A 57,671-nucleotide genomic window follows, 5' to 3' on the forward strand; every position below is an offset into this window, starting at 1 on the left:
GCCCCCCCCCGCACCGGACCGCCCCGCTCACCCCGTCACCCAGCGAAACCCCCCATCTTGCGGAAGTCCCAGGACACCACCGCATCCGGAACCAGCCGCAGCCACGCGTGCCGGCCGTCGTGCGGCATTTCTTCCAGCCCGAAGTACTTCGTGGCGAACAACCGTTCCGGCCTGCCCAGTTCCGGGCAGGCGTCGCCCGTCCGTGGCACCTCGCCGACGATCTCCGCGCGGCCGCTCAGCTCCGCCCCGCGCAGTTCCCCGTAGTCGTGCCCGTCGTCGACGGCCACCGCGATCCGGGGGTCCTTGCGCAGCTGCGCCCACCGCTTGCTCCGGGTGACCGAGTACAGCCAGAGTGCCGTGCCGTCCCAGACGAACCACAGGGGGCCGATGTGCGGCGTACCGTCCTCGCTCACCGTGGCCACCCGGCAGGTGCGCTGCTCTGCCAGGAAGGCGTCCAGTTCCCGCGGTGTCATCATGACGCGGCGCCCGCGCCGCTGTGTGCCGGTCATCCGTCGACCACCTCCGCTGTACGGCGGCCGGGCGCGGCCCGCACCGGCCTGTCCGCGTGTCGGGAAGCATGCTGGGGTGTCTTCCTTACGGACGCAATGGCGGTTACGCTCGCGCGGCCCGCGGCGGTACGACCACTGACCAGGAGGGCCGATCCGATGCCATCAGGCGCGCGCCTCTTCGAGCTGACCGATCCGGCGACGACGGCGCTGCTCACGGTCGAGTGCCAGCGCGGGATCGTCGGACCGGACAGCGCGCTGCCGGAACTCGCCGACGCGGCCCGCACGTCGGGTGCCCTGGCCCGGGTGGCCCGGCTGACCGCCGCCGCGCACGACGTGGGCGTACAGGTCCTGCACGCCGTCGCCGAGCGCCGCCCCGACGGCCGGGGCGCCAACCGCAACGCGCGCCTGTTCGCCGCCGCCGAGCGCCTGCCCGTACAGCAGCTCGCCGGTACGACCGCGGTACGGATCGCCGACCCGGTGCCCGTCTCCGAGGACGACCTGATCGTCCGCAGGCTGCACGGCCTGTCACCGATCGCCGGTACGGACGTGGACCCGCTGCTGCGCAACCTCGGCTGCCGGACGCTCGTGATCGTCGGGGTGTCGGCGAACGTGGCGGTCCCCAATGCCGTCTTCGACGCGGTCAACCTCGGTTACACGGCGGTGGTGCCCGCCGACGCCATCGCCGGCGTACCGGCCGACTACACCGCGGCGATGGTCCGGCACACCCTCGCGCTCGTCGCCACGGTGACGACCACCGAAGACCTGCTCACCTGCTGGAAACGCCCCCGCCGGTCCCGGCCCGCCGCCGGGTGAACCGCCCGGCCGTCGCCGACGGGCGGCCCCGTCAGCCCAGTTTGATCGCTCCGCCCTCCACGCTCACCTTGGCCGCGGGCAGCCCCTGCGTGGCGGGCCCGTGGCGGACGCTGCCGTCGTCGATGGCGTACTTGCTGCCGTGGCACGGGCAGTTGATCGTGCCGCCCGCCACCTCGTTCACCAGGCACCCCTGATGCCGGCACACCGCCGAGAACGCCTTGAACTCGCCCGCGGCGGGCTGCGTCACCACGACCTTGCGGTCCTTGAAGACCTTGCCGCCACCCTCGGGGATGTCCGCGGTCCTCGCCAGCACGTCCCCGGCCGCGCCGCCCCCCTTCGACGCGCCGTCCCCGGCTCCGTCACCCCCGGCCGCCGACGACGATGGCCCGGACGGTGCGGACGACGTGCTGTCGCCGTACCCGTCCGAGCCGTTCCCCGCCGAGCCGTTCCCGCACGCCGCGAGTGCGGCGGCCAGTCCCGCCGCGCCGGCCGCCGCGACGACCGTACGGCGTCCTGTTCCCGCGTCCGTCCGCCCCGTCGCTGCCTGCTGGGTCATGATGTGCCTCCGGCTCTCGGTGCCTGTTCCAGGCCCGTGGGCGCCGCGTCCGTCCCGTGAGCGGTGCGCGCCACGTGGTCCGTGCGTCCCATGGGCGTTGTGGAAGTTCCATACGGATACGGAGCCACGGCCGTTCAGTTCCCGCCGCGCGCGCCGGGCAGAACTCCCATCCCTGCTTAGCGCGCCCCGCAGCAGATGAAACCCCGCCCAGCGCGCAGCAGATCACGCCTTGCCCAGGGCCTCCCGCAGGAAATCGCGTTCGAAACGGAGCAGGTTCTCGCGGACCGCCGGGTCGCCCACCGAGTGACCGGCTCCCGGCAGCGGCAGCACGCTGTGCTGCTTGCCGGCGGCCAGCAGCTCCGCGGAGAAGCGCAGGGTGTGCGCGGGCGCCACGTTGTCGTCCGACAGCCCCTGGACGAGGAGCAGCGGACGGCGCAGCAGGTGGCCCGAACCCACCAGGGAGGAGCGCGTGTAGTGGTCCGGTGTCTCCAGGGGATGGCCGAGGTAACGCTCCTTCCAGTGGGTGTCGTACAGCCGCTGGTCCGTGGGCGCGGCGCCGGCGACCGCCGCGTGGAAGACGTCGGGACGGTGCAGGACCGCGGCGGCGGACAGGAAGCCGCCGAACGACCAGCCGCGGATCGCCACCCGTGTCAGGTCCAGGCACGGGAAGCGCGCGGCGGCCGCGTGCAGCGCGTCGACCTGGTCCTCCAGTACGGGCGTGAGCTGGTCGCCGTGAATGGTCTTCTCCCAGGCCGGGCCCCGGCCCGGGGTGCCGCGCCCGTCCGCGAGCAGTACGGCGAAGCCTTCCTCGGCGAACCACTGCGCCACACAGACGAACCACTCGCGCGCCTGTATGGCGACCTGGATGCCCGGCCCTCCGTACGGGCAGAGCAGTACGGGCAGCTTGCCGCCCGCGTCGCGGTCGTACCAGGACGGCAGGTACAGCGCGCCGCGCAACTCCCTCTCCCCGAGGACGAGATGCTCCGGACGCGGAGTGACGACCGGATCTTCGCCGAGCGAGGCGATGCTTCCGTACGGGCCGCCCTGCCCGCGCTCGTGAACATCGGCCACCGGCCCGTCCGGTGTGAGCCCGGTCAACACCACAGTGCCGCCACCGACCACGGCCGTGAACACCCCCGGCTGCTCGCTCAGCCTGCGCAGGCCGTCCTCCGGTTCCCACCGCCACACATGGGTCGTCGTCGGCTCCTCACTGGCGGTGAACCACACCTCCTCGCCCACCACGGCGACGACCTCGCGCACCTGTAGTCCGGGCGGCGTGACGGTACTTCCGCCCACCCTCAGGTGCCGCGTCCCGGGTGTGTCCTCGGGCAGGACCAGCGCTCCCGAAGCCGTACGGGCCGGGGTCCCGGGCACGATCTCGACCCAGGCGGCGTCGGTGCGCTCGTGCAGGACCCCGGTCGCGCCGGTGGCCTCGTCGACCGCCAGTGTGCGCAGCGTGCGCTGATCCCGGCTCTGTACGCCGACGAGCGGCCCGTGCCCGTCCCAGGCGGCGCTGACCAGGTACTCGTACGCGGCCCGGTCCCAGCCCACCTCGACACGCGGCGTCTCGGAGCCGTCCACCGCCACGATGTGGAGCGACACGTCCGCGTTGGCCGTCCCCGCCGAGGGGTACGGGACGGCGCGCGGCGCCTGCTCCGGGTGCGCCGGGTCGCTGATGTAGCGCCGTGCCACACCGGAGGTGTCCGCCCTTGCCACCAGGATGCGGCGGCTGTCGGGCGCCCACCAGTAGCCGCGTGTGCGGCCCATCGACTCGCTCGCGACGTACTCGGGCAGCCCGTATACGACGTCCGGGCCCTCCGGGGCGGCCAGTTGCCGGTCCTTCCCGTCCTCCAGGCCGACGACGTGCAGCGCGCCCCCGGTCACGTACGCGACGTACCGCCCGTCCGGAGAGGGCCGGGGATCGACGGCCGGCCCGGCGGCCGGTACGGGGAAGGGGGCGCCCCCGTCCGTACGGACCGCCCACAGCGCGCCGGACAGCGCGAAGGCCACCACACGCGCCGCCGCGTCGGTCGCGTACGCCACCACACCGGTGGCATGCTCACGCGCCCGCTCCCGGCGGGCCCGCTCCGCCTCGGGCAGCCGGCCCTCGCCATCCGGCTCCCCTCCCAGCGACGCCGGGTCGACGATCACCCGCTCCGCCCCGTCCTCGTACAGCCACAACCGGCTCACGGGATCGCTGCCGCCGCCGGTACGGGTGAACAGCACCCGGCGCCCGTCCGGAGAGACGCTGAACCGGCGCGGCACCCCGAGGGAGAAGCACTGGGTCAGCGCGAACTGGCGGGGGAAAGCCGAGGCATGTGAAGTGGCTCCGGCAGGTACGGAATGGTCTGAAGTGGCCTTGGAAGAAGTGGAAGCGGTCCTGGACAATCCGGAAGAGTCATCAACAGCCGTCATGACGGGACTCTTTCATTCCGTCCGTCCCGGCTTCCACCGCTTTCGCCGCCCGGCCGCCGACGGCGGAAACCCGCGGGCCGGCCGCGGCACGCGCAGGCCGTACGGCACGACGAAGCCCCGCGGACGGGGGAACCGCGGGGCTTCGTAGGACAAGTGTACATGTATTCAGGTGTTACGCCCTATCGGGCACGATGGTCCTCTTCCGGGGGGCTTGCGGCGCGCCGGAGCGGGGCAGAGCCGGAGCGGGTCAGAACAGGCCCGGCAGGAACCCTCCGCGTGCGGTGCCCGAGCCCAGCAGATGGGGCCAGTCGAGCACCTCGGGCAGGGCGTCGAGGGACAGGACGACCGCCCCACCGGCAGCTTCGGCGTCGGTGCACCAGGCGGCCATCTCACCGGGCCCGCCGGCCCCATAGGCCCCACCGGCCGCGCCGTCTCCGCCTCCGCTCCCACCACCTCCGTCGATCACCGGCGCGACGTAGGAAGGGAGCATGATCCCCTCCTCACCGGGCCCGTCCACGACGCACAGGGTGAGCTTGGGGAGGATGCTCCAGCCGTCGCACTGGGGTACCGCTCCGTCGGGCGCGGTCAGGACCGGCAGGGCGTCGTGCACGGGGGCTTCGGACAGCAGGAGTACGGGAGTGGCACCCCGTATGAACAGGGTTTTCTCCGGGTCGAGCAGCATGGGGCCACTCTTTCAGGCCCGCCGGGCCGACAGTGCGCCGGGGCGGGGAACCGCGGAACGGCCTCCGGGCGCGGCCGCTCGTACGGTCACTGCGCCGTCATCGCGGCGTAAGCGCCCGTTGCCAGGCTGAGGCGCGGCGCAGTGCTCACCAACTGCAGCGCATGCTCACCAGCTAAGGAGATGCTCGTATGCGATCCAGACGCGTAGCGGTCACGGCGGCCCTGACGGTGGCGATGTCCGCCGCCCTGCTGTCGCCCATGGCCCACGCCGCCCCGGCGGCCCGGTCGGCGACGGTGGCGGCGTGCTCCTGGAGCCCCGAACTGCTCACGGTGCCCGCGCGCTACACCGGAGGCGGGCAGATCACCGCCGCCGACAGCCAGGGCGGATACGCCGGTACGGGAGCCATCACCTATTCGTGGGGCACCACCACCCGCAAGGTGCTGCGCTGGAAGGGCGGCCAGGCCACCGAGTTCGCTCACCCGACGGGCCTGGCCCAGCCGGAGGTGACGGGCGTCAACCGCGACGGCACCGTGGTGGGCGACGTGAACGCCGAAGGCCTGGAGCGGCATGCCTTCCGCACCCGCGACGGCAAACTGGAGAGGCTGCCCGAGCCGCCGGGCACCACAGGGTCCTGGGCGACCGGGATCAACGACGCCGGCGACATCGTCGGCCACGTCGCCGTGCTGGTCCGGCAGGGCATCGAGGAGTACTACGTGCACACCGCGGTGCTGTGGCCCGCGAACGCGCCCGGCACCGTCGTCAAGCTGTCGGGCGGCCTGCCGGGCACCGGCCAGACCAAGGCGACCGGCATCGACCAGGACGGCACCGTACTGGTGGAGCACATGAAGACCAGGACCGACGCGTTCGACCCCGCAGCCCTCTACCTGTGGCGCGAGGGCAGCGCGCGCAAGCTGCGCCTGCCTTCCGGTACGGCGGTGGTGCACGGCAACGGCATCTCCAACGGCCGGGTGGCGGGCGTGACCCAGCCCTCGCCGGACGCGGACGGCCAGGGCGTTCTGTGGGACCGCGACGGCACCCCGCTGCGCCCCGAACACAGCGCGAGCGTCAACTCCGTCAACCGCTCCGGCCAGTCCGTCGGGTGGACCGATGGCGGTGACGGCGACGCCGTATGGCAGCTCGGCCGCCGTACCGCCACCCTGTCGGGCGCCCTCGGGCTGAAAGTCTCGGCGGACGACGGCGCACTCGCCGGCTGGAGCCGCCCCGACGGCGGGAACGGCGGCAACCAGCCGACGGTGTGGCGCTGCCGTTGACGCCATGAGCGGCTATGCGGGTTCTCCGTGAGCTGCGGCCCCTGGAACCCCCGGAATTGCGCGCATGCACCGGGGGGACAGGGGGCCCCGAAGCGACAGGGTCAGGCTTCGGCGTACGGCAGCCGTTGCATGGGATAGGCCTTCGAGCGCACGACAATCCGCGCTCCTCGCTGCCGCGGGGCTCTCCTACGGAGCGCACGCTCCCGTAACTCCGGCCACGGAATAACGGACGGCGCACCGGCCTATCCCACCGCCGCCGTCCGAACCCCCAATACGACGAGCACCGCTCCCGCCAGACGACTCGTCCCACGCCGGAACCGGGGCGTGTCGATCGCCGTACGCGCGGCCGCAACCACGGTCGTCCAGAACAGCAGCCACACGAGTACGACCACGATATGCGCGAGGGCAAGGGTCGCAACCTGCGGTGCGATCGGTCGGCCGGGCGTGAGGAATTGCGGTACCAGGGTGAGATAGACCGAGGCGGCCTTCGGGTTGAGGACGTTCGACCACAAACCCTGCGCGAACCCGCCGAGCCGAGTCCACGGCAAACGCCACCGCGTCCGCCGCCGTACCCCGGTTTCGGCCTCTCGGCCCGCCGTACGCCACGTCATCACGCCCAGCCAGATGAGACAGCCGCCGCCCAGGAGCTTCACCACCGTCAACGCCTGCGCCGACGACATCACGAGTGCCGACAACCCGACCGCGGCACACGCCGCGTGCACCAGGAGCCCACCCGCCGAGCCGAGCGTGACGAGCACGCCGTCCGCCCGCGAACCGGCGATCACCTGCTGCGTGACCAGGGCGAAACTGGTGCCGGGAAGCAGAGTGAGGGGGATGACCGCGGCCACGAACCCGAGTACCTGATGCCACTGCACACCATCGAACCTATCGAGGCCGGAACTTCCCCCTCCTCAACCCTGCCGGTACCCCGTAAGAAACCGCCCGATCCTCCCGATCGCCGACTCCAGCTCATCGGCGTGCGGAAGGGTGAGAATGCGGAAGTGGTCGGGGGACGGCCAGTTGAAGCCGGTGCCCTGGACGACCTGGATCTTTTCGCGCAGCAGCAGGTCCAGGACGAACCGCTCGTCGTCGTGGATCTTGTGTACGGCGGGGTCGATGCGTGGGAACGCGTACAGTGCCCCCTTCGGTTTGACGCACGACACGCCCGGGATCTCGTTCAGTTTCTGCCAGGCCCGGTCGCGCTGCTCGTACAGCCTGCCGCCGGGGGCGGTCAGCTCGCGAATGGAGTGCGGGCTGCCGAGCGCGGCCTGAATGGCGTACTGCGCTGGCGCGTTGGGGCACAGGCGCATGGAGGCCAGCATGGTCAGCCCCTCCAGGTAGTTCCGTGCGTGCTGCCGCGGGCCGGTGACCACGAGCCAGCCCGAGCGGAACCCCGCCACCCGGTACGTCTTGGACAGGCCGCCGAAGGTCAGTACGACCAGGTCCGGGGCCAGGGACGCCGCGGGGAGGTGCTCGGCGTCGTCGTAGACGATCTGGTCGTAGATCTCGTCGGCGAAGACCATCAGCTGGTGCCGGCGGGCGAGGTCGAGCATCCCGTCGAGGATCTCGCGCGGGTAGACCGCGCCCGTCGGGTTGTTGGGATTGATGATCACAAGGGCCTTGGTGCGGTCCGTGATCTTCGAGGCCAGGTCGTCGAGGTCCGGGTACCAGTCGGCGGACTCGTCGCACAGGTAGTGCACGGCGCGTCCGCCGGCGAGCGTGGTCACCGCCGTCCACAGCGGGAAGTCCGGCGCGGGTACGAGGACCTCGTCACCGTCCTCCAGCAGCGCCTGCACGGCCATGCTGACCAGCTCGGAGACGCCGTTGCCCAGGAAGACGTCGTCGACGCCGACCTCGGGAAGGCCCTGCGCTCGACAGCGCTGGGCGACCGCGCGCCGCGCGGAGAGGATGCCGCGCGAGTCGGTGTACCCGTGGGCCCGCGGCAGCATCCGGATCATGTCCTGGACGATCTCCTCCGGCGCCTCGAACCCGAACAGGGCGGGGTTGCCCGTGTTCAGGCGCAGCACGCTGTGCCCCGCCTCCTCCAGGGCGTTGGCGTGCTCGATCACCGGCCCGCGGATCTCGTAACAGACCTCGCTCAGCTTGCTCGACTGCCGGAATTCCATGCGGTGGCCTCCCAGGGCTTCGTTGCGTACTTGGTTTTACCAAGTAGGAGCTTGGCAAGTCCAATGTCTTCTCTAGACTGCTGCCATGCCTCGCCGCCGAAGCTATGACCACTACTGCGCCGCCGCCCGGGCCCTGGACGCCGTCGGCGACCGGTGGACCCTGCTGATCGTCCGGGAACTCCTCGCAGGGCCCCGCCGCTACACCGACCTCCACGCCGACCTGCCCGGCATCAGCACCGATGTCCTGGCCTCCCGCCTGAAGGACATGGAGCGCGAGGAACTGGCCGCCCGCCACCGCCTTCCCCCGCCCGCCGCCTCCTACGTGTACGAACTCACGCCTCGGGGCCGGCAGTTGCAGCCCGTCCTGACCGCACTCGCGGAATGGGGCGCACCGGACCTGCCGGACCGCCGGCCCACCGACGCCGTCCGCGCGCACTGGCACGCCCTCCCGCTCCTCCGTCTGCTGACCGAAGCGGCGGGCGGCCTCGCGGGCGTGGTCGACGTGGTGCTCGACTCGGGGACCTTCCACCTGCGTACGGGTGGCGGCTTTCCGCTGTACGGCGACGGGGTGGCGGAAAAGGCCGATGCGCGGGTCACGTTGCGGTCCGACGCTTGTGAAGCCCTTGTCGGCGGGCGGCTCACGTTCGGGGAAGGGGTGGGAACCGGACGGATCGAGGTGGAGGGGGAAGGGGAGTTGGCGGAGCGGCTGCGTGCGGCGCAGTGATGACGGCCCGCCTTCCCCGTGCAGCGATGCACCTGCCGCGCGGCGATGGCCCCTGCCGTACGACGTGCTCGCTGCCGCACGGAGATGCCCTCCGCTGCACCTGACAAGACATACGTGCACAAATCCCGCCCATGCGCCAGAATTCCGGCATGCGAATCGTGATTTTGAGCGGTGGAGAGAGCACGGAACGAGATGTCTCCCTTGCCTCGGGGCGGTCGGTGGCCCGCGCCCTGCTGGAGCGAGGACACGAGGTGGTGGTGATCGACCCGGCCGCCGCGGAGCCGGTTCTGGCCGGGCCGCTGCGTCCCGGTGACGCGGTCGACGCGGTGGCGGTCGGCAAGGAACCGCCGTCCCTGTCGGACCAAAAGCGACTGCGGGAGCGCATGCACGCCGCCCTGACCGGCGGCCCGGTTGTGGACCTGCTGCGCGAAGCGGAATTGGTGTTCCTGGCGCTGCACGGCGGCTGGGGCGAGGACGGGCACGTGCAGGCGCTGCTGGAAATGGCCGGCGTACGGTTCACGGGCGCGGGCAGCGCGGTGTGCGCGGCAGCCTGGCACAAGGGGCGGGCGCAGGCCGTGCTGGGCGCGGCGGGTGTACCGGTGGCCGATCGGGTGCTGTGGCGGCCCGGGGTGAACGGGGAGGCGGTACCGCACGACGTACGGCGGCTGGTTGAAGCCGGCCCGGTGGTCGCCAAGCCGGTCGCGGACGGTTCGAGCGTGTCGGTCCACCGGGTGGACTCGCTGTCGCAACTGGACCAGATCGCGGCCGAGGTACGCGCAGGTGGCACCGAACTGCTGGTGGAACCGTTCCTCCCGGGCCGGGAGTTCACCGTCGGCGTGGTCGGCGGCCAGGCACTCCCCGTCATCGAGATCGAGCTGACGACACCGGTCTTCGACTACGCGGCCAAATACCAGCCCGAAGCGGTCAACGAAGTGTGCCCGGCACAGATCCCGGCCGACTTCGCCTCCAGGCTCCAGGACCTGGCCGTACGCGCTCACCGGGCCCTGGGATTCGGCAACGGCACATACTCACGCGCCGACTTCCGCAACGACGCGGCCGGCACACCGATGTGCCTGGAAGTGAACGCGCTCCCGGGATTGACATCGGCGAGCCTGCTCCCTAAGGCGGCGGCCGGGGCCGGCTGGGATTACCCGGAGTTGGTGCAGCGCATTGTGGATCTGGCGGTGCGTTCGTAAGCGTCGCGGGCTCTCCCGGCCGGCCATGCACCCGCCGGACCGCACCGAAAGAGCCGACAGCGGTTTTTGGACAGGTAGTGGCGCGATTCGTTCAGGTAACTTCCCGGGTTACGTCAACCGAGTAATTCGCGGCGGAGACGGGCCGGAATTGCTGGAATGGGTCCTTCTCGTTTTACCTACGCTGCGTGGGAAACGGCCGCGTTCCGCTGACCGAGTGTGGCCGTGCGTTGGTCACTCTGGGGTGTGGCGCAAGCCACATTCCCCGCGAAAGGTGCGCCGTGAAAGGTGCATATGGCGGCATGTTGCCTCGTCAGAGGTGACTCTGTGGAGTGGAATGAAATGTTCGACGGTTGCACCACAATGGTGTGACATTGCCATCTCACTACCAACTGTTGACCTTCGTCAGTTGCTGCCCATAACCTTCCGGTCATTATCGGCGCCGCTGACCACGGAACGCCGTGGCCGGGCCTGGATTGGCTCTCAGGTGCCCGATTCGAATCATGGGGGAGCTCGTGTACGACGTCATTGTTGTGGGTGCCCGCTGCGCCGGCTCGCCGGTCGCCATGCTGCTGGCGCGACTGGGGCACCGGGTCCTCGTGGTGGACCGGTCCTCCTTTCCCAGCGACACCGTCTCGACGCACTACATCCACCAGGCGGGGCTGCTGAAACTCCAGGAGTGGGGCCTGCTCGACGAGGTGGTGGCGGCGAAGACACCGGCGCTCCGCACGATGCACTACGCGTACCGGGGGATCGAACTCACCGGCTTCGCCGACCCCGTCGACGGGGTGGACGCCGTGTACTGCCCGCGCCGGACCGTGCTCGACGAGATCCTGGTCAACGCCGCGCGCCGGGCCGGTGCCGAGGTGCTGGAGAGCTTCACCGTGTCCGACGTGATCGCCTCCGACGGCCGGGTGACGGGCATCCGCGGCCGGGAAGGGGACGGGCCGGAGCGGGAGTTCCGGGCCCCGCTGGTCATCGGCGCGGACGGCTTCCACTCCACGGTCGCCAAGAAGGTCGGGGCGGAGCTGTACAACGTCCGGCCCGCGGCCGGGTTCAGCTACTACTCGTACTACAGCGGCCTCGACTGGGGCCTGCACCACAAGACGGGCCTCAACGAGAGCTGGTTCGGCAGCTGGCCCACGAACGACGGACTGACCATGCTGGCCGTCATCTGCACCCGCGGCCGGCTGAAGGAATTCCGCCAGGACGTGGAGGCCGGGTTCCAGGCGGTCTTCGACGAGGTCGTTCCGGAGATGGGCGCCGAGCTGCGCGACGCCGGGCGGCGCGAGGAGAACTTCCGCCCGATGCGCTACCCGGACAACTACTACCGCCGTGCCCACGGCCCCGGCTGGGCCCTCGTGGGTGACGCCGGCTACCACAAGGACCCCTACACCGGCTGGGGCATGACCGACGCCTTCCTCCACGGGGAACTGCTCGCCGAGCGCGTCCACCAGGGGCTGTCCGGAGAACGGCCGATGGACGAGGCCCTGGCCGAGTACAACAAGGTGCGCGACGAGGAGAGCGCCGGTGTCTACGACTTCACCACCACGCTCGGCGAACTGACCGAACTCCCGCCGTTCTTCAAGGCGACGATGAGCGCGATGAGCGCGAGCCAGGAGTGGACGAACAAGATGCTGGGCCTGATCGGCGGTGTGGTCCCGGACTACGAGATCTACGCGCCGGACGCCCTGGAGCGCCTGTACGACGACGCGGGCGTGCCGCAGGACGAGCGGGTCTACGATCCGGCCGCCTGACCTCCCGGCCCCGGCGGCCGCACCGCGCGCCGCGGGCGTGCCGCGGGGCCCGGGAAGACCGCGGTGACCGAGCGGCCCGCACGACCGGAGCAAACGGGCACCGGATCAACGGGCACCGGATGTGCACGACCGGAGCAGGCGGGCGCCGGATGCGCCGGTGCCCCGCGCCCCGGGCGCCGTGGTCCGTATGGAGTGCATGACGGCCCGTACGGAGTGCATGACGGTCCGTACGGAGTGCGCCGCGTGGGTACGGGGCGGCCGAACGCACTGGAGCGGGCTGCCGCGGTGGCCCGGCTGTGCGGCCGGTCCGCCGATCGCCGATCCCGCCTCCTTCTTCCCTCTTCCCGTTCCGGACCCCGGGCCCGCCCCGTGCCGCAGCCGTGCCGGTGCACGCTGCCCGGTCCTCAGCGGCCTTGGTCACGGGCGCTCCGGCGCTCCGTCCCCACGGCCCGGGGCCGGACCTCCGCCACAGACTTCCACGCACCTCACCCTGAGGGAGCTCACCAGATGACGCGCGCGTCCAGCATGTTCGACCTCATCGGCAAACAGCCGGAGGACAGGCCCTACTTCGAGTCCGGCGGCGTCGGCCGGTCGCACGACTTCTACACCGGAGAAGAGCAGTACCGGCGCGAGATGTCCCGCATCTACGGCCGGCACTGGCTTCCGGTGGACCACGTCTCACGCCTGAAGGACAAGGGTTGCTACAGCACCCTGAACATCGGCAGCGGGTCCGTCCTGCTCCTCCACGGCGACGACGGCATCCAGGCGTACCACAACTACTGCCGGCACCGGGGCTACAAGCTCGTGGAGGAGGCCGGCGGCAAGCGGCAGAGCCTGGTCTGCCTCTACCACTGCTGGGTGTACGACCGCAACGGCAAGCTCAAGAGCCTCAACGGCACCTACTTCGACCACTTCTTCGACAAGGAGAAGAACGGCCTGCTGCCCGTGCGCACCGAGATCCGGTACGGCGTCGTCTTCATCACCTTCAGCGACGACGCCCCGGACCTCGACGAGTCCCTGGGCGAGTTCGGGGAGTTCGCGCGGGTCTACGAACTCGCCGACCTGGAGTGCGTCCAGGCCAAGGACTATCCGGTCGCCTCGAACTGGAAGCTCGTCGCGCACAACGTCAACGAGAGCCTGCACTTCCCGACCGCGCACAAGGACCTGCACCGCATCACCGACTTCGACGACGCGGGCACGTACGACCTCAAGGGCGACATCGTCGGGGCCTGGCAGTCCATCCGGGGCGGCTTCAACTCCGTCTCGATGACGGGGCACAGCCCGCGCACACCGATGCCCCAGGTGCCCGAGGCCGACCGGCAGCGGATCAACTGGATCACCATTCTGCCCAATTTGCTCTTCGGGTTCACGGCCGACTACGTGATGATGCAGTGGGTCTGGCCGGAGAGCCCCGGCACCTGCTTCGTACGGCACTTCTGGCTGTTCCACCCCTCGGAGACCGCCAAGAGCGACTTCTCCCACGAAGCCGTGTTCGCCCTGTGGGACAAGGCGAATCACGAGGACTGGGAGATGTGCGAGCGCACCCACCGCGGCCTGTCCAACCCGTTGTGGACCCCGGGGCAGCTCTCGCTCGACGAAGAGGTCGTCTCACAGATCGACTCCTGGGTGGCCGCACGGACCGCCGACCCCACCCAGCCCGCCGCGGCCGAGGGGCGCGCATGACGGCCAACTGCTATCTCATCGGGGGAACCAGGGTCCTCACCCGGTGCGCCGCACGGCTGCTCGACGCTGGCGTACGCATCGAGGGCATCCTCAGCGAGGACCCGGCGGTCGTCGCGTGGGCGGGCGAGCACGCCGTACCGGTGCTCGATCCGCGCGGTGACCTGACGGCGACGCTCTCCGGGCGGCCGTTCGACTACCTGTTCAGCATGGTGAACTTCCGCATCCTGACCGCGGACGTCCTGGACCTGCCCGAGGTCGCGGCGGTCAACTTCCACGACGGGCCCCTGCCCCGCTACTCCGGCAGCAACGTCCCGGCCTGGGCCCTGTACGAGGGCGCGACCCGGCACGCGGCGACCTGGCACCGGATGACGGAGGCCGTGGACGCCGGCAGCGTCCTGCTCGAACGCTGGTTCCCGGTCCGCGACCACTCCACCGCGCTGTCGCTGACGTACGAGACCGCCGAGACCGGCATCGAGCTGTTCGACGACCTCGTCCCGTACGTCGTGGCGGGCACCCTGCCCGACGCCGTCGACACCGGTGACCGGGAGCGGCGGTTCTACCGGCGGTCCGCGCGCATGGCGTCCGGCGGCCTCATCCACTCCGGTACGCCGGCCGCCGAGGCCGCGCGGATCTCCAAGGCCCTGGACTACGGCAGCTTCCCGAACCCGCTCGGCATCCCCACGCTCGTCACCGCCCAGGGCGCGGTGTTCACCCGGCAGGTCAGGCTCGTGCCCCGGAACGAGCCCCGCGCCGACACCGTCGTGCAGTCGGTGACCACCTCGGCGCTGACGCTGTCCGCACCCGACGCCGACCTGGTGCTCAGCGACTTCGCCGCCGTCGACGGGAGCGCCCTCAGCGGCCAGGCCGCCGCGCAGCGGCTCGGCGCCATCGAAGGCGCTCCGCTGCCCGCCGTCGACGAGGACCGGCTCGCCGCCATCGCCGCTGCCCAGCGGCCACTGCGCTCCCATGAACCGTGGTGGAGCGCACGGCTGCGCGACCTGCGCCCGGCGCCGCTGCCCGCCGACGACTTCAGCGCCGGCGCGGCACACTACGGCCGCTACGAGCTCGCATACGTCCCGTCCTCGTCCGAAGAGGCGACCGGTGTCGTCCGCGCCTTCCTCCAGGCCGTTGCCGAGCGCGCGGGCGAGCGGACCTTCGACTTCGCCTGGTCGCCGTCGGCCGCCCGCGTACGGGCCGGGGAGACCCTCGGCCTCGCCGCCGCGCGCTTGCCCGTACGCTTCGACGGCGACAGCGTCCCCGCACTGCGCCGCAAGCTCGACGAGGCTGCCGCCCGGCACGGCTACGCCGCCGACCTGGAGGTCCGGCTCGGCCTCGCGGGACGCCCCCTGGGCTCCGAGGAGCCGGTGTTCACCAACGTGATGGTCCTCGAACGCGGCGCGGGGGAGGAAGCCTCGGCCGAACCGCACACCGAGATCGCGCTGCTGTGCCTGCGGGACGGCCCGCCGGCCGTCTTCGTCCGCGAGACCGCGATGGGACGCGACGAGGCGCTGGAGTTCACCGAGCGGGTCGAGGACCTCGCCCTGGCCACCCTCCTGCACGGCGACGAACCGCGGCTCGCGCCGGGTGCCGACGCCGCCGCGCCCGATGCGGAGACGACGGCCGAACCGAGCCGTACGACCCTGCTCGACCTGTACGCCGCCGTGGCCGCCGACCGGCCCGCCGCCACCGCCGTCCGCAGCGGCACCCGCACCCTCGACTACGCCGCCCTGGACGCCTGGGCCGATGCCATCGCCGCACGCCTGCACGACCAGGGCATCGAGTCCGGATCGGTGGTCGGTGTCCTGGTCGAACGGGACATCGGCCTGGTCCCCGCCCTCCTCGGCGTCCTGCGCTCCGGCGCCGCCTTCCTCCCGCTCGACCCGGCGTACCCCGGGCAGCGGCTGCGGGCCTACGCCGAAGCGGCGCGGTGCGACCTGATCCTCACCGACCGCACCACCCACGCCCTCGGCGCCCGCCTGGGCACCGCGGTGCCCGTACCGGAGGCGGACGGGTCGGCACCGGCCGTGCCGCCGCGGGTCACCGCCGACGACCTCGCCTACCTCCTGTTCACCAGCGGCTCCACGGGCACCCCGAAAGGCGTGGAGATCGAGCACGGGGCGCTCGCCAACTTCCTCACCGGGATCGGCGAACGGCTGGGCGTCTCGGACCAGGACGCCGTACTCGCCCATACGACGGTCGCCTTCGACATCTCCCTGCTGGAACTCCTGCTGCCGTTGACCGTCGGCGGCACGGTCGTGCTGGCCTCCCGCGAGGCGGCGCGCGATCCGCGGCGCCTGGCCGAGCTGGCCGGCGAGGTGACGGTCGCCCAGGCCACCCCGAGCATGTGGCGGCTCCTGCTGGCCACCGGATGGACCCCGTCCGCGCGGCTCACCGTCCTCTCGGGCGGCGAGGCGCTGCCGCGGTCCGTCGCCGGGAGCCTGCACGCCTCGGCCCGGGCCCTGTGGAACCTGTACGGCCCCACCGAGGCCACCGTCTGGGCCTCCGCCCACCGCGTCACCACCGTGGACGCCTTCGTCCCGCTCGGCGCGCCGCTGCCGAACATGCGGCTGCACGTGCTGGACGAGCGGATGGAGCCGTGCGCACCCGGTACGACGGGCACGCTGTGGATCTCCGGCGCCGGGCTCGCCCGGGGCTACGCCCACCGGCCCGACCTCACGGCGGACGCCTTCACCGTCCTCCCCGGCACCCGAACGCGCCTCTACCGGACCGGTGACGAGGTACGGCTGCACGCCGACGGCGCCATCGAATGGCTCGGCCGCGTCGACGCCCAGGTCAAGGTGCGGGGCAACCGCATCGAGCCGGCCGAGATCGAGCAGGTGCTGGAACGGTTCCCCGGGATCACCGCCGCGGTGGTCGCCGCCGCCCGTTTCGAGGGCAGGGGCGAGCCCCGGCTGACCGCCTACCTGGTCGGCGACGACCTGCCCGCGCGGGCCCGGCTGGACGAGTTCGTCGCCGCCGCGCTGCCCGAGTACATGGTGCCGGACGCGTACGTGCGCATCGACGCGCTGCCCCTGACCGACAACGGCAAGGTGGCGCGGGCCCGGTTGCCGCTGCCGGAGCGCGACACGGTCCTGCGTGCCGATCCGGCGCCCGGCCCGGACGCCGCCGTGTCCGACAGCGCGGCCGAGCCCGCCGCTCCCACGGCCGTCCCGCTGACCGGGGAAGCGCTGACCGGCCTGATCGCCCGCGTCTTCGCCGACACCGTGGGACAGCCCGGCTTCACCGCGGACGCCAACTTCTTCGACTTCGGCGGCGACTCGGCCACCGTCACCATCGCCGCCGTACACCTCAGCCGTGAACTGGGTACGGAGGTCACCGCGCCGTCGATCTTCGCGACCGGCACCGCGGCCAAGCTGGCCCGGCTTCTGGTGGACGAGGGCCTGGTACGGACCGGCGAGCCGGAACGGGAAGCGGAACGCGAGGTGCACGCCCCCGTGATCCAGGAGGCGCGCCCCTCCGTAATCGCTGCCCCCGCATCCGTACGGGAGACGCAAGCGCCGGCGGAACGGCCCGCGACGGCCGGGCCTTCGGGCCCCGGGCCGGTGCCGCGTGAGACCCCTGACGGTGCGCTGGCCGTGATCGGGATGGCGTGCCGCTTCCCCGGCGCCGCCACCCCGGACGAGTTCTGGCGCAATCTGGCCAACGGCGTCTCCAACGTCGGTGACGCGCCCGCCGGACGGCGCGGCTGGGCCCATCTGTGGGACGCGGCCGAGGCCGACGAGGTGCGGATGGGCTGGGTCGACGGCGTCGAGTACTTCGATCCGGGACGCTTCGGCCTGACCGACCGCGAGGCCCGGCGCCTGGACCCCCTGCAACGCGTCCTGCTGAGCGTGACCGCCGAGGCCCTGGAGAGCAGCGGCCACGATCACACCTCGCTCGGCGGCGGCACCGGCGTCTTCATCGGCACGATCGCGAGCGACTTCCCGGACCTCGTGGCGCGGAGCGTCGGCCACGGCGACCCGCACATCGCCACGGGCACCGCGATCTCCATGGTCGCCAACCGGCTGTCGCACGTCTTCGACTGGTCGGGGCCGAGCCTGGCCGTCGACACGGCGTGCTCCTCCTCCCTCGTCGCCCTCCACCAGGCCGCCGTGCACCTGCGGTCGGGTGACATCGACGCCGCCGTCGTGGGCGCGGCGAACCTCATCCTGACGCCGGACAAGACGCGCGCCTTCGCCCGCAACGGCATGCTGTCCCCGCAGGGCGTATGCCGGGCCTTCGACGAGGGCGCCGACGGCTACGTACGCGGCGAGGGCTGCGGCGTCGTCCTCCTGAAGCGGCTCGCGGACGCCCGGCGCGACGGGGACCCGGTCCTCGCCGTGGTCCGCGGCACCGCCGTCAACCACACGGGCGGCAGCGCCGGCTTCCTCACCGCGCCCAGCAGGCCCGCCCAGACGGCCGTGCTGCGCCGGGCACTCGCGGACGCCGGGGTGGCCCCCGGCGACATCGGCTATGTCGAGGCGCACGGCACCGGTACGCAGCTGGGCGACCTCACCGAACTCGAAGCGCTGCACGCGGTCCTGGGCGAGGAGGCCGCGCACCCGGTCGCGGTGGGATCGGTGAAGACGAACATCGGCCACCTGGAGCCGGCTTCGGGCATCGCCGGGCTCATCAAGACGGTCCTCGCGCTCCAGGCCGCCAGTATTCCGCCGTCCCTCCACTTCACCAGCCCGAACGCGTCCTTCGACTTCGCGGCCTCACCGCTGTTCGTCGCCGACCGGCCGCTGCCCTGGGAGGGGCCGCGGATCGCGGGTGTCAGCAGCTTCGGCTTCGGCGGCGCGAACGCCCACGCGGTGGTCGAGGCCGCGCCCCGCGCCGCCGAGGACACCGCGGACCGCGACCGGCTGCCCCGGCTGCTGACCCTGTCGGCGGGATCGGATGCGGCGCTGCGCACCCTGGCGCACCGCCTCGTGCTGATGCTGGACTCCCCGTACTGCCCGTCCCTCACGTCCCTCAGCGAGGCGAGCCGCAGGCGCCCGGCGGCGGCACACCGGCTCGCCTGCGTCATCGACAGTCTGGAACAGCTCGACGACAAGCTGCGCCTGTTCCTGGCCGGCGTCGGCGAGGTCCGCTCCCTCCACCTGTGGGTGGCCGACGGCAGCGGGCGTACGGAGACAGTGACGGTCCGGGACGGGGCGGACCGGGCGGAACTGGAGGCGGTGGCGCGGCGGTTCGCCGACGGTGCGGACCTCGGCACCGGGCCGGGCAGGGCGGGCGTACGCTTCCCGACCGCGCCGCACGACGAGAAGTACCTCTGGCTGGAACCGGCGGAGCAGCCGCAGTCGACGCCCCCGGCGCCGGTCGCGGCCCGGCCCCGGGACACCGACGGGGCCGCCACGACCGTCCCCGCCACCGCCGCATGGACGCAGCTCCCCGAGGCCGCCGGACATGTGGTCCTCGGCAGGCCGACCCTCCCCGGGGCGGCCTATCCCGGCAAGGTGGCCGAACTGGTCGGACGGGAGCGGTTCGGCCTGCGCGACCTGACGTTCCGCGGGGCCGTCGAGGCGCCCGCGTCCCTGTCGGCCGAACAGGACGGAGCACAGGTCGCGTTCCGCGACGGCAACGGCGCCCTCGTCTGCACCGCCGAACTGACCGCCCCGGAACAGCCCGACCTGCTCGCCCCGCGGTCCGGCAACGGGTTCACGGCCGTCGAACTCGGCGCGTTCTACCGCACGTTCGAGCACGCCGGACTGGCGTACGGAGCCGCCTTCCGGACCGTCGCCGCCCTGTCCACCGCACCCGGGCAGGCCATGGGAGAGCTGCGCGCCGAGGCCGCACCCGAGGGCGTGGTCGACGCGCGGCTCCTCGACGGGGCCTTCCAGATCGCCCTTGCCGCGTGCGACGCCCAGGGCCTGTACGTACCGTTCGCCGTCGAACGGCTCACGGTTCTCGGCCCGGTCCCGGCCACCGCCCGCGTCCATGCCCGGCGTGAGCGGGAAACCGGCCCCGACTCCGGCCTGCTGACCGCGAGCCTGGTGATCCTCGACGGCGACCAGCCGGTGCTGGAAGCCCGCGGCATCACGTGGAAGCGGCTGTCGGGCGCGCCGTCGGGCGGTATTCCGCGACCCGGTACGGACCGGAGCGCCGGCGCCGTTCCGGGCCGGCCGGTGGCCCCGGCCGCCGGGAACGACGGCCGTCCTGGTCCGGTACGGGGCGACGACCTCGACGCCGCTCTTGCCCGTTGGGTGGCCGAGGCCCTGGAAACCGGTCTCGACGAGCTCGAACAGGACCGCCCGTTGCAGGAGCAGGGGCTCGATTCCGTGCTGGCCGTCGCGCTGGCACAGGACCTGCGGGCCAAGCTGGACGTCGACATCCCCGTGACCCTCGTCCTGGAAACCGGGTCGGTCGACCGGCTCGCCGCCGTGCTCCGCGAGGAATACGGCGTCACCACCGCCCCCGGCGAAGCCGCGGACGCGGAGGAGCCGGACGCCACACCACGCGAGGCACCACCCGCCCCCGTGACCGGGCCGGTCAGCACTCCCACGGCGCGGGACGTCGGCACGGCCGGCCCGGAGCGGGACGACATCGCCGTCATCGGCGTCGACGGAGTCTTCCCGAACGCCGCCGACACCGGGGACCTGTGGCGGATCATGCTCGACGGCGCGGACTGCCTCAGTGAGGTGCCCGCCTCCCGCTGGGACATCGACTCCTACTACGGCACCGACGGCAAGCCCGGCACGGTGTACCTCAGACGGGCCGGCTTCGTCGACGGGCTGACCGACTTCGACCCCGGGTTCTTCCGGCTGTCACCCGCCGAGGCCCAGTGGATCGACCCGCAGCAGCGGCATCTGATCCAGTCGGCCTGGCGCGCCCTGGAGGACGCCGGGCTGGCGGGCGCGCCGGACCGCTCCACGGGCGTGTTCGTGGGCGCCAGTTACCAGCACTACCGTGACCTGGTCGTCGGCGACGTCGTGGAGACCGCGGCCGGGCTCGGCAACCACAACGCGATCCTCGCCAACCGGCTCAGCTACTTCCTCGACCTGCACGGCCCCAGCATGACGGTGGACACGCTGTGCTCGTCGTCGCTGGTGGCCCTGCACACGGCGGTGCGCAGCATCCGCGGCGGGGAGTGCCGGCAGGCGATCGTCGCCGGGGTGCACCTGGGCATGTCGCCCCAGTACTTCCAGCTCGGCTCACGTCTGCGGTCGTTCTCGCCCACCGGCAGGTCGCGTGCCTTCGACGCCGGCGCGGACGGGTTCGTACCGGGCGAAGGAGTCGTCTCGGTCGTGCTGAAGCCCTTGGCGGCGGCGCTGCGCGACGGGGACCGGGTGCGCGGTGTGATCCGTGGGACCGCGGTCAACCACGGCGGCCGCACGAGCGGTCTGACGGTTCCCAGCGGTGCGGGCCAGCAGGAAGTGGTGGCCGCTGCGCTGGCGGACGCGGGCATTTCGCCGGAGTCGATCGGCCTGGTCGAGGCGCACGGCACCGGCACCGGACTGGGCGATCCGATCGAGGTGGAGGGGCTGACGCGGGCCTGGCGCCGCTTCACGCAGCGGTCGCAGTTCTGCGCGCTGGGCTCCGTCAAGAGCAACATCGGCCACCTGGAACCCGCGGCAGGGCTCGCGGGGCTGGTCAAGGTCCTGCTGGCGCTGGAGCACGGGATGGTCCCGCCGACCGCGCACGTACGGCGGCCGAACGACCACATCCGGTTCGAGGGAACGCCGTTCTACCTCGCCGACCGGCCCGTCCCGTGGCCGCGTACGGACGGGCCGCGCCGCGCGGCGGTGAGCGCCTTCGGCATGGGCGGCGTCAACGCGCACGTCATCGTCGAGGAGGCACCCGACGCGCCCGTCCCCACGGGTCCGGCGCAGGACAGCCACCTCGTACGGGTCACCGGTGCCGACGAGGCCGCCGTGCGCGCCCTCGCCGCCGCCTACGCCGACCAGGTGGTCGGCACGCCCGAGGACCGGCTGGGCGACGTCGCCTTCACCGCGAACACCGGCCGCGCCGCCCAGCGCCACCGGGTCGCCGTGCACGGCGCCACGGCCGGTGAGCTGGCCGGCCGGCTCACCGATGCCGCGGCCGGGCGTACACCCGTCGTCCGGCACACCGGCAAGCCCGCCACCACGGCCTTCCTGTTCACCGGCCAGGGCTCCCAGTACCCCGGCATGGGCCAGGACCTGTACGCCACCGAGCCGCACTTCCGCGACGCGCTGCACGAGTGCGCCGACCTCCTCGCCCCGCACACCGACGTGCCGCTGCTCGACCTCCTCTGGGGCGACGCCCGCGACCTGCTGGACCGAACCCGCTACGCGCAGCCCGCCATCGTCAGCGTCGAGGTGGCGCTGGTGCGGTACCTGGAGGCCGCCGGGGTCCGCCCCGACTCCGTCGCCGGGCACAGCCTCGGCGAGCTGACCGCCGCCTGGGCCGCCGGTGTGCTCTCCCTGCCCGACCTGCTCCGCCTGACCGCCCTGCGCGGACGGCTCATGCAGGACCGGCCGGCCACGGGCGCCATGGCGGTCGTCCACACCGACGCCGACACCCTCACCGCCGCGCTGCGGGACCACCCCGGGCTGGAGATCGGCGCCTACAACGCGCCCCGGGTCCACACGGTCACCGGCCCCGCCGACGCGGTCGCCCGCTTCCGCGAGGAGACCCCGTACCGAACCCAGTCCCTCACGGTCAGCCACGCCTTCCACTCCGCCGACATGGCACCGGCCGTCGCGCCCTTCGCCGAGGCCGTGGCCGCCACCGCCCTCAAGCCGCCCGCCATCCCGTTCGCGGACACCCTGACCGGAACCTGGCACACGCCGGACTCCGCGGTCGACCCCGGGCACTGGGCCGAGGCCATCCGCCGGCCGGTGCGTTTCACCCAGGCCCTGACCACCCTCGCCGGGACCGGCCCGCAGGCCGTCTGGGAGATCGGCCCGCACCCCCACCTCACGCCCCTGGCCCGGGCCGCCCTCGCCGAGCCGCACCCCTTGTGGCTCACCACCCTCCACCGCGGGCGCACCAGCCAGGTCCAGCTGCACACCGCCCTGGCGGCCCATCTCAACCACACCGGCGCCGACCTGAACTGGCACGCGCTGCACGAGGGCAAGCAGCACCGCACGACCACCCTGCCCACCTACCCCTTCCACCGAGAGCCGCTGGCCGCGCCCCCCGCTCGCCGCCGCGTCAGGCCGAAGGCCGACAGCCACCCGCTGTTCGACCGCCACTACGAGCACCCGAGCGAGGCACCGTGACGCACCGAGCCGAGACCTACGAGAAGACCTTCGCGGGCCACGAACCGCTCATCGCCCAGCACCGCGCCGCGGGCACCGGGCTGCTGCCCGCCGCGGTGCAGCTGGAGATGGCGCTGGCGGGCGTCGCCCGGCTCGGGGCGTGCCCTCCGCTGGAGCTCACCGACGTGACCTTCCACCGGCCCCTCACCATCGCCGACGACGCGACGGCGGCCGTCCGGCTCGATGTCACCCACGCCGCCGGCACCCGCTTCGAACTGAGCGTCATCGTGGCGGGGGAGCGCCAACGGCTGTCCGCCGGCCGCGGCCGTCCGCTCCCCGAGGGCTCGATGCCCAAGGCCGCCCCACAGGTGACGGCCGCGCACACGGTCGCCCCGGACGACCTGTACGAGAGCTGGGCGCGGGCCGGCCTGCGCTACGGGCCCGACTTCCGTACGGTCCGTGAGCTCACCGCAGGGGACGGCACCGCCAGGGCCGTCCTGCGCAGTGACGCCGAACCCATGCCCTGGCTGGCCCACCCCCTGCTGACGGACGGTGTGTTCCAGGTCGTCAGCTGCGCCCTCCAGGACCTCCCGGGAGGGAGCGGGCCGCAGCCCATGCTGCCGATCGGTGTCGCACGCATCGCCGTGTACGCCGATCTGTCGGTGCTGGCGTCCGGCGCCACCGTCCTGGTCCGCCGGACCGGCGCCGAGGGCGCCTACTCGACGGCCGACGCCGTGCTCCTCGGCCCGGCGGGCGAGGTCGCCGCGGAATTCGACGGCGTACGGATGCGCCGTACGACCGCGGTGGGCCCGGCCGCCGGGGCTCCGGAGCGGTCGCTCTCGCTCGTCTCCCGCGTCCGCTGGCGGCCCGCGCCCGGCCCGGAGCGCGAGCCGGCGCAGGGCACCTGGGTGATCCTGCACCACGGCGACGACATCGGTGAGCTGACGGGGCGCCAGCTGCGCTCCGAGAGTGCCCGGGTGGTGGAGGTCCGCCTCGGCGACTCCGGCGAGCACCTCGTCCAGGGCGGCGACCGCCTCGTCATGGCACACGCCGACGAGGACGGCTTCCGGCGGCTCTGGGAGGCCGTGGGCGAGCCGGTGACGGGCGTCGTGCACCTGTGGAACACCACCGAAGCGACCGGTGACGGCGCGGAGGAGAGCGAATTGCGCACCGGGCTCCACGGGTGCTTCGCCGCCTTGAAGACGCTCGGCGAACGGCAGCGCACCTCCCGTTTCCTCGTGGTGACGCGGCACGCCCAGCCGGTCGTGGACGACGACACACCCGTACCCGCCCGTGCGGCCCTGTGGGGCCTCGTCCGCACGGCGGCCATCGAGTACCCCGGCCTGCGCCCCCGTCTCGTCGACCTCGACGACACCGTCGAAGCGCTCACGGCGGAACTCGGCGACGGACCCACGGAAGTCGGTTACCGGAAGGGCGTGCGCCACGAGCCGGTCCGTGTTCCCGGGCAGCGGTCCCGTCCGGCGCGCCGGTCCATCAGGCCGGGCGGCCGCTACCTCGTCCTCGGCGGACACGGGGGCCTGGGACTGGAGGTCGCCCGCCGGTTCGCCGCGGAGGGGGCCGGACTCGTCGCGCTCGTCAGCCGGCGCGGTGCGGCGGGTGCGGACCCGTCCCGCCTGGCCGGAGCCGGGGCGGCGGGCTGCACCGTCGTGTCGTACGCCGCGGACGTCACCGTCCCGGGGCAGCTCCGGGACGTGGTGGCACGCATCCGCGGCGAGCACGGCGAACTCCACGGCGTGGTCCACGCGGCGGGCACCCTCAAGGACGGACTGATCCGGTCCACCACCGTCGAGGACGTCACCGCGGTGATGCGGCCCAAGGCGGACGGCGTCCGCGAACTCGCCGCCGCCGTCGACGGAACGGACCTCGACTTCGCCGTCCTGTTCGCCTCGGTCTCCGGCACCTTCGGCAACCTCGGCCAAGGCGGGTACGCCGCCGCCAACGCCTACCTGGACGCCTTCGCCCACCGGCGCGGCGCGCCCTGGCTCAGCGTCGACTGGGGCCTTTGGGGCGAGGTCGGCATGGGCACGGCGGTCGCGGACCAGCTCCGGCGCCGCGGCGTCCGGCCGCTGGGCACGGCCGAGGCCCTGGACGCGCTGACCGGCGTCCTGGGAGGCGACGCCCGCCAGGTGGTCATCGCCCACCCCGACGGCGCGGAGCCCCGCCCCGGCGGCACCGGGCCCCGGCCGGACGCCGGTGACCGGCACGCCACCGAGGCCACGCCGACGCGGGCCCGCCCGGAGAGCGACGGCTTGGTCGGCGTGCACGCCGAAGCGGGCCGGGAGCGGGTGGAGGACGAGCTGGAGCGCTTTCTCGCCGAACGGCTCGGCGTGACCCCCTTCGACCGCCGGGTCCCCCTGGCCGAGTACGGCATGAGCTCCATCATGAGCGTCGAGCTGTCGGAGGAGCTGTCCCGCCGGTGGGACCTCCACCTCCCGGCCACCCTGTTCCTGGAGCACGGCGACTTCGCGGACCTCGCACAGGCGTTGACGGACCGGTACGGGGCGGCCGGCGCGGTGCGGGCACCGGCCGCCCGGGAAACCCGTGAACCGGCGCCGCCAACGGCACCGGCAGCACCGTACGCACAGGAAGCGCGCGAGCGCGGCCCGGCCCCGGCCGCGGCTCCTCGGCGGCCGGACACCGGACCGCGCACGGACGTGGCCGTCGTCGCCGTCTCCGGCGACCTGCCGGGAGCGCCCGAGGTCACCGGTCTCTGGCCGCTGCTGCGCGCCGGCCGGCACGCGTTCACCGAGATCCCGGCCGAACGGTGGGACATCGACGCGCACTTCGAAACACGCGGCCCCCACATGACCGGGACCTACTGCCGCATCGGCGCCTTCCTCGACGGCATCGACCGCTTCGATCCGTCGTTCTTCGGGATCTCCGTACGCGAGGCCGAGGAGATGGACGCCCAGCAGAAGCTGCTGCTCGAACACGCCTGGTCGGTACGTGACGAGAGCGGGCTCGCCGGCCGCCGCGACATCGGGGTCTTCGTCGGCGCCACATACACCCACCACCGGGACGCCCGGGGCCTGGACACCGTCGGACCGCACACCGCACTCGGCTCGCTGAACGCCGTGCTGGCCAACCGTGTCTCCTACGCGCTCGACCTGACGGGCCCCTCACAGACCGTCGACACCCTGTGCTCCTCCTCCCTCGTCGCCGTCCAGCAGGCGGTCGCCGCGCTGCGTGCCGGCACCTGTGCCGCCGCGATCGTGGCGGGCTGCCACGTCGGGCTCACCCCCTGGTACTACCGCAGCCTCAGCCAGCTCGGCGCGCTGTCGCAGAGCCCGCCCCGGCCCTTCGACGACCGCGCCGACGGCTTCGTGCCCGGAGAGGGAGCGGTCGCCGTCATGCTCAAGCGGCTCGCGGACGCCGAGCGCGACGGCGACCGGATCTGGGGCGTGATCCGCGGCGCGGCGGTCAACCACGGCGGCCGCGGCAGCGCCCTGCCCGTGCCCCGCGGCGAGGCCCAGGCCGCGGTCATCCGCGCCGCCCTGGCCGATGCCGGCGTGGCCCCGGCGGACCTCTCCCTGATCGAGAGCCACGGCACGGCGACCCGGCTGGGCGACCCGATCGAGATCGCCGCCCTCACCGAGGTGTTCGGCGGCGACCCGGACCGCCGCGCACCGCTGCCCATCGGCTCGGTGAAGGCCAACGTCGGACACCTGGAACCGGCCGCGGGGCTCGCCGGACTGGTCAAGGTCCTGCTGTGCCTGCGGCACGGGGAGATCCCGCCCCTGGCGGGCTTCGAGGCACCCGGCACGCGCCTGGACCTCACCGGAGTCCCCTTGGTGATCCCGACGGAACCGCTGCCGTGGCGCTCCGACGGGCTCCGCCGGGCGGGGATCAGCGCCTTCGGCATGGGCGGCACCAATGCGCACATCGTCGTGGAGGAGTGCCCCGCCGCACCGCCCGCCACGGACACCCCCGTGCCCGCAGGACTGGACGAACACCTCCTGCTCCTGTCCGCGCACACGCCGCGGGACCTGGCCCGGCGCGCGGCGGACCTCGAACGGCTGCTGCGCGCCGAGCCGTCGGCCGCGGGTGCGCTGTGCCGCTCGGCGGCCGTGGGACGCGACCATCTGCGGTACCGCGTCGCGGTCCTCGGCTCCACGGCCGACGCCCTGCTGGCCGGGTTGGCGCGGACCGTGCGCCAGGGTGGCGAGCCCGACGGCACCGTCCTGCGCGACGGCGTGGTCCTGGAGCACGGGCCCCGTACGGCCGGCACCGCGCTCGCGGCCCGGCTGGCCCGCTTCACGCCGCACACCGCCGAACGGCTCGCCGCCCGGCTGCGCGTACCGGACGACCGGCTGAGCACCGGACTGGCCTTCTTCCACGTCGGCGGCGGAACCGTCGACTGGAGCCAGGTGTACGAGGGGACGCCGGCCCGCCGCGTCACCCTGCCGCCCTACCCCTTCCGGACCGCGACCTCGCGGGCACACACCCCGGAAACGGAAGACACCGACGAACCGGACGGCACCGTACACCGGCTGTGCCGCGCCCACCGCGTCTTCGCGGAGGAGACCCTGCCCGGCGCGCTGCCGCTGGCCATGGCGCTGCGCGACGCCGACGTATTACGGCGGGTCGCATTCGTGGGCCGGGGCACCGGACTCCACACCCTCACCAGCGACCTGGACGACCCCGGCCGCACGGGACCGGTCACGTTCCGGTTCGGTGACCGGACCGTCGCCCGGCTCGACACGGGCCGCGCGGACGAGGCTGCGGACGAGGCCGCGGACGGGACGGACGGCGAGCGCGACATCGACGCCCTGCGCGCGGAACTCGACCGGACGCTGGAACCCACCGGCCTGTACGCCTGGCTCGCGGCCAGGGACATGGAACTGGCCGCACCGCTGCGCTCCCTCACCGACATCCGTTTCGGGCCCGCCCGTGTGCTCGCCCGGATCGACGGCCCCACCGGCGGCCGGCTGGAGAGTGCCGTGGTCGCCCTCGACGCCGCTCTGCAGAGCATGGCCGTCCTGACCCTGGCCGACCCGGCCGCGGCGCCGGCGACCTACCTGCCGGTGTCCATCGGGCGGGTGCTGCGGCGGGACGATCCGGCGCGGGCGGCCTACGTACTGCTCGACGCCGACGGCACCGCGCCGGACGGTGTGCGGCGCGGACACGCCGACCTGCTGTCCGCGGACGGCCGGGTGCTGGTGCGCCTCGAAGACGTGTCGTACCGGGCGGTGACGGGGAAGGGCGTACCCGAAGCGGCCGAGAAGCCGGAGGACCCGCGCCACCCGGCCGTGGTCGCGCAGCCGCCCGCCGGGGAGACGGCCACCCTCGCCGCCGTGCTCGCCGTCGTGCGGAACGTCCTGCACGACCCGGGCGTCACACCGGCCACCTCGCTGTCCTCCGCCGGACTCGACTCCCTGCTCGCGACGGCCGTCGCGGCCGGCATCGAGGAGGCCCACGGCGTACGGCTGAGCCCCACGGACGTCCTCGACGCGGCGGACTGCCGCGCCCTGGCCGCACGGGTCGCCGGGGAGACCGCCACCGGGCCCGCCGTCACCGCCGCCGCGGCGCCGCCCGGCCCGGAGGACATGGCCGTCATCGGCCTCGCCCTCGCCCTGCCGGGCGCCCGGAACCCGGCGGAGCTGTGGTCGCTGCTCACCCGGGGAGACACCCGGATCGGCCCCGCACCCGCCCACCGCTGGGGCGCGTACGGGCGGGACGGCGCGACCGACACCGGCGGCTTCCTCGACAACATCGAGGAATTCGACGCCCGCTTCTTCGACTTCTTCCCCAAGCAGGCCGAAGCCCTCGACCCCCAGGCCCGCTGGCTGCTCCGCACGACCTGGGAGGCACTGGAGTCGGCCGGCCTGCCGCCGCGCAGCGTCCCGCCCGCCACGGGCGTGTTCGTGGGCGCCAGTTACCAGCACTACCGCGACTACAACATCCCCGCGGAACTGGACGCCCACAGCGGCCTCGGCAACCACAACGCCTTCCTGGCGAACCGGCTGAGCCACTTCCTGGACCTGCGCGGCCCGAGCATGACGGTCGACACGCTGTGCTCGTCGTCGCTGGTCGCCCTGCACACGGCGGTACGCAGCATCCGCGACGGCGAGTGCGAACAGGCCGTCGTGGCGGGCGTCCGGGTCGCGATGTCGCCGCTGCACTACGTGGCCATGCGCAACCTGCGGGCCCTGTCGCCTTCGGGTGCGTCGCGCCCCTTCGACGCGGCGGCGGACGGATTCGTGCCGGGCGAGGGCGTGGTGTCGGTCGTGGTGAAGCCGCTGGCGGCGGCGCTGCGCGACGGGAACCGGGTGCGCGGCGTGATCCGGGGGAGCGCGGTCAACCACGGGGGCCGTACGAGCGGCCTGACGGTGCCGAGCGCCCGCGCGCAGGGGGACGTGGTGCTCGCGGCCCTGGAGGACGCGGGTGTCCCGCCGGAGACGATCGGATTGCTGGAGGCGCACGGTACGGGGACGGGGCTGGGCGATCCGATCGAGGTGGAGGGGGTGTCCAGGGCGTGGCGGGGGCGCACCGGTCGTGCGCAGTTCTGTGCGATTGGTTCGGTGAAGTCGAATGTGGGTCACCTGGAGCCTGCTGCGGGTCTGGCGGGGTTGGTGAAGTGTCTGCTGGCGATGGAGCACGGGGTGATTCCGCCGACGTTGCATGTCACGCGTCCCAATGACCACATCCGGTTCGAGGACACACCCTTCTACCTCGCCGATCGTGCGCGTCCTTGGCCGCGGGACGGGCATCCGCGCCGTGCGGCGGTCAGCGCGTTCGGCATGGGCGGCGTCAACGCCCACGTCATCGTCGAAGAACCACCGGCGGCACCGGTCCGTGCCGAAGCGCCCACGGGAAACCACCTGGTGCGGCTCACCGGTGCCGACGAGGCCGCCGTACGCGCGCTCGCCACCGCCTACGCCGACCGCTTCGAGACGGCACGCGACGACTGGGAGACCGCGGACCTCTGCCACACGGCCAACGCCGGCCGTTCGTCCCTGGAGTTCCAGACGGCCGTCAGCGGGGGCGACGCCGCCGAGCTCACGGCGGCGCTGCGTGCCGTCGCCTCCGGCAGTGTGCCGATCGCCCGCGCCGACGACGGCCTGACCGCCGAGCAGGTCCTCGGAGGGCCGCTTCCGAGCGGCGGGCCCCGACAGCACACCGCCGTCGTCGAGCTGGTGAGGGCCGGATACCCGCACGTCGACTGGGCGGCGCTCTCCGCGCCCGGAGCCCGGATCACGGACTTGCCGACGTATCCGTTCGCCGCGCAGAAGCACTGGCAGCAGAAGTCCTGGCAGCAGAAGCACTGGCAGCAGAAGCACTGGCACACGCGCGGGGAAGCAGCGGCCGAGTCAGGGGCCGGGCGGCACCCGGAAGCGCTGCGGGTCCAATGGGAGGTTGGTGAACTGCCGGACTACGCAGGGCAGTTGGGCCGTAGTTCGGTGCGCGTCGTCACCACGGACACCGTCCTGCGGGACGCGCTCACGGCGGCGCTCCGCGACCGGGGCGCGGCCGTCGGGGAAACCGGGCTCGGCGCGGACACGATCGTCGTGGCGCACACCGCGGACCCGCAGGCCGACGGGTCGTACGACCTGGGCGCCTTCTGGGCCGAACTCGGCGCCCACATAGCGGCGTTGCCCGCACACGGCACGCTGATCCGTGCAGGACACCACGGTGTGGCCGTGCACGCGGCGGAGCGCGGGCGGCTCCGGCCGGAGGCAGCGGCCATGGCCATGGCGGTACGGGCGGCCTGCGCGGAGAGCCGTAAGCACTCCGCGGTCATCGACCTGGACCCCGCCGACCCGGTTGAGGTCCACGCCCGCCAGCTCGCCGCCGAGTACGCAGCGCTGCTCCACCGCGCCGGCAACGTCCCGGAAGCGGACGCGTCGTCCGGCACCTTCGCGGCCTACCGCAGCGGCGTCAGGTACGTACCGAAGACGGCCGCCGCCGCTCCCGGGCCGTCGTACGAGCCGTCCGGCGCGGGGTACTACCTGGTGACCGGCGGGCTCGGCGCGGTCGGACGGCACCTGATCCGGCGGTTCGTCGACCGGGGAGCGCGGCACGTCGGCGTGGTCGGACGGTCGGTGATCGACGAGGCCCCGCTGCGGGAGCTGTCGGGGCAGGCCGAGCTGCGGTACATGCCCTGTGATGTCTCGGACGCGGCGGCCCTGGCCGCCGCGGCACGGGAGTTCGGGGCGCGCTGGGGCCGCTTGCTCGGCGTCGTGCACTGCTCCGGCGGGGTCAACCCGTTCGGCGCCATGCACCGCAGGGCCTGGGACGACGCCGCGAAGGTGGTCGCCCCCAAGGTGCCCGGCTCGCTGAACGCCGTACGCCTGGCCCAGGCACAGGGCGCCGACTTCGCGGTGCTGGTGTCCTCGGTCGCGGGCGCCCAGCCGCGGGCCGGCCGGGGCCTGGTCGACTACAGCCTGGCCAACGCCTATCAACTCGCCCTGGCCGAGCATGAGAACGACGGACCCACCACGGTCACCGCGCACGCGTGGCCCAACTGGACGGGCACCGGCATGGAGGCGGACGCGTCCTACTCCGCCGTGCATTCCCTGGGCGCCGACGAGGCGGCGGACGCGTTCCTCGACCACGTACGGTCCGGGGGAGCGGTCGTCTTCCCCGGCCGCGCCGCCCCCGCCCCGGAGCGCACCGCACCGTCCGCGACGCGCGGCGCGGCCACGCGGATCCGCGCGGTGATCCCCGCGCCGGCGGCCGGCGGCCGGGACCACGAGGTGATGCGCCGGCATGTGCGGGACGCCTTCGTGCAGGTGCTGGGCGAGGACCCGGGCGACCGGCCGATCCAGGCGCTGGGACTGGACTCCCTGGTCATCGCCGAACTGACCGCCGCCCTGGAGCGGCACGGCGGCCTCGACGTCGATCCCTCCCTGCTGATGCGCGCCCGCACGGCCGACGACATCGCGGCCGGTCTCGCCGCGGCCGCCCCGGGCCGGACCGCCTCCCCTGCCGAAGCGGCGCCCCCGGCCCCGTCCGCGCCCGCCGGCGAGCAGCGTGTCCCGACGCTGAGCGACCTGCTGCACCCGCTGCTCACCCGGGACCGGTGACCATGACGACCGAGCCGAACGAGAGGACTGCTGTGAGCGAGCACGACAGCCGTATCGCCGTGATCGGCATGGCGGTACGGCTCCCGGGGGCCGAGGACGTCACGGACTTCCAGACGCTGCTGCGGCACGACGGGACCGAGGTCGGCGAGGTGCCGCCGAGCCGCTGGGCCCGGAAGCTGTACCTCGGCGACGGTGCCCACCAGGGCACACACCACCGCGGCGGCTTCCTGCTGGACCCGTTCTCCTTCGCTCCCGAGGCGTTCGGCCTGACCGCCGAGGACGCCGTCCACCTCGACCCGCAGCAGCGCGTACTGCTGGAGGTCGGCGCGCGGGCCCTGGAGGACTCCGGCTACCTGGGGACGCGCCGGCGGCTCGACGCGGGCGTGTTCATCGGCGCCCGCATGAACGCGTACGGATTCGACCACGGCCGGGGCCTGGGCGCGGACGATGCGGGACGTCCTGCCGACGCCCCGGCCGACGGGCCCGGCGCCGCCGCTCTCTGGGGGCGGTCGCAGAACTTCATGGCGGCCTGGATGTCCGACCGGTTCGACCTGGCGGGCCCGAGCCTCGTCGTCGACACCGCGTGTTCCTCTTCCCTGTCCGCCGTCTGGCTGGCCTGCCAGAGCCTGGCGGCGGGGGCCTGCGAGCTGGCCGTCGTCGGCGCGGTCGACCTGCTGATCGACCCGCTGACCTTCGTCCTGCTCTCCCGTACCGGAGCCCTGTCCGCGGACGGCCTGTGCCGGACCTTCGACCGCAGGGCCGACGGCTATGTGCCCGGCGAGGGGGCCGTCGCCCTCGTCCTGAAGCCGATGCGGGCGGCACTGGCCGACGGCGACCTGGTCCTCGGCGCCATCGCCGGGAGCGCGGTCAACAACGACGGCCGCACCATGGGCGTCACATCGCCGAACCTCGAAGCCCAGGTGGAACTGCTGGACAAGGTGTACGGGCGGATCGACCCGGTGACCGTCCAGTACGTCGAGACCCACGGCACCGGCACCGCGATCGGCGACCCCATCGAAGCGCGGGCGCTCACCGAGGTATTCGGCCGGCACGGGGTGCCCCGCAACTCCGTGGCACTGGGCTCCCTCAAGCGCCGCATCGGCCATCTGCACTCGGCGGCCGGCCTGGCCGGGCTGGCCAAGGTGGTCGTCCTGCTGCGCGACGGCATCGTCCCGGCGCTGACCGTGGAAGAACCCAACCCCCGCCTGAACCTGGCCGACAGCCCGTTCCACCTCCCCGCCACGCACCGCCCCTGGCCCGATGCGCCCGTACGGCGGGCCGCGGTGAGCGGGTTCGGCTTCGGCGGCACGAACGCGCACCTCGTCGCCGAAGCCGTCCCCCGGGCCCGGCCCGAACCGGACCGCACCGACGGGCCGGACCGCAGGATCCACGTCCTTCCCCTGTCGGCCGACACCCCGTACGCGCTGCGGGAACTGGCCGCCCAGTGGATCGGCTTCCTGCCCACCGTGGCCGACGATCTCGGCGACGTGTGCGCCACCGCCCGGCTGGCCCGTCCGCACCGCTCCGAGCGGGTGGCCGTCTGCGGGGCCGACGCGACGGAGCTGGCGTCCGCCCTGCGCATCTGGCTGCTGCGGTACGACGCTGCCGACTCCGCGGCGCCCGCGAGGCCCGTCGTACCGGTGCGTCCCGAAGCGGGCGAGGCAACTCCCGCCTGGCTCACCGCCCTCGACGGCTCGGTGCCCGCGGTGCACGAGGTCATCGGCCTCTTCGAGACGGCGACCGGGATGCGCCTGGCCGGCTTCTCCGGCGAACTACTGCGCATCAGTGAAGGAATCGCCCTCACGGTGGCGCTGCGCGATGCAGGGCTGCCGGAGAACGCGGTGGACCTGCCCCCGGGGTGGGAGGCGGCCCGCGACTTCGCCTGGGGCCGCCTGCCGGTCGAGGAGGCGCTGGCCGACATCCTCCGCCACGACGGCGATCCGGCCTCCGGGCCCGGGTACGAGGCCACGACCGGCGGCGAACTGTGCGCCCGCCTGGCCCGGACCCGGGACGGCCGGGAGGTGGCCGCCGTGCTCGCCGCGGTCACCGCCGACCTGTTCACGGCGGGCCGGGACATCGACTGGGCCGCCCACCAAGGGGACACGGCGTGGCGCAAGCGCCTGCTGCCGTCGGCCCAGCCGACCGGGCGGGCACTGGACCTCCGCGAACCGCTGCGCTCTCCCGAGCCCGGCGCGCCCACGGAGCCGGTACGGGACGAGGGAGCCGCCGGACACGCCTTCGCGCGGGTCTTCGGGCCGGGTGAGGCGCCCCTCGCGCAGCACGCCGTGTACCGCAGGATCATGCTGCCGGGCGTCGCGTGGCTGGAGTTCCTGCGCGAGGGCGCCGCGCTGCGCGGCGAGCCCTTCCACGGGGTGCGGGACCTGCTGTTCCACCGCCCGCTGATCCCCTCCGGCGCGTGCCGCGTGGTCTGCCGCGTCGACGCGCTGGGGCAGTTCACGGTGGAGGACGAACAGGACGGGGGCCCCTACGTCACCGGCCGCCTGCTGCGCGAGCCCGCCGCCGAGCCGGCTCCCGTACCGGTCGCCGCGCTGCTCGGTTCCTGCGCCGAGGTGCACGCCGGATCGGGTCTCTACCGGTGGCTGCGGCGGATCGGCTACCACCACGGCCGCTACTACCGCAACATCTCCTGGGTGGCGGGTCTCCCGGACGGCGGCACGCTCGCCCGCGTCGAGGGGCGGCGCCAGCGGGAGCTGAACGTGCCCGGCGTCCAGCTGTTCCCCGGGCTGCTGGACAGCGTCACCATCGCGGCGATCGCCCCGGACAACCCGGTGTTCGGCGCCGCCGACGCGTCCGCGTTCATCCCGCTCTCGGCGGGCCGGGTGGACGTCCACGGCCCGCTGGACGACGCGGCCTACGTCCGTACGGAGATCGCCTTCTGGAACGCGGAGGCATGCCGCGTCACACAGACGGTGACCGACGCCACGGGCCGTCCCCTGCTGGTCTTCGGCGACATGTCGTCCAAGCGGGTGCCGCTGGAGGCGTTCGGCGGGGCGGGGGAGCCCTTGGCCGAGGCGGCCGTACCCGGTGACGCACCCGCGACCGCGGCGGGCGCGGCCGGCGGTGGGGAAGCGGCGCCGGCCGCTCCGGCGCCCCCCGCCCGCCCCGCCCCCGCGGCACACGACGGGCGGCCACCGTCGTCCGGACGGGTGCTCGCCTGGTTCCTGGAGCTGACGGGCACCTCCGAGGACGACGCCGACACGGAGTTCCTCTCGGCGGGGTTCGACTCGGTCGGCCTCGTGTCGCTGAGCGAGCGGATCTCCCAGGAGTTCGGGCTGTCCCTCTATCCGACGGTCTTCTTCGAGTACCCGACCCCCCGCCGGTTCGCCGAGTTCGTCCTGGCCGAGGAGCCGGCCCTGGCCGCCTCGCTGATCCCGCCGCTCCAGCCGGACAATACGCCGCCAACTGCCCCGCAGACGCGCTTGGTTGAGCCGGAACCCGTCGCTGCGGCAAAGCCCGCGCCGCCGCCCGGCCCCGTACGCTCCCGCGACATCGCCGTCGTGGGCGCTGCGGTCCGCCTGCCCACCGCCCACACCCTCGCCGGCTTCGCGGACCTCCTCCGCGAAGGGCGGCACACCGTACGCCCGCTGCCCGAAGGCCGCTGGAGCCGCCCGCCGTCCGGGCCCGCCCCGCACGCCTCGTTCCTGGAGGCCGTGGACGAGTTCGACCCGGGCCCGTTCCGGATCTCGCCCCGCGAAGCGCCCCTGATCGACCCGCAGGCACGGATCGTGTACGAGACGATCTGGCAGGCCCTGGAGGACGGGGGACGGGCCGGTGAGCGGGCCGAGGGGAGCCGGACCGGTCTGTGGATCGCGTACAGCCACGACCACTACCACGAGGAACGCGCGCGCCTCGGCGTGCCCGACGGCCGGGGCCTGGGCCTGGAGGCGATGATCGCGAACCGGCTGTCCTACCTGATGGACTGGCACGGACCGAGCGCGCTCGTCAACACGCTCTGCTCGTCCTCGCTGGTGGCCATGCACACGGCCGTGCAGCACCTGCGCGCCGGGGACATCGACACCGCGGTGATCGGCGCGGTGCACGCCGCCCTCAGCCCGGAGTACTTCCGCTCGATGGGCGATCTGATGGCCCTGTCACCGCGCCACCGCTGCCATGCCTTCGACGGCGGCGCCGACGGCTTCGTCCCCGGCGAGGGGGCGGTCGCCGTCGTCCTGCGGCGCCACGACGACGCCCGGCGCGACGGTGACCGGATCCGGGGCCTCGTCAAGGGCGCGGCCGTGAACCACGGGGGCCGTACGACCCGCTACTCCGCACCGAGCCCCCGCGCGCAGAAGGAGGTCGTCTCCGACGCACTGCGGGACGCGGATGTCCCGCCGGAGACGATCGGGCTGCTGGAGGCGCACGGAACGGGGACGAAGCTGGGGGACCCGATCGAGGTCGACGGGCTGGTGCGAGCGTGGCGCGGGCACACCCGCCGTGCGCAGTTCTGCGCGATTGGTTCGGTGAAGTCGAACGTGGGTCATCTGGAGCCTGCTGCGGGGCTGGTGGGGTTGGTGAAGTGTCTGCTGGCGATGGAGCACGGGGTGATTCCGCCGACGTTGCATGTCACGCGTCCCAATGACCACATCCGTTTCGAGGACACACCCTTCTATCTGGCCGATCGTGCGCGTCCTTGGCCGCGGGGCGGGCATCCGCGCCGTGCGGCGGTCAGCGCGTTCGGCATGGGCGGCGTCAACGCCCACGTCATCCTCGAAGAACCACCAGCGCCGCCTGAGGAGGCTCCCCTTCCGCAGGACAGCCACATCGTGCGGGTCGGTGCGGCGGACGAGGCCGCACTGCGTGACCTGGCCGGCGCCTACGCCGACCACCTGGCAGGTACTGCCGAGGGGCTGCTCGGCGACTTCGCCCTGACCGCCAACACCGCGCGGTCCGCCCACCGGTACCGCATCGCCGTGCACGGAGCCACTGCCGGCGAACTGGCCGCCCGGCTGGCCGAGGTCGCCTCCGGAGCCACGCCGCCGACCCGGCACACCCGGACGGCGACCACCACCGCCTTCCTCTTCACCGGACAGGGCTCGCAGTACGCGGGTATGGCCCAGGGCCTGGCGGCGACCGAGCCGCACTTCCGCGACGCCCTCGATGAATGCGCAGGTCTCCTCGCGCCGCACACCGACGTGCCGCTGCCCGACCTCCTGTGGGGCGACGCCCGGCACCTGCTGGACCAGACCCGGTACGCGCAGATCGGCATCGTCAGCGTCCAGGTCGCCCTCGTCGCCGCCCTCCGGGCGGCCGGGGTCCGGCCCGACGTGGTCGCCGGGCACAGCCTGGGCGAACTGACCGCGGCCTGGGCCGCCGGCGTGCTCGCCCTGCCCGACCTGCTGCGGCTGACCGCGCTCCGCGGCGAGCTGATGCAGGCCCAACCCGCCACCGGCACCATGGCCGTCGTCCACACCGACCTCCAGACGCTCACGGCCGGGCTGGCGGCGTACCCGGACATCGAGATCGCGGCCCACAACGCGCCGCGCGTCCACACCGTCAGCGGCCCGGAAGAAGCGCTGGCCCGGTTCGCGGAGGGGAGCACCTTCCGCGTACGGCCCCTGAAGGTCAGCCACGCCTTCCACTCCGCGGTGATGGAACCGGCCCTCGCCCCCTTCACGGACGCCGTGGCCGCGACCCCGCTCACGCCGCCCGTGATCCCCTTCGCCAGCACCCTCACCGGCACCTGGCACAGCGAGGACACGGCCACCGACCCCGGGCACTGGGCCCAGGCGATCCGCCGGACCGTCCGCTTCAGCCAGGCCGTCACCACCCTGGCCGGCACGGGGCCCCACACCGTCTGGGAGGTCGGGCCGCACCCGCAGCTCCTCCCGCTCGCCCGCGCCACGCTGGACGGGACGCGTACCGGCCCCGATCCCGTGTGGATCCCCACGCTCCAGCGGGGCCGGGCGGACCAGCCGCAGTTGCACGCCGCGCTGGTGGCCCACCACAACCACACCGGCGCGGACCTGAACTGGACCGGCCTGCACCACGGCAAACACCAGAAGGTGTCCGCCGTCCCCGGCTACCCCTTCAGACGCCGCCGGTTCTGGATCACCCCCGACGCGCCCGGCACCCCGGAACCCGGCCCCACGACCACCGACAGCACCCACCCGCACGAGACGAAGAGGCCCGAGCACCATGGCTAGCGAATACGGACTGAAGCGACACTTCAACGGCGAGGCCGCGCGCCTCATCGGGGGCAAGGTACGCGCCGTCCACCCCGAGTTCGACGTCGAGGGCTACGCCGCCGAGGTCGAACAGCGCATCCCCGGCAAGGAGCTGAAGGACCGCGTCCTCGTCCTGGCCGAAGGTCTGCGCTCCCGGCTTCCCGGGGACTACCCGGCCGCCGTGGCCCTCCTCGTGCCGATCCTCGGGGACGAACTGGCCGAGGGCGACGGCATGTTCAACACCAGCTGGTTCCTCATGCCGGTGGCCAGGTTCGTGGAGGAGTACGGCCGAAACCACCCCGAGGTGTCCCTGGACGCCATCGAGGCGATCACCCGGTGCCACACCGGCGAGTACGCCATCCGGCCCTTCGTCGAGGACCACTACGCGATGACCATGCAGCGCGTCGCGGAGTGGGCGCACAGCCCGAGCCACAACGTACGGCGCCTCGCCAGCGAGGGCATCCGCCCGCGCCTGCCCTGGGCCCGTACCCTTGACATCTTCGTCAAGGACCCGCGGCCCGTCCTGGAGGTCCTGGAGCCCCTGCGCAGCGACCCCTCCGAGTACGTGCGCAAGTCCGTTGCCAACAACCTCAACGACATCTCCAAGGACTCTCCCGAGATCGCGCTCGCCACCGCGTTGCGCTGGCTGGAGGAAAGCCCCACACCGGAGACCCACTGGATCGTCAAGCACGCCCTGCGCACCCTGGTGAAGAAGGGCGACCAGCAGGCCCTGGCCCTCCTCGGGGCGACCGGCGGGCAGTTCGTCCACGTGTCCGGCCTGCGCGTCACCCCCGCTGCGGTGGCCGTCGGGGACACTCTCGTCATCGACTTCACCGTCGAGAACGCCGACGGCCGGGCCCACAGCGTCACCGTCGACTACGTGGTCCACCACGTGCGCAAGAACGGCCGCAGCATCCCCAAGGTCTTCAAGCTGACGACCCTCGAACTCGCCGCCGGGGAACGGCGGACCGTCCAGAAGACCCACACCCTCAAGGAGGTGCAGACCCGCCGCTACTACGCGGGTGAGCACGCCGTCGACATTCAGGTGAACGGCCTGGTCAAGGCCACCGAGCAGTTCGCCCTGCGCACATGAGCGGGACCGCGGCGCACCTCGCCGCCACCGATCCGCTGGTCGGCGACCACCGGATCGGCGGCACTCCCGTGGTCCCGGCCGCCGCCCAGATCGACGTCGTGCTCACCGCCTGCGACGCCCGGCGGCCCGACCGCGTGTGGACGCTGGAGAACGTCACCTTCACCGCACCGCTCCGGGTGACCGGCTCCGGCGTCGACCTCACGGTGGTCACCTCCGGCGACGGACGGTGCTCGCTCCGCTCGCTCGACGCGGGGGCGGGCGGCGCGCCGGTCGAGCACAGTACGGCGCACGTACGCGACGCGCCCCTGCCGCCACCCCGCTACCTCGACCCGGCCGGGCTGCGGGCCGGCTGCGCCGAGCCCGTCGTACTGGCGGACGTGGCGGCATGGCGGCAGGCCAGCGGCATCACGTACGGGCCCGCCTACCGGGCGATCCGGTCCGCGCACCGCGGCCCGGACCGCATGCTGATGGTCCTGCGCGCGGACACCGGCCCGCACGGGGCCGGGTTCGTGCCGCCGCCCCTGCTCGACAGCGTCTTCCAGGCTCTGGGCATGCTCGACGGCGGGGCGGCCGGGGCGTGTCTGCCCTGGCACGTGGGCCGTGTCGTGGTACGCCGACGGGTCTCCGGCACGGTGCTCGCCCTCGTCGAACGGGACCCGGCCGCCGGGTCCCGGGGCGGTGCCGTACGGGGCAGGGCCACCGTCTGCAACCAGCAGGGCGAAGTCCTGGTCGAACTGGACCGCATCACGCTCAAGTCGCCTGCGGCACCGGCGCCTTCCCGGGAGGCGGAGGAAGCGGGCCGTTCTGCCGCGGGTTCGATCGAGAGCGTCGTCTGGCGGAAGACCGGACCGGTGGCCGCCCCAGCGGCGCGCGAAGGGGCCCTGCTCCTGATCGCACCGCGGCCGGTACCGGCGCCGGACGGCCGGCCCGTCGTCCACCTGACGCCGGACGAACTGACCGGGGAACGCATCGACACGGCGCTCGCGGCGACGCCCGTGGGCACCGTGGTCTACGCCGCCCCGCGCGGCCCGGCCGGCGCGGACCAGGTGGTCGAGGCCCTGCAACGAGTCTTCGTCCTGGTACGGCGGCTCGCGGCACGTCCGCCGATGCCGGATCTCGTACTGGTCACCAGCGGGGCCCAGCAGGTGGCGGGGGAGGAGACCGTCGACCCCTTCATGACCTCGCTGTGGGGGCTCGGCCGCACCATGGCCGTGGAACACCCCCGCGCCACCGTGCGACTGGTGGACCTGGAGGCCGGAGCCGTCCTCACGGCGACCGCGCTGGAGCAGGTACTCGGACACGCCGGGCCGGAACTCGCCCACCGGGCGGACGGCTGGTACCGGCCCGAACCGGAACCAGACGCTCAGCCACCACAACCGCCCAGGGCCGCACAGGCCCCCCGCTTGCGCGGTGGGCGCTTCCTCATCACCGGCGGCATGGGCGGCATCGGCCTGCGGGTCGCGGAGTTCCTGGCGGCCGAGGGCTGCGCCCACCTGACGCTCGTCGGCCGGAACGTCCCGGGCGAGGGGGACACCCGGGCTCGGCTCGACCGGCTCGGCGGCCGCTGCCACCTGGAAACCGTGGCAGCGGACGTCCGCTGCCTGCCGCGGGTGCTCGACGGCGCGGAGCGCTATGACGGCGTGTTCCATGCCGCCGGGGTGCTGCGCGACGCCCTGGCCCGTAACCTGACGCCCCATCAGGTCGAGGAGGTCCTCGGCCCCAAGATCGGCGGAGTGCACGCGATCGCCGACCTGGCCGCGGACAGCGGAGCACCGGGCTTCGTCGCCCTCTTCTCGTCCGTGGCCGCCGTACGCGCCAATCCCGGCCAGAGCGCCTACGCCACGGCCAACGCCTACCTGGACGGCTACGCGGCGCGCCAACGCGCCGCAGGGCAGCCCTGGTTCAGTCTCGGCTGGGGGCTGTGGGACGTCGGCATGGGCGCGCACATCGCCCCGAAAGCCGCCGCGCACGGCTTCCCGGTCCTCACCGCGGACCGCGGTGTCGCCCTGCTGCGCACCGTCCTCGGCCGCCCTCCCGGGCACTACGTCCTGACCGCCGCCGCCAACGCGAAGGAAGAACCCATGACCGCTGTGACACCGGAACGCGGGCTGTGGCTGTCGCTGACCACGGCCTTGCAGAAGATCCTGCACGTCGACGACGTGGCGCCGCAGGACGACCTGCTGGAGCTGGGCCTCGACTCGATGATGGCGGTCGAGCTGGCCGCGTCCCTGTCCGCCGACGGCTTCGAAACCGACCCGATGGCCTTCTTCGAGCACAGTACGGTCGGCGAACTGGCCCGCCACCTCGGACCGCCGGCCGGTACGGCCTCGGCGGCCCCGGCGACGGCGCCGGTCGAGGCTCCCGCTGCCTCAGCCCCGGACCCGGTGCCGGTGCCCGCGGAACGTGAGCCTGACATGCCCGCCCCCGCCGCCGTGCACCGGGCAACGGCCGACTCCTTCGTCCCCGACTGGGACCGGTACCGCGACCCGTCACCCGCCGCTCCCGAGGCGGCCGGAACGGCCCCGCCCGCCAAGACGCTCCGTCCCCCGGCCCGTACCCCCCGGCGCACCCTGCCCGGCCGCCTTTCCAGCAGGCCCGACGGCACCTTCCTCGACCGGCGCATCGATGCCCTCTCGGCGGAGGACCGCGCCATCGTCGCCAAGGACGCCTACTTCTACGAGCCCGTCATCGAGGAGGCGCGGGGCGCCCACATCAAGTTCGACGGCCGCTGGTTCCTCAACTTCGCCTCGTACAGCTACCTCGGGCTCATCGGGCACGACTACATCGAGCAGCAGGCGCTGCGGGCCGTGGAACGGCACGGCACCGGCGCGCACGGCGTACGGCTCCTCGCGGGCACCCTCCATCTGCACCGCGAACTGGAGCTCGCGCTCGCCCGGTTCCTCGGCACCGAGGACGCCGTCGTCTTCTCCAGCGGCTACATGGCGAACGTGGCCACCGTGGGCGCGCTGGTCGGCCCCGGCGACGTCATCATCGGCGACGTCTACAACCACGCCAGCATCCTCGACGGCTACCGGCTGTCGGGCGCCGAGGTCGTCACCTACGCGCACAACGACCTCGCCGACCTGGAACGGGCCCTGAAGAAGGCGGGGGACGCGGGCCGGCTGGTGGTCACCGACGCCGTCTTCAGCATGGACGGCGACGTGGCCGACCTGCCGGGCATCGTCGGGCTGTGCGAGCGCTACGGCGCCCCGCTCATGGTGGACGAGGCGCACAGCCTCGGCGTGCTCGGCCGCACCGGACGCGGTATCACCGAGCACTTCGGCATCGACCCGGCCCGCGTCGACGTGAAGATGGGCACGCTGTCCAAGACCGTGCCCAGCGCGGGCGGTTACGTCGCCGGGCCGAGCGACCTCGTCTTCGCGCTGAAGAACAACGCGCGCGGCTGGATGTTCTCCGCGGCCGTCACACCGGCCCAGGTGGCGGCGGCCCAAGCGGCGATCGAGGTGATCGAGGCCGCTCCGCACCTGCCCGGCGAACTGCGGGCCAGGACGACGCGCTACCGGGAGCGGCTGCGGGCACTGGGCTTCGACACACTGGCGAGCACGACGCCGGTCGTACCGGTCATGTGCCACAGCGCCGAGCAGGCGAACGCCATGGCCCGCGCGTGCCAGCTCGACGGGCTGTTCGTGCAGCCGATCGTCTACCCGGCCGTACCGCGGACGCTGCCGCGGCTGCGGACCATCGTCAGCCTCAGCCACTCGGACGCCGACCTGGACACGGCCGTCGCCACGCTGGAGAAGGCCGGCCGCGCCTGCGGCCTCATCACCTGACCGACGGATACGCACGCGCGGCGGCGCGCCGTGCCGCACGGCGCACGATCACACGGACAACCAAGGGGGAACGGACATGACGGACACCGACCGGACGGCATTCTTCTCGGCCGTACTGAAGGCCATCGCCTCGACCCGCAACCACGGCACCGACCAGGACGAGCACGTCAAGGGCGTGGTGGAACCGGCCGCGCGGATCCGCGCCGTCGAGGAGGAGGGCAAGGACGGGCAGCTCACCTCCGGCGAGACGGGCGAGGTGCTGGAGCTGCTGGAGACCACGTTCCGCGCCAAGCGCACGCCGGACGAGGAGCGGGAGTACTACCTCCAGTACATCGAGAAGGTCTCCGGCGTCAGCCGGGCCTCGTTGGGTGTGTCCACCTGGTGAACGGCTCCGAGATCGCGTGGTACAGCCACGAGATGTGCTTCTGGCACGACCCCGGGCCCGGCTCGGGGTACGTGCCGGTGGGACCGGGCGTCGAACCGCTCCGCCAGTTCGCGGTCGACCCCGATCTGCGCCGTGCCGAGGGGCTGGTCAAGGCATCGGGCGTGCTGGACCGGTACACCTGCCTCACACCGGCTCCGGCCTCCGACGAGGACCTGCTGCTGGTGCATGTGCCGGAACACATCGAGCGCGTCGAGGCGCTGTCGGCGCTCGGCGGCGGTGACGCCGGCGTGTACGCGCAGGTGAACCACCACAGCGCACAGGCCGCGAGGCTTGCGGCGGGCGCCGCGGCGCAGGCTGTCCGGCAGGTCCTGGACGGGCGGTTCCGGCGGGCGTACTGCCTGGTCCGCCCGCCCGGCCACCACGCGGAACCCGACCGGGCGATGGCCCTGTGCCTCTACAACAACGTCGCGATCGCCGCGCGGGCCGCACAGCGTCGCGGGGCGCGCCGGGTACTGGTCCTGGACTGGGACGTGCACCACGGCAACGGCATCCAGCGCGTGTTCTACGACGACCCCGACGTGCTGTACGTGTCGATCCACCAGGACGGTCTGTTCCCGCCGGCCTCCGGCCTCGTCATGGAGACGGGCACGGGCGCCGGCGCGGGCAGCACCCTCAACGTCCCGCTGCCCCCGGGGACAGGACACGACGCCTACCTCGCCGTCGTCAGCCGCGTCGTGGCGCCCGCGGCCCGCGCGTTCGGCCCCGACCTGATCCTGGTCGCGGCGGGCGTGGACGCGGGCGGGCACGACCCGATGGGCCGGATGCTGTGCACCAGCCGGACCTTCCACGCCATGACGTCGATGGTGTGCCGGCTCGCCGACGAGCTGTCCGGGGGCCGGATCGTCTTCGTCCACGAGGGCGGCTACTCGGCGTGGTACCAGCCGACGCTCGTGCTCGGCACGGCGAGCGCGATCGCCGGGCTGCCCGCCCCGCAGGACCCCTTCCTGCACGCGCTGGACCACCTGCCGGGCCAGCGCATGCAACCCCACCAGCGCCGGGTGATCGAGCACTTGGAAGCTCGTCATCCGCTGCTGCTCCGCCCCTCGGCGGGCACCGGCACGGCACGGGGAGCGGCCGATGAGTAGCTGGTGGACGACCATCGGCGGCGGCACCCGCCCGGCGGCCCGGTTCCGCGTGGTGGCCCTTCCGCACGCCGGCGGCTGGCCCTCCGCGTTCCGCTCCTGGTGGCAGGTGCTGCCCGCGGACGTCGAACTCGTCGTGGCCCAGCTGCCGGGCCGGGGCGCCCGTATCGGCGAACAGCCGCTGACCCGCGTCGAACCCCTCGTCGACGCGCTCGCCCGGTGCCTCGCGGACCTGCCCGAGCTGCCGTACGCCGTCATCGGGCACAGCTTCGGCAGCGTACTGGCGTACGAACTCACCCGGACCATGGAGCAGAAGGGGCTCGCGCCCGAGCTGCTGGCCGTCTCGGCGCGTCAGCCTCCCTGCTTCGCCGGCGAACCGCCCTCCACCCACCTCAGGAGCGACGCCGACCTGCTGGAGCATCTGCTGGACATCGGCGGCATCGCGCCGCAGCTGATGGACCGGGCGGACCTCGTCCGGCCGTCGCTGCGCGCCATCCGGGCGGACCTGGAGGCGATGGAGCGCTACGAGCGGCCGCTGTCGGGCACCGGCGTGCCCATCCTGGCGCTCGGAGCCGCCGACGACCCCGTCGTCGACGCCGACCGGCTGCACCTGTGGTCCCTGGAGACGACCGGCGGCTTCCGGCGGCTGATGTTCACCGGCGGCCATTTCTACCTCTACGAAGCCCCGCACGCCGCGGCCGTCGCCCGCCATCTGGTGGCCGGCCGCACGGGTGCGCCGGGCGGGGGCCGCGTCCCCCGCCCGCCCCGCCGCCCGGCACCCCTACCGGCCGGCGATCCCGAGCACTCCTTGGAGGAGACAAGTTGAGCACCGTCACCGATACCTCCCACCGGGCCGGACCACGGGAGTGGCTGGGCCTGGCCGTGCTGGCGCTTCCCACGCTGCTGCTGTCGATCGACGTGAGCGTGCTGCACCTGGCGGTCCCGCACATCAGTGAGGGCCTGAACCCGTCGGCCGCCCAGATGCTGTGGATCATCGACATCTACGGCTTCCTGATCGCCGGCTTCCTGGTGACCATGGGCACGCTGGGCGACCGTATCGGCCGCCGGAAGCTGCTGCTGATCGGCGCCGCCGCCTTCGGCGTGGCATCGGTCGCCGCCGCCTACGCCAACGGCCCGGTCCAACTGATCGCGGCCCGCGCGGCGCTGGGCATCGCCGGGGCCACCCTGATGCCGTCCACCCTGGCGCTGATCAGCAACATGTTCCGGGACGCCCGGCAGCGCGGGGTGGCCATCGCCATCTGGATCACGATGTTCTCCGTCGGCATCGCGCTCGGCCCGGTGGTCGGCGGCGCCATGCTGGAGTTCTTCTGGTGGGGTTCGGTCTTCCTGCTCGGCGTGCCCATCATGGCGCTGCTGCTGGTGGCCGGTCCGGTGCTGCTGCCGGAGTACCGCGACGCACAGGCGGGCCGGATCGATCTGGCCAGCGTGGCCCTGTCCCTGGCGACGATCCTGCCGGTGATCTACGGCCTGAAGGAGATCGCCAACGACGGGGTGTCCGTGCCGCCGCTGCTGATCCTCGTCGCGGGCCTGGCCGTGGGAGTGGTGTTCGTCCGCCGGCAGCGCGCCGTGGCGAGCCCGCTGCTGGACTTCCGCCTGTTCGGCAACCCCGCGTTCCGCACGTCCCTGGTGACGCTGCTGCTGTGCATGCTGGTCGCCGGCGGCACGTACCTGTTCGTGACGCAGTACCTGCAACTCGTGGGCGGACTCTCGCCGATGAAGGCCGGTCTGTACCTGCTGCCCGCCGCCTTCGCCCTGATCGTGACGTCCGTCGTGTCCCCGATCGCCGCGAGCAAATTCCGGCCGGCGTACGTCGTCGCCGTCGGCCTCGGCGTCTCGGCGCTGGGGCACGTCATGCTGGCGCTCGCGGACAGCACGTCCGGGATCGCGCAGGTCGTGACCGGTTTCGCCTTCGTGTACGCGGGCGGCGGCCCGCTCATCGCGCTGGGCACCGACATCGTGGTCGGGTCGGCGCCGCCCGAGCAGGCCGGATCCGCCGCGGCCATGTCGGAGACCAGCACCGAACTGGGCATGGCGCTCGGCGTGGCGGTTCTCGGCAGTGTCGCCACCGCCGTGTACCGCGGTGGGGTGGACGTTCCCGCCGGGGTCCCGGACGGTGCAGGGGACACGCTCGCCGGCGCGCTGAAGGCGGCGAAGGACCTGTCCTCGGACGTGGCCGCGGCGTTCGTGGACTCGGGCCGGGCCGCGTTCACCGACGGCATGAACGTCATCGGTGTCATCGGCGCGCTGCTGGCGCTCGGGACGGCCGTGCTCGTGGCGGTCGTCATCAAGAGTCCGCCCACGGGCGCGGCCGTGGAGATGGCCGAGAGCCCCGTCGAGCCCGCGGAGCAGCCGGCTTCCTGACCCGCCGGACCGGGTGGTGCCGGAGTGCCGACGGGCAGCACCACCCGCCGTCATGTCCGCCCGTATCGCCGCCGCCGCACCCCCGTGGGCGGCGGCGACCCATGTTGACATACCGACGGTACGTCATTAGGTTCACTCGCATACCTTCGGTACGTGACTGGAGATGGCACTCCATGCTGACCAGCCTCCGCCCGGTGATCTGTACCTCACGCCTTGAGGAGTCCCGCGAGTTCTACACCCAGCTGTTCGGATTCAAGGTCACTCACGAGACGGCGTGGTACGTCGGCCTCGGCCGCCCCGGACCGCCACCTCACGAACTCGCCCTCCTCGACGACACCCACCCGGCTCTCCCGGGGCCCTGCCGACGGCCGCTGCGCACGGCCCGCCTCACCCTCGAAGTCGAGGACGGTAAAGGCGAGTTGGAGCGCATAGCCGCGTGTGGGGGACCGGTGGCGGGGAGACGTCGGTGCGGCACTGGTAACCCGGTGGGGAACGACCTGTTCGTCACGGACCCGAGTGGTGTGCTCATCCATGTCGTCGCACTGAGATGACCTGCCGACCGGCGCTCGCGGAGGGCCGGCGGCCAAGGGGGGAGGGCGGTCGTGCCCGCAAGAGTCGATCCCGAGACGGCGGTCGCGGTCATGCGCGCCGCGGGTCTCGAACCATTGGAACCGTATCCCGGGGCCAACGTGGCCTGGAGCAGCCGCTGCACGAAGAACGCGCACCTGGTCGCGCCCACGTTCACCTCGGTGCGCGTCGGCGCGAGCGCCGGATGCCGGTACTGCGGACGCATCGCCGCGGGGGAGCGCCGGCGGGCCGCCGGGCGGGCCCGGGCCGAGGCGGACATGCGCGCCGCGGGCTTCGAGCCGCTGGAGCCGTACCCGGGTGCCAGGGCCCGGTGGCCCTGCCGTCATGTGGTCTGCGGCCGTACCGTCCATCCGCGGCTGTTCGGCATCCGCGCCGGCAAGGGCGGCTGCCGTGCGTGTGCGGGACGGGCGCCGGTGGGCCAGGAGACCGCCGAGGCGGAGATGCGCGCGATCGGCATGGAGCCGCTGGAGCCGTTCCCCGGCCGGGTCCGCGACCGGTGGATGTGCCGCTGCACGACGTGCGGCCACGTCGGCGCCCCCACCCTCAACAACATCCGCCGCGGGCAGGGCGGGTGCTATGCCTGCGCCCACCGCGCCGCCGTCGCCCGCCGCGCGGGCTGACCGGCCCACCGTCCGTACGGAAACGGGCGCCCCCCGGGGGGCGCCCGTCGCTGTCACCTGACGCGCAGGGCCTCCAGCATCGCCACCAGTGCCGCCTGCGTGGCGTCCAGATCGCCCGGGCCCGACGACGCGGCCAGCCACAGCGCCGCCTCGTTCATCGCGCCCGACAGCAGATGGGTCAGCGGCTCGACCGGCTGAGCGGCGATCCGCCCCTCGGCGATGAGGTCCCCGAGCACCTGCGCCAGGTGCCGCCCCGAAGTCGTCTCGTTCATGGCCCGCCACTCGCTCCAGCCGAGGACGGCGGGCCCGTCGACGAGCATGATGCGCTGGATCGCGGGATCGGTGGACACGGTGAGGAACGCCTGGCACCCGGAGACGAGCTGTTCCCAGGGGTCCTCCCGGACGTCCGCCGTCTCGGCGATCCGCTCGGCCACCTCCTGCTGCACCTGTTCCAGCACGGCCCGGAACAAGTCGGCCTTGCCGGAGAACTGGTGATACAGCGCGCCCTTGGTGACCCCTGCCGCCCGGACGATCTCCGACAGCCCCACGCTCCCGTACCCCAGCGCGGAGAACAGCCGCCTGCCCTCCCGCACCAGCGCCTGCCGGGTCTGCTCCCGCTGCTGGGCCCGAATTCCCTGAGTCATGCTCTCCCCGTTCCTCACGTACTGAAGGTACGTCAATGTGGTCCGGGGTGGCGATCCATCTGCTGGGGGATGTGTCCCGACGGCACGGGAGGGTCGGGGCCCACGGGTGCGGGGACTGGTCCGGGTGTGGCCGTGTGGGGCCCGGCGTCAGCGCGTCGGGCCCCACACGGAGGGTGGAGGTCAGGCGTCGCCGTTGAGCATGGCGGCGGTCAGGACGTTGCCGGCGACGCCCCAGCCGCCGTCGGCGACCTCGTCGACCAGGACGACGGTGGTGGGGCGGGCCCGTTCGCCGTAGATCTCCGCGTACAGGTCGGTGGTGCGCTCGACGATCTTTTTCTTGTCCTCGGCGGTGACGGTGCCCGCGGGGACCTTGAAGTGGGCGAAAGGCATGGGTGTTTCTCCTTGCGTGGGTTTCTTGTGTGGTCTGGGAGGTGGTGCGGACATGCGTGTCCGGGAAGGGGTCTGGAACGGGTGGCCGTGGGGTTGTGCCACGGCTGGTGGCGGGGTGGTCAGAGGCCGGCGTGCGGAGACAGCAGCTCGTCGATGCCGATGCGGTGGAAGAACTCCGCGCGGATGCGGTCGTAGACGACCGACACCACCTCGCTGCCGTCGCGGCTGGGGTCGACGTGGGTGCGGAACGGGCGTTCCCCGTGCGGCAGACCGATGACCCGGACGATGTCGCCGGCCACCTCCGCGGCATCGTGCCCAGGCGGGAAGATCCTGCTCAGGCCGTGGGCCATGGTGTCCCTGAGCCGGCCGTAGGGCGCGTCGTACTCCGCGGCCCGCCGGGTGTCGGCGGGCGCGCCGGCGCGGGTGAAGTGGTTGGTGCCGCTCGGGTAGGCGCCGGGGACGACGAGGGTGGTCTCGATCCCGAACTTGATCAGCTCGGCGGCGTAGCTCTCGGCGAGAGCGTCCATCGCGGCCTTGGCGGCGAAGTAGGGCCCCAGGAAGGGCGGGTGCCCGCCCCGGGTCGAGGAGGAGCCGACCCACACGAGCAGGCCCCGTCGCTGGTCACGCATGACCGGCAGCACGGCACGGTTCACCCGCTGTGTGGACAGCACGTTGATGTCGTAGACCTCGGTGAGCTGAGCGACGGTGAATGCCTCGGCCGGTCCGAGGACCATGTGGCCGGCATTGTGCACCACCACGTCGATCCGCCCCTGCTCCGCCCGTACGTGGTCGATGGCGATGTCGACCGACTCCTGTTCCTGGACGTCCATCTCCACAGCGGCCACCCGCACGCCGCGGTCCTGTTCGAACTGGGCGAGCGCGGCGACAGCGGGTGCGTTGCGCTCCGCGGTGGCGCGCATTCCGGCGTACACGATGTGTCCGGCCTCGGCCAGGGCTCGTGCGGTGAGGTTCCCGAAGCCGCTGGAGGCGCCGGTGACCACCACGATGTTCGGCTGCGTCCTCACACCAGGCCGCCGTTGGCCCGCAGGACCTGGCCGTTCACCCAGTGCCCCGCCGGGCTGGTGAGGAAGGCGACCACCTGGGCGATGTCTTCCGGGGTGCCCAGCCGTTCCAGGGGCGGGGCCTTGGCGAGCTGGTCGATCTGTTCGGGTGTCTTGCCTTCGAGGAACAGGTCCGTGGCGGTGGGGCCGGGGGCGACGGTGTTGACGGTGATGTCCCGCCCGCGCAGCTCGCGGGCGAGGATCGACGTGAGCGACTCGACGGCCGCCTTGCTCGCCGCGTACGGGCCGTACGCGGGGAAGCGGGTGCCCACCACGGAGGTCGAGAACCCCACGAACGAGCCGCCCGCGCGCAGCCGCCGGGCGGCCTGCTGAGCGACGACGAAGGCGCCACGGATGTTGGTACGGTGCACGGCGTCGAGCACCGCCAGGTCGAGTTCGGCGATCGGGGACAGCGCGAGTCGGCCCGCGCAGTTCACCACGACGTCCACGCCGCCGAACTCACGCTCCGCCCGGTCGAACAAGGCGGCGACCGCGCGCTCGTCCGCCACATCGGCCTGGGCGTGAATCGCCTGTCCGCCGGCGGCGGTGATCGCCGTCACCGTTTCCCGGGCGGCTGCCGCGTCGCGGGCGTAGTCGACCACCACGGCCAGGCCGTCCTGGGCCAGCTTGAGGGATACCGCCCGGCCGATACCGCGTGATCCGCCGGTGACGACGGCAACCCGCCCGGCCGCCGGGGGAGGAACGGGAGGGGGAGTGGGGTGGTTCGTAGTCATGTCCTCCACGATGCGCGGCACCGGCCGGCGGAACCAGGGGATGCCATCCCCTGGGTCGGCGGCCCGGCCGGACGCAGAATGGCGGGCATGGGTTCTGCCAGATACACCGAGCTGGGGGCTTTCCTGCGCTCCCGGCGCGCCCGCATCCGTCCGGCCGACGTGGGCCTTCCCCATGGGCCTCGCCGCCGGGTGCCCGGGCTGCGCCGCGACGAGGTCGCGCAGCTCGCCGGCGCCTCGGTGGACTACTACAACGAACTCGAACGCGGCGCCGGATCCCAGCCCTCCGAGCAGATGATCGCCGCGCTGGCGCGGGCCCTGCGCCTGACCGCCGACGAGCGCGACTACCTCTACCACCTGGCCGACCGCCCGGTGCCCGCGCCCGGCGGACCCGCCTCGCACGTCCACCCCGGCATGTCCGACCTGCTCACCCGCCTGACCTCGACCCCGGCCCAGGTGATCACCGACCTGCACGTCACCCTCGTACAGAACCCGCTCGCGGTGGCGCTGCTCGGGGACCACTCCGGCTTCAGCGGCGCCCGGGCCAGCTTCATCCACCGCTGGTTCACCGAACCCGACGCCCGGCAGCTGTACCCCGAAGCCGACCACCCGGCCCAGTCCCGGGCCTTCGTCGCCGACCTACGGGCGGCCGCCGCCAGACGCGATGCCAAGGACACCGAAGCCGGCTCGATGATCGGCACGCTGCTCGGCGCCTCCCGCGAATTCGCCGCCCTGTGGGCCGACCACGACGTGGCATTCCGGCGCGACGACCGCAAACGTCTCAACCACCCGACGCTCGGCCTGGTCGAGGTCAACTGCCTCAACCTGTTCAGCGAGGACGGCCGGCAGCGGCTGCTCTGGTTCACCCCCGCCGTCGGCACCGACAGCGCGGACCTCCTGGACCTGCTCGCCGTCCTCGGCACGCAAGAAATCACCGGCCCGACACGCTGACCGCCTCCCCGCCACCGCGCGGTATGGACACAACCCCGCCCGGCGCAAGGGAGCTCAGACCAGCAGCGAGGTGGCCGACTGCCGAGCGGGCCGGGAGCGGCGCAGATCGCGAGTGATGTTGACGCGCTTGAGCCGGCGGTCGCGGCCGTCATAGGCGGCGACGAATGGCTTGCGGCCGTGCACGGCCTGGTAGTTGTCGACGATCAGCAGCGAGCCCGCGTCCAGGGCGACATCGTGCAGCCCGTCCTCGATGAGCGCCGTGATGGTGTCGGAGGCCCGCTGGGCGGCCGTGTCTCCGGGCGCTGGGCTCATATAGGCCGGGTCGATCCGCAGATACGGGTCGTCGGGTCGCCGAACAGGACGGCGACGCGTTCGGGCGTGTCGTCCATATCGGCGGTCGCCGCGAAGTGTGCGGCGCGCCGGCCGCCCGCCGGGTTCTGCCCGGGCGTGTGCGAGGTGTCGGGGCGGATCAGATAGCGCGGTTCCAGGAGCGTGGCCCGGTCCTCGGCGGTGAGGCCGGCCAGGTCGGGCCGGCCCAGGGGGGTTGCGGCCCGCCGGTGGTTGCGCAGGCACAGCAGGCCCAAGTAGTCGCAGCGCAGCGGGTGGAAGGCGTCCTCGGTGTGCCACAGCAGTTCGTCCCGGCTGCTGGAGCCCATCTGCTCGGTCTCCTCGCCGGGAATGGGCAGCACGTCACGGACGAGTCGGCCGCCTTGCTGGGTGGTCCAGCCGAATGCCTCGCCGAGCAGGGCCGCGTGCAGCAGAGCAGCAGTTCCTGGTCCCGGGTCCGCAAAGGGCGGCCTGTTGATCGCCAAGATGGGCAGCGGACACCGCCGGCGTCATCCGCTATCCAACCAGCCGAACGGATGGCGCAACGGCTGCGCGAACGTTCGCATGCTCCGGGGTCAAGCCGGTGCCGCTGCGGTGCTCGTCTGCTGCCCGCGGTGTCGGTGACCTCCCGTTTTCGGCTCCCGTGCCGACGCGGCTCCGCTACGTCGCGGCCGGGGCGAGGCGGATGCCGCGGGGCGGGCCCGGATCCGCACCGGCGCGGGCGGGGCCGCGGGGAGGGCGCCTACAGCACGGTTCTCTGGCGGGGGGCTTCGCCGATCAGGGCAGGTGGCGGCCTTGGCGTGGCCCTGTCGTTTCCCGGTTGCGGGGCCGGGGGAGGTGAGGGTTGCGGTTGCGGTCGGTGGGTTCGTAGGAGATCCGGTAGCCGCACTGCACGCACTCCTCACGGACCACCACCCCGTCCTGAAGGCAGGCGCGGTGGTGTTCCGGTGCGCAGCCGTGCAGCGCCATGGTGGGAAGCGCGACCTTTCCCTTCGGCCGCACTGCGGCCGGTTCCTGCTCAGGGCGGATGGCTGGGGCGTGGTGTTGCTGCCGGCCGAGGAGGCCAAGGTGCGAAGGCGTGCCGACGTGTGCGTTCATACGGCTCTCCACAGCAGAAGGGACACCGCCGCCGTCCGTGGGCGCGGCGCTCCTGGATGGCCGAGGCCGGCTGGGCGGCAGTGCCGAGCGATGCCTCGCGGCGCAGTTCCAGAGCTCGGTACGGACGGCATGCCAGGAAGGCATAGCCCAAGGACCGTAGGTTGGGTTGCCGGCGCCGCGTGATGTTCCATCAGCTCCTCCGCCTTCTTCGGGGCGCCTATGTGGTGGGAGCAACGACAACCGGAACCTTCGGGCACGTGCCGTCGCACGATGTTCACCCGATAATCACGGCTGGTGGATAAACGCTACTGCAGCGGCGGCTCAGTGAAGAGCGCGTTGGGGGGAGCGGCGAGCCGGTCACCGTGCGGTCGACCATGGGGCGAAGGGCCGGGCCCGGGCGGGTGAGCAGGAGTACGCCTCCCGCCGAGCGCGGACGCATCGCCTTGCGGGCCAGCACGGTCAGGGAGTTGAAGGTCACGGCACCGGATGACGGAGGCGAGGCAGCTCACGGTTTCCCACGACCCGTCGGGCAGATACCGCAGGAGGTACTGGGCGGGTCGGCGCAACGGGATCAGGGCCTTCCCCTATACGGCGCTGGACGCCTCGGCCGAAGGGACGCAGGGTTCCGGCCATGCGCTCACCGTGCTGTCGGGCATACCCGTCCGCCTCAACGCCATCCGCCCGAGCGGCGCTCGCGAAGCTCGGCGCCTTCTCGCGCTCGTCGGGCAGCCGCTCCCGCTCGCCGCACGAGTTCACGACGGCACCTGGCGGTTCGCCCGATCGATCACTGCCCACGCTGGCAGTGTGCGTCGCGCGTGCGAGGTGGTGCAGCACTGGTGAGACGGGGCTGGAGCGCCCGGCAGTGGGTCATGCCGTGCCGTCGTTGAGGTGGAGGCGGTGGGTGAGGATGTCGCGGGCGACGTCGAGCAGGGCCAGGTCGTGGGTGTAGGCGTGGGCGCGTAGGCGCAGGAGGGCTTGGTCGAGGGGGAGGCGGAGCTGGACGGCGAGGACGCCGGCGGCCTGGTGGACCTCGGCGCGGTGCAGGGCGAGTCCGGTGCCGTGTTCGCCGGTGAGCAGGCGGGCGGGCGAGGTGCGCAGGAGCAGGGTCAGTGCGGCGCGGGCGAAGCGTTCGGTGGCTTGCTGCTGTTGGGCGGTGGGCGGGCCGGGGTGGATGCGGTAGACCGTCAGGACGCCGGCGGGGACGATGCCCAGGCGCAGCGGGACGGCCACGACGGCGCGGGCGGGGGTGGTGGTGGCGGCGGGCAGGAACTGCGGCCAGCGGTCGATGGGGGTCCGGGTCAGGTCGGGTTCGGTGATGGTGCGGCCGGTGCGGGCCGCGTCCAGGGTGGGGCCTTCGCCGAGGGTGTATTGGAGGTCGTCCAGCATCGGGCCGAGCCGGCCGGCTGCATCGTCGCTCCAGACGAGTTCGAGGTGGCCGCGGGGGGTGGCCAGGCACAAGGTCAGCGCGTCGTGACCGAGCAGGCGCGCGGTGGCCCCGGGGGACAGGGCGTCAAGGCTCCGGCCGGTGCGCACGGTGTGGCGCAGCCGGTCGAAGAGGGTGTCGATCTCGGCGCGGGGCATGGTCCACCTTCTGTCGCGGGCACGGCGGCCACGGCGGGGTGCCGGCGGGCCGGGGCGCCGCTGGGTGCCGGGTGCGGCCGGGCGGTCACGAGCGGGACAGTTCGTCGGGGACCGTGCCGTGGGCGACGTCGGTGGCCAGGTCGGTGAGCTTGCGCCGGCGGGCGCGGGCGTGCGCGCGCAGCCGGTGGAACGCGTCGTCCAGGCTGATGCGCAGGCGTTCGGACAGCACGCCCTTGGCCTGTTCGATCACCAGGCGGCTGTCCAGGGCGGTGGTCAACTGCTCGATCAGAACGGCCTGGTCGTGCAGGTCGTGCCGGTGGCCGAAACAGGACGCGGCGGCGTCGGCCAGCGCCTGGGCGATGCGCAGGTCCGATCCGTCCGGCAGGGCCCCGGCGTCCTGCTCGCCCATCAGGTTCAGGGCGCCGACGGTCAGGGCGGGGGAGCGCAGCGGCACCGCGGCCACGGCGGTGATGCCGACCCGCTGGGCGCGGCGGGCGAATCGCGGCCAGCGCATCGCCGCCGGGCCGGTCAGCACCGCGGTGGGCACGGCCGTGCCGTCGCGGGTGGCATCCACGCAGGGGCCCTCGTCGAGGTCGATCTGGTCGTCCTCCAGATGGCGGCAGCGTTCGTCGGAGGCGGTGGCGTACTCCACCCGCCCCAGGTCGTCGAGAACCGTGACGCCGGCCCCGGCCACCGGCAGCAGGGCCGTCGTATGTCCGGTCAGGTCGTGCAGCAGCTCCAGCGGATCGAAGTCCGCGGCGCGGTGGACCAGATCGCGCACCGCTTCGGCGATGCGCACTTCCCGTGGGGTCGCAGGCATGAACGCCACCGATCGGCAGGCTCCCGCCTCCACGGCGTGAAACGCGGGGACAGGGCGTGCGCCTACGAGCGGTGGGAGCGAAAGTCCGGCCACAGAGGGCCGCGAATGCCCGCGGACGGGAACCGCTGCATGCCACCTGCCTCCCGCCTGACCCGCCCCGGCCGCCGCTCGGGCCGGCTCCACCCGGCCCCGGCGACCTTACGGTGCAACTGCCAGACTAGCGCCGCCGGTCCGGCCCTCACAGGGGGTGTCGCGGTTGTGAAGGGTGGCTTTGCCGGGCCGCTGACGACCGGGCGAGGTGGCGTACGTTGCCGTAGCCGGGCTCGGAGGTGCGGACGGAGGCGCCCTGCCGCAGGCCGCTCTCGTACGACCGCGCCCCGGCAGCGGTTCGCCGGGCCGGAAGCGGACTGTTTACCCGCGGCGGGGGGACGGCTTTCCGCCGCCCGTACCTCTGGCTGGTACCGGCGAGCCCTTCGCACCTGTTGTCCTACGGGCCCTGACGGCACGCCGTTGCACGGACAGGACCGCCACCGCCCGGTCTCCACACAGCCAACCCGTACGGCAAGACCAGCGGGCCAAGCCGAAAGGCGCCGCGGGCACAGGGCGTCCGGCCTCGAACGCGGTTACCGGCCATTGGAGGCCGTCAGCATCTGCCAACGCATGCGCCCCTGTTCTCGGACGGGATCGAGCAGGCCCCAGGCGGCCCAACGCTTCTCTACAATCCGCCCATGTCCCTTTCGCGTGCGTTGCCCGTTCACCGCACCGCAGTTGACCCTGCTGGTGCCCACTATGCGTCGGCGTTCGCGGCACCCGTTGCGGGCCTGCCACCGCTGTCGCCCGAAGCATGGGCCCGGATCGTCTTCGAAGAGGCACCCGTCGCCCTGCAGCGATGCCTGTATGCCGCGTGGCGTGGCGGGCTCGGCCTGCGATTGGGCCCACGCGGCGCACGCCGGCACGTGCTGGGCTGGCCCATCACGGCCACCGGACCCGGCTCGATCACGTTGGAGGCGCGTTCCCCGTTGCTCACCGCCCGCAATGTCATCCGCGTCGGTGGCTCGTCCGTGACCTGGTCGACCTTCGTGCACAGCACCGGCCGTACGGGCCGAGCCGTGTGGGCCTTGGCCGCCCCCCTGCACCACCAGGCTGTTCCGCTTCTCCTGAAGCGTGCGACCCGCAGGGTGGCCGCACGGGCTTGACACGTTCACCGTGAAGGCTCGGCCCTGGCACTCCTTGTCGCCCGAGCTGGCGCAAGGCACCTTTCACCACCGGCGCACGACGACGGGAGACGGCAACGGCCGGCCCACCTGAAGTCCATCAGGCGCGCTTTCTAGGTCGACGTAGCGTGCGGAATATCCATCGATCCGAGTTGCTGGCTGCTCTCGGACCCGGCCCCGTCTGTGTCTCGGGCGGGGCTTTCCCTTGGCTGCGTCTGCCGTCGCCCGTCTGCTGGGCGATACCGTCGGCGGCGGTGCCCGGACCCATGGCGAACACGGGCTCTCCGGGCGGGTCAGAGGAAGGCTTCGGCGGCCAGGTGCAAGGTGGTCAGTATCAGCAGTTGCGCGCCGCCGTCCTCACGGTACGAACCGGTCGACGGCGCGGCGCAGCCCGTCCGGGGCGACAGGCGACGAGCTTGTCATCGAACAGGGGGAGCCGTCGCGCGGCGTTCGGGCGAACAGCTGCCGGGCGTGGACGGTCAGGGCGTGCTCGGCGACTTCGGCGAACGACTCCCGCAGCTTCGGCTGGGTCACGTCCTCGCCCAGCCCGAGGGGGCCAGGCGGCGGCGCTGGAGCTGTTTGAGCTGACGCCAGTCGATCGGCAGCCGCTCGCCGAACTGGACTACCACCACCAGACCTGCTCAGCCGTCGGCCGGGTCACCGCACGCACCGAATGGCTCCTCCCCGGCTACGCTCCCCGGCACGCA

Annotated in this window: 34 protein-coding genes; 19 read left to right on the forward strand and 15 right to left on the reverse strand. The window is 73.1% G+C overall.

What is annotated here, in order from left to right:
- Window positions 1-35: 35 nt before the first annotated feature.
- Complete coding sequence (locus tag ADK86_RS19245; protein WP_053697670.1) at window positions 36-509, reverse strand: pyridoxamine 5'-phosphate oxidase family protein; 474 nt, start codon at window positions 507-509, stop codon at window positions 36-38.
- 156 nt (window positions 510-665) lie between these two features.
- On the opposite strand from ADK86_RS19245, the gene ADK86_RS19250 reads away from it, so the two are divergent.
- Complete coding sequence (locus tag ADK86_RS19250) at window positions 666-1,322, forward strand: cysteine hydrolase (RefSeq protein WP_053697671.1); 657 nt, start codon at window positions 666-668, stop codon at window positions 1,320-1,322.
- Between the two features lie 31 nt (window positions 1,323-1,353).
- Here ADK86_RS19250 and ADK86_RS19255 read toward each other — a convergent pair whose 3' ends face one another.
- The 3 genes from ADK86_RS19255 to ADK86_RS19265 form a co-directional block, all read right to left on the reverse strand.
- On the reverse strand, window positions 1,354-1,878 hold the full coding sequence (locus tag ADK86_RS19255; protein ID WP_053697672.1) for a Rieske (2Fe-2S) protein: 525 nt from the start codon (window positions 1,876-1,878) through the stop codon (window positions 1,354-1,356).
- 222 nt (window positions 1,879-2,100) lie between these two features.
- Window positions 2,101-4,104 (reverse strand): prolyl oligopeptidase family serine peptidase, encoded by a 2,004-nt coding sequence (locus ADK86_RS19260; protein ID WP_324611403.1) that lies wholly within the window; start codon window positions 4,102-4,104, stop codon window positions 2,101-2,103.
- A gap of 436 nt (window positions 4,105-4,540) precedes the next feature.
- Window positions 4,541-4,975 (reverse strand): hypothetical protein, encoded by a 435-nt coding sequence (locus tag ADK86_RS19265; RefSeq protein WP_053697673.1) that lies wholly within the window; start codon window positions 4,973-4,975, stop codon window positions 4,541-4,543.
- A 188-nt stretch (window positions 4,976-5,163) separates the two neighbouring features.
- Between ADK86_RS19265 and ADK86_RS19270 the strand changes: the two genes are divergently transcribed.
- The gene (locus ADK86_RS19270; RefSeq protein WP_053697674.1) at window positions 5,164-6,246 is read left to right on the forward strand and encodes a hypothetical protein; all 1,083 of its coding nucleotides are present in this window, start codon (window positions 5,164-5,166) and stop codon (window positions 6,244-6,246) included.
- A gap of 242 nt (window positions 6,247-6,488) precedes the next feature.
- Here the strand turns inward: ADK86_RS19270 and ADK86_RS19275 are convergent, their stop codons facing one another.
- Both ADK86_RS19275 and ADK86_RS19280 read right to left on the reverse strand, forming a co-directional pair.
- Window positions 6,489-7,121, reverse strand: a complete 633-nt coding sequence (locus ADK86_RS19275) for a LysE family translocator (RefSeq protein ID WP_053697675.1) — start codon at window positions 7,119-7,121, stop codon at window positions 6,489-6,491.
- Between the two features lie 36 nt (window positions 7,122-7,157).
- A complete protein-coding gene (locus tag ADK86_RS19280) occupies window positions 7,158-8,372 on the reverse strand; it encodes a pyridoxal phosphate-dependent aminotransferase (RefSeq protein WP_053697676.1) in 1,215 nt (404 codons plus the stop codon).
- A gap of 85 nt (window positions 8,373-8,457) precedes the next feature.
- Here ADK86_RS19280 and ADK86_RS19285 point away from each other — a divergent pair, with 85 nt between their 5' ends.
- The 15 genes from ADK86_RS19285 (at window position 8,458) to ADK86_RS19355 (ending at window position 48,147) form a co-directional block, all read left to right on the forward strand.
- Window positions 8,458-9,096 (forward strand): winged helix-turn-helix transcriptional regulator, encoded by a 639-nt coding sequence (locus tag ADK86_RS19285; protein ID WP_053697677.1) that lies wholly within the window; start codon window positions 8,458-8,460, stop codon window positions 9,094-9,096.
- 149 nt (window positions 9,097-9,245) lie between these two features.
- Window positions 9,246-10,292: a D-alanine--D-alanine ligase family protein gene (locus ADK86_RS19290; RefSeq protein ID WP_063789037.1), complete on the forward strand. Its 1,047-nt coding sequence runs from the start codon at window positions 9,246-9,248 to the stop codon at window positions 10,290-10,292.
- A gap of 500 nt (window positions 10,293-10,792) precedes the next feature.
- The gene (locus ADK86_RS19295) at window positions 10,793-12,046 is read left to right on the forward strand and encodes an NAD(P)/FAD-dependent oxidoreductase (RefSeq protein WP_078952117.1); all 1,254 of its coding nucleotides are present in this window, start codon (window positions 10,793-10,795) and stop codon (window positions 12,044-12,046) included.
- A 507-nt stretch (window positions 12,047-12,553) separates the two neighbouring features.
- Window positions 12,554-13,729 carry an aromatic ring-hydroxylating oxygenase subunit alpha gene (locus ADK86_RS19300; protein WP_234345931.1) on the forward strand — a complete coding sequence of 392 codons (1,176 nt, stop codon included), beginning with the start codon at window positions 12,554-12,556 and terminating at the stop codon, window positions 13,727-13,729.
- Entirely contained in the window at window positions 13,726-22,935 is a 9,210-nt protein-coding gene (locus ADK86_RS42395) for a type I polyketide synthase (RefSeq protein ID WP_053697678.1), read from the forward strand. The genes ADK86_RS19300 and ADK86_RS42395 overlap by 4 nt, the downstream gene beginning before the upstream one ends.
- Window positions 22,932-31,961, forward strand: a complete 9,030-nt coding sequence (locus tag ADK86_RS19310) for an SDR family NAD(P)-dependent oxidoreductase (RefSeq protein ID WP_053697679.1) — start codon at window positions 22,932-22,934, stop codon at window positions 31,959-31,961. Before ADK86_RS42395 ends, ADK86_RS19310 begins: the two co-directional genes overlap by 4 nt.
- A 2-nt stretch (window positions 31,962-31,963) precedes the next feature.
- Entirely contained in the window at window positions 31,964-38,125 is a 6,162-nt protein-coding gene (locus tag ADK86_RS19315) for a type I polyketide synthase (protein ID WP_234345932.1), read from the forward strand.
- Complete coding sequence (locus ADK86_RS19320) at window positions 38,118-39,239, forward strand: DNA alkylation repair protein (RefSeq protein ID WP_053697681.1); 1,122 nt, start codon at window positions 38,118-38,120, stop codon at window positions 39,237-39,239. The genes ADK86_RS19315 and ADK86_RS19320 overlap by 8 nt, the downstream gene beginning before the upstream one ends.
- Window positions 39,236-43,030, forward strand: coding sequence for a bifunctional SDR family oxidoreductase/pyridoxal phosphate-dependent aminotransferase family protein (locus ADK86_RS19325; protein WP_053697682.1), 3,795 nt, complete (start codon window positions 39,236-39,238; stop codon window positions 43,028-43,030). The genes ADK86_RS19320 and ADK86_RS19325 overlap by 4 nt, the downstream gene beginning before the upstream one ends.
- A 76-nt stretch (window positions 43,031-43,106) precedes the next feature.
- Window positions 43,107-43,415 carry a hypothetical protein gene (locus tag ADK86_RS19330; protein WP_030374600.1) on the forward strand — a complete coding sequence of 103 codons (309 nt, stop codon included), beginning with the start codon at window positions 43,107-43,109 and terminating at the stop codon, window positions 43,413-43,415.
- Window positions 43,412-44,560, forward strand: coding sequence for a class II histone deacetylase (locus ADK86_RS19335; protein ID WP_234345933.1), 1,149 nt, complete (start codon window positions 43,412-43,414; stop codon window positions 44,558-44,560). The genes ADK86_RS19330 and ADK86_RS19335 overlap by 4 nt, the downstream gene beginning before the upstream one ends.
- The gene (locus ADK86_RS19340; protein ID WP_053697683.1) at window positions 44,553-45,383 is read left to right on the forward strand and encodes a thioesterase II family protein; all 831 of its coding nucleotides are present in this window, start codon (window positions 44,553-44,555) and stop codon (window positions 45,381-45,383) included. The genes ADK86_RS19335 and ADK86_RS19340 overlap by 8 nt, the downstream gene beginning before the upstream one ends.
- Window positions 45,380-46,939, forward strand: a complete 1,560-nt coding sequence (locus ADK86_RS19345) for an MFS transporter (RefSeq protein ID WP_053697684.1) — start codon at window positions 45,380-45,382, stop codon at window positions 46,937-46,939. Before ADK86_RS19340 ends, ADK86_RS19345 begins: the two co-directional genes overlap by 4 nt.
- Before the next feature lie 173 nt (window positions 46,940-47,112).
- A complete protein-coding gene (locus ADK86_RS19350) occupies window positions 47,113-47,490 on the forward strand; it encodes a VOC family protein (protein WP_053697685.1) in 378 nt (125 codons plus the stop codon).
- A 51-nt stretch (window positions 47,491-47,541) separates the two neighbouring features.
- A complete protein-coding gene (locus tag ADK86_RS19355) occupies window positions 47,542-48,147 on the forward strand; it encodes a hypothetical protein (protein ID WP_053697686.1) in 606 nt (201 codons plus the stop codon).
- Between the two features lie 53 nt (window positions 48,148-48,200).
- Here the strand turns inward: ADK86_RS19355 and ADK86_RS19360 are convergent, their stop codons facing one another.
- From ADK86_RS19360 to ADK86_RS19375, 4 genes are all read right to left on the reverse strand, one after another.
- Window positions 48,201-48,791 (reverse strand): TetR/AcrR family transcriptional regulator, encoded by a 591-nt coding sequence (locus ADK86_RS19360; protein ID WP_053697709.1) that lies wholly within the window; start codon window positions 48,789-48,791, stop codon window positions 48,201-48,203.
- Window positions 48,792-48,971: 180 nt separating this feature from the next.
- Entirely contained in the window at window positions 48,972-49,181 is a 210-nt protein-coding gene (locus ADK86_RS19365) for a 4-oxalocrotonate tautomerase family protein (RefSeq protein WP_003985135.1), read from the reverse strand.
- 119 nt (window positions 49,182-49,300) lie between these two features.
- Complete coding sequence (locus ADK86_RS19370; RefSeq protein ID WP_053697687.1) at window positions 49,301-50,206, reverse strand: SDR family NAD(P)-dependent oxidoreductase; 906 nt, start codon at window positions 50,204-50,206, stop codon at window positions 49,301-49,303.
- Complete coding sequence (locus ADK86_RS19375) at window positions 50,203-50,976, reverse strand: SDR family oxidoreductase (RefSeq protein WP_053697710.1); 774 nt, start codon at window positions 50,974-50,976, stop codon at window positions 50,203-50,205. The genes ADK86_RS19370 and ADK86_RS19375 overlap by 4 nt, the downstream gene beginning before the upstream one ends.
- Before the next feature lie 87 nt (window positions 50,977-51,063).
- Between ADK86_RS19375 and ADK86_RS19380 the strand changes: the two genes are divergently transcribed.
- Window positions 51,064-51,924 carry a helix-turn-helix transcriptional regulator gene (locus tag ADK86_RS19380; RefSeq protein WP_107088514.1) on the forward strand — a complete coding sequence of 287 codons (861 nt, stop codon included), beginning with the start codon at window positions 51,064-51,066 and terminating at the stop codon, window positions 51,922-51,924.
- A gap of 54 nt (window positions 51,925-51,978) precedes the next feature.
- Here ADK86_RS19380 and ADK86_RS19385 read toward each other — a convergent pair whose 3' ends face one another.
- The 4 genes from ADK86_RS19385 to ADK86_RS19405 all read right to left on the reverse strand — a co-directional run bounded on the left by ADK86_RS19385 (window position 51,979) and on the right by ADK86_RS19405 (window position 55,750).
- Window positions 51,979-52,551: a TauD/TfdA family dioxygenase gene (locus ADK86_RS19385; RefSeq protein WP_107088513.1), complete on the reverse strand. Its 573-nt coding sequence runs from the start codon at window positions 52,549-52,551 to the stop codon at window positions 51,979-51,981.
- A gap of 477 nt (window positions 52,552-53,028) precedes the next feature.
- Window positions 53,029-53,253: a hypothetical protein gene (locus tag ADK86_RS19390; RefSeq protein ID WP_053697689.1), complete on the reverse strand. Its 225-nt coding sequence runs from the start codon at window positions 53,251-53,253 to the stop codon at window positions 53,029-53,031.
- A gap of 963 nt (window positions 53,254-54,216) precedes the next feature.
- The gene (locus ADK86_RS19400; RefSeq protein WP_053697691.1) at window positions 54,217-54,930 is read right to left on the reverse strand and encodes a GAF and ANTAR domain-containing protein; all 714 of its coding nucleotides are present in this window, start codon (window positions 54,928-54,930) and stop codon (window positions 54,217-54,219) included.
- A gap of 85 nt (window positions 54,931-55,015) precedes the next feature.
- A complete protein-coding gene (locus ADK86_RS19405) occupies window positions 55,016-55,750 on the reverse strand; it encodes an ANTAR domain-containing protein (protein ID WP_053697711.1) in 735 nt (244 codons plus the stop codon).
- A 728-nt stretch (window positions 55,751-56,478) separates the two neighbouring features.
- Between ADK86_RS19405 and ADK86_RS41060 the strand changes: the two genes are divergently transcribed.
- Window positions 56,479-56,946 carry a DUF2867 domain-containing protein gene (locus tag ADK86_RS41060; protein WP_078952118.1) on the forward strand — a complete coding sequence of 156 codons (468 nt, stop codon included), beginning with the start codon at window positions 56,479-56,481 and terminating at the stop codon, window positions 56,944-56,946.
- Between the two features lie 375 nt (window positions 56,947-57,321).
- Here the strand turns inward: ADK86_RS41060 and ADK86_RS43185 are convergent, their stop codons facing one another.
- Window positions 57,322-57,498 (reverse strand): hypothetical protein, encoded by a 177-nt coding sequence (locus tag ADK86_RS43185; protein WP_159393890.1) that lies wholly within the window; start codon window positions 57,496-57,498, stop codon window positions 57,322-57,324.
- Between the last annotated feature and the right edge of the window lie 173 nt (window positions 57,499-57,671).

Source organism: Streptomyces sp. NRRL F-5755, assembly GCF_001279365.1.
GTDB lineage: Bacteria > Actinomycetota > Actinomycetes > Streptomycetales > Streptomycetaceae > Streptomyces > Streptomyces rimosus.

What these genes read in the sequence shown, in the direction of transcription:
- ADK86_RS19245 (WP_053697670.1), bottom strand. Translation starts at nt 509, where the DNA reads ATGACCGGCACACAGCGGCGCGGGCGCCGCGTCATGATGACACCGCGG.
- ADK86_RS19250 (WP_053697671.1), top strand. Translation starts at nt 666, where the DNA reads ATGCCATCAGGCGCGCGCCTCTTCGAGCTGACCGATCCGGCGACGACG.
- ADK86_RS19255 (WP_053697672.1), bottom strand. Translation starts at nt 1,878, where the DNA reads ATGACCCAGCAGGCAGCGACGGGGCGGACGGACGCGGGAACAGGACGC.
- ADK86_RS19265 (WP_053697673.1), bottom strand. Translation starts at nt 4,975, where the DNA reads ATGCTGCTCGACCCGGAGAAAACCCTGTTCATACGGGGTGCCACTCCC.
- ADK86_RS19270 (WP_053697674.1), top strand. Translation starts at nt 5,164, where the DNA reads ATGCGATCCAGACGCGTAGCGGTCACGGCGGCCCTGACGGTGGCGATG.
- ADK86_RS19280 (WP_053697676.1), bottom strand. Translation starts at nt 8,372, where the DNA reads ATGGAATTCCGGCAGTCGAGCAAGCTGAGCGAGGTCTGTTACGAGATC.
- ADK86_RS19285 (WP_053697677.1), top strand. Translation starts at nt 8,458, where the DNA reads ATGCCTCGCCGCCGAAGCTATGACCACTACTGCGCCGCCGCCCGGGCC.
- ADK86_RS19290 (WP_063789037.1), top strand. Translation starts at nt 9,246, where the DNA reads ATGCGAATCGTGATTTTGAGCGGTGGAGAGAGCACGGAACGAGATGTC.
- ADK86_RS19295 (WP_078952117.1), top strand. Translation starts at nt 10,793, where the DNA reads ATGGGGGAGCTCGTGTACGACGTCATTGTTGTGGGTGCCCGCTGCGCC.
- ADK86_RS19300 (WP_234345931.1), top strand. Translation starts at nt 12,554, where the DNA reads ATGACGCGCGCGTCCAGCATGTTCGACCTCATCGGCAAACAGCCGGAG.
- ADK86_RS42395 (WP_053697678.1), top strand. Translation starts at nt 13,726, where the DNA reads ATGACGGCCAACTGCTATCTCATCGGGGGAACCAGGGTCCTCACCCGG.
- ADK86_RS19315 (WP_234345932.1), top strand. Translation starts at nt 31,964, where the DNA reads ATGACGACCGAGCCGAACGAGAGGACTGCTGTGAGCGAGCACGACAGC.
- ADK86_RS19320 (WP_053697681.1), top strand. Translation starts at nt 38,118, where the DNA reads ATGGCTAGCGAATACGGACTGAAGCGACACTTCAACGGCGAGGCCGCG.
- ADK86_RS19325 (WP_053697682.1), top strand. Translation starts at nt 39,236, where the DNA reads ATGAGCGGGACCGCGGCGCACCTCGCCGCCACCGATCCGCTGGTCGGC.
- ADK86_RS19330 (WP_030374600.1), top strand. Translation starts at nt 43,107, where the DNA reads ATGACGGACACCGACCGGACGGCATTCTTCTCGGCCGTACTGAAGGCC.
- ADK86_RS19340 (WP_053697683.1), top strand. Translation starts at nt 44,553, where the DNA reads ATGAGTAGCTGGTGGACGACCATCGGCGGCGGCACCCGCCCGGCGGCC.
- ADK86_RS19350 (WP_053697685.1), top strand. Translation starts at nt 47,113, where the DNA reads ATGCTGACCAGCCTCCGCCCGGTGATCTGTACCTCACGCCTTGAGGAG.
- ADK86_RS19360 (WP_053697709.1), bottom strand. Translation starts at nt 48,791, where the DNA reads ATGACTCAGGGAATTCGGGCCCAGCAGCGGGAGCAGACCCGGCAGGCG.
- ADK86_RS19365 (WP_003985135.1), bottom strand. Translation starts at nt 49,181, where the DNA reads ATGCCTTTCGCCCACTTCAAGGTCCCCGCGGGCACCGTCACCGCCGAG.
- ADK86_RS19375 (WP_053697710.1), bottom strand. Translation starts at nt 50,976, where the DNA reads ATGACTACGAACCACCCCACTCCCCCTCCCGTTCCTCCCCCGGCGGCC.
- ADK86_RS19380 (WP_107088514.1), top strand. Translation starts at nt 51,064, where the DNA reads ATGGGTTCTGCCAGATACACCGAGCTGGGGGCTTTCCTGCGCTCCCGG.
- ADK86_RS19400 (WP_053697691.1), bottom strand. Translation starts at nt 54,930, where the DNA reads ATGCCCCGCGCCGAGATCGACACCCTCTTCGACCGGCTGCGCCACACC.
- ADK86_RS19405 (WP_053697711.1), bottom strand. Translation starts at nt 55,750, where the DNA reads ATGCCTGCGACCCCACGGGAAGTGCGCATCGCCGAAGCGGTGCGCGAT.
- ADK86_RS41060 (WP_078952118.1), top strand. Translation starts at nt 56,479, where the DNA reads ATGTCCCTTTCGCGTGCGTTGCCCGTTCACCGCACCGCAGTTGACCCT.